Annotated in this window: 56 protein-coding genes and 1 other RNA gene (1 of these 57 running past the window's edge); 27 read left to right on the top strand and 30 right to left on the bottom strand. The window is 49.9% G+C overall.

The window, feature by feature from the left end:
* The 5 genes from HMPREF2606_RS05850 to gltX form a co-directional block, all read right to left on the bottom strand.
* On the bottom strand, positions 1 to 63 hold the 5' end (the start) of the coding sequence (locus HMPREF2606_RS05850; RefSeq protein ID WP_070712394.1) for an HvfX family Cu-binding RiPP maturation protein. 387 nt of this gene lie to the left of the window's left edge; the window shows 63 of its 450 coding nt (coding positions 1-63); its start codon is at positions 61 to 63; its stop codon lies beyond the left edge, outside the window.
* Between the two features lie 225 nt (positions 64 to 288).
* Entirely contained in the window at positions 289 to 2,598 is a 2,310-nt protein-coding gene (recQ, locus tag HMPREF2606_RS05845; protein WP_070712395.1) for a DNA helicase RecQ, read from the bottom strand.
* A 216-nt stretch (positions 2,599 to 2,814) separates the two neighbouring features.
* Positions 2,815 to 3,150 carry a zinc ribbon domain-containing protein YjdM gene (locus HMPREF2606_RS05840; RefSeq protein ID WP_049349236.1) on the bottom strand — a complete coding sequence of 112 codons (336 nt, stop codon included), beginning with the start codon at positions 3,148 to 3,150 and terminating at the stop codon, positions 2,815 to 2,817.
* 59 nt (positions 3,151 to 3,209) lie between these two features.
* Positions 3,210 to 3,548 carry a hypothetical protein gene (locus HMPREF2606_RS05835; RefSeq protein ID WP_070712396.1) on the bottom strand — a complete coding sequence of 113 codons (339 nt, stop codon included), beginning with the start codon at positions 3,546 to 3,548 and terminating at the stop codon, positions 3,210 to 3,212.
* 290 nt (positions 3,549 to 3,838) lie between these two features.
* Positions 3,839 to 5,233, bottom strand: coding sequence for a glutamate--tRNA ligase (gene gltX / locus HMPREF2606_RS05830; RefSeq protein WP_049349232.1), 1,395 nt, complete (start codon positions 5,231 to 5,233; stop codon positions 3,839 to 3,841).
* Positions 5,234 to 5,398: 165 nt separating this feature from the next.
* On the opposite strand from gltX, the gene HMPREF2606_RS05825 reads away from it, so the two are divergent.
* Entirely contained in the window at positions 5,399 to 6,493 is a 1,095-nt protein-coding gene (locus HMPREF2606_RS05825) for an ABC transporter substrate-binding protein (protein ID WP_049349231.1), read from the top strand.
* Between the two features lie 107 nt (positions 6,494 to 6,600).
* Complete coding sequence (locus tag HMPREF2606_RS05820) at positions 6,601 to 6,858, top strand: hypothetical protein (RefSeq protein WP_049349229.1); 258 nt, start codon at positions 6,601 to 6,603, stop codon at positions 6,856 to 6,858.
* A gap of 70 nt (positions 6,859 to 6,928) precedes the next feature.
* Here HMPREF2606_RS05820 and HMPREF2606_RS05815 read toward each other — a convergent pair whose 3' ends face one another.
* Positions 6,929 to 7,585, bottom strand: coding sequence for a YdcF family protein (locus HMPREF2606_RS05815; protein ID WP_049349227.1), 657 nt, complete (start codon positions 7,583 to 7,585; stop codon positions 6,929 to 6,931).
* Between the two features lie 25 nt (positions 7,586 to 7,610).
* The gene (arsC, locus tag HMPREF2606_RS05810) at positions 7,611 to 7,970 is read right to left on the bottom strand and encodes an arsenate reductase (glutaredoxin) (RefSeq protein ID WP_004519164.1); all 360 of its coding nucleotides are present in this window, start codon (positions 7,968 to 7,970) and stop codon (positions 7,611 to 7,613) included.
* A 169-nt stretch (positions 7,971 to 8,139) separates the two neighbouring features.
* Between arsC and HMPREF2606_RS05805 the strand changes: the two genes are divergently transcribed.
* The 6 genes from HMPREF2606_RS05805 (at position 8,140) to HMPREF2606_RS05780 (ending at position 14,287) form a co-directional block, all read left to right on the top strand.
* Positions 8,140 to 8,622, top strand: a complete 483-nt coding sequence (locus HMPREF2606_RS05805; protein ID WP_049349226.1) for a TlpA disulfide reductase family protein — start codon at positions 8,140 to 8,142, stop codon at positions 8,620 to 8,622.
* 248 nt (positions 8,623 to 8,870) lie between these two features.
* A complete protein-coding gene (gene ftsE, locus HMPREF2606_RS05800; RefSeq protein WP_003681151.1) occupies positions 8,871 to 9,521 on the top strand; it encodes a cell division ATP-binding protein FtsE in 651 nt (216 codons plus the stop codon).
* On the top strand, positions 9,518 to 10,435 hold the full coding sequence (ftsX, locus tag HMPREF2606_RS05795) for a permease-like cell division protein FtsX (RefSeq protein ID WP_049349224.1): 918 nt from the start codon (positions 9,518 to 9,520) through the stop codon (positions 10,433 to 10,435). The genes ftsE and ftsX overlap by 4 nt, the downstream gene beginning before the upstream one ends.
* A 195-nt stretch (positions 10,436 to 10,630) precedes the next feature.
* Positions 10,631 to 11,884 carry a UDP-N-acetylglucosamine 1-carboxyvinyltransferase gene (gene murA, locus HMPREF2606_RS05790; protein WP_070712397.1) on the top strand — a complete coding sequence of 418 codons (1,254 nt, stop codon included), beginning with the start codon at positions 10,631 to 10,633 and terminating at the stop codon, positions 11,882 to 11,884.
* 127 nt (positions 11,885 to 12,011) lie between these two features.
* Complete coding sequence (gene metG, locus HMPREF2606_RS05785) at positions 12,012 to 14,069, top strand: methionine--tRNA ligase (RefSeq protein WP_070843429.1); 2,058 nt, start codon at positions 12,012 to 12,014, stop codon at positions 14,067 to 14,069.
* A gap of 23 nt (positions 14,070 to 14,092) precedes the next feature.
* A complete protein-coding gene (locus HMPREF2606_RS05780) occupies positions 14,093 to 14,287 on the top strand; it encodes a hypothetical protein (protein WP_049349216.1) in 195 nt (64 codons plus the stop codon).
* Positions 14,288 to 14,396: 109 nt separating this feature from the next.
* On the opposite strand, the gene rsgA is transcribed toward HMPREF2606_RS05780, so the two are convergent.
* Entirely contained in the window at positions 14,397 to 15,263 is an 867-nt protein-coding gene (gene rsgA / locus HMPREF2606_RS05775) for a ribosome small subunit-dependent GTPase A (RefSeq protein ID WP_070712399.1), read from the bottom strand.
* Positions 15,264 to 15,413: 150 nt separating this feature from the next.
* Here rsgA and HMPREF2606_RS05770 point away from each other — a divergent pair, with 150 nt between their 5' ends.
* The 5 genes from HMPREF2606_RS05770 to HMPREF2606_RS05750 all read left to right on the top strand — a co-directional run bounded on the left by HMPREF2606_RS05770 (position 15,414) and on the right by HMPREF2606_RS05750 (position 20,259).
* Positions 15,414 to 16,031 (top strand): tellurite resistance TerB family protein, encoded by a 618-nt coding sequence (locus HMPREF2606_RS05770; protein ID WP_049349212.1) that lies wholly within the window; start codon positions 15,414 to 15,416, stop codon positions 16,029 to 16,031.
* Positions 16,032 to 16,130: 99 nt separating this feature from the next.
* Positions 16,131 to 17,051, top strand: coding sequence for a patatin-like phospholipase family protein (locus HMPREF2606_RS05765; protein WP_070712400.1), 921 nt, complete (start codon positions 16,131 to 16,133; stop codon positions 17,049 to 17,051).
* Between the two features lie 108 nt (positions 17,052 to 17,159).
* A complete protein-coding gene (locus HMPREF2606_RS05760) occupies positions 17,160 to 19,016 on the top strand; it encodes a ribonuclease catalytic domain-containing protein (RefSeq protein WP_070712401.1) in 1,857 nt (618 codons plus the stop codon).
* 135 nt (positions 19,017 to 19,151) lie between these two features.
* Positions 19,152 to 19,379, top strand: a complete 228-nt coding sequence (locus HMPREF2606_RS05755) for an exodeoxyribonuclease VII small subunit (protein ID WP_003681131.1) — start codon at positions 19,152 to 19,154, stop codon at positions 19,377 to 19,379.
* Entirely contained in the window at positions 19,363 to 20,259 is an 897-nt protein-coding gene (locus tag HMPREF2606_RS05750) for a polyprenyl synthetase family protein (RefSeq protein WP_070712402.1), read from the top strand. The genes HMPREF2606_RS05755 and HMPREF2606_RS05750 overlap by 17 nt, the downstream gene beginning before the upstream one ends.
* A gap of 158 nt (positions 20,260 to 20,417) precedes the next feature.
* On the opposite strand, the gene ftsY is transcribed toward HMPREF2606_RS05750, so the two are convergent.
* Complete coding sequence (ftsY, locus tag HMPREF2606_RS05745; protein WP_070712403.1) at positions 20,418 to 21,830, bottom strand: signal recognition particle-docking protein FtsY; 1,413 nt, start codon at positions 21,828 to 21,830, stop codon at positions 20,418 to 20,420.
* A 145-nt stretch (positions 21,831 to 21,975) separates the two neighbouring features.
* On the opposite strand from ftsY, the gene msrAB reads away from it, so the two are divergent.
* Positions 21,976 to 23,544, top strand: a complete 1,569-nt coding sequence (gene msrAB / locus HMPREF2606_RS05740; RefSeq protein WP_070712405.1) for a bifunctional peptide-methionine (S)-S-oxide reductase MsrA/peptide-methionine (R)-S-oxide reductase MsrB — start codon at positions 21,976 to 21,978, stop codon at positions 23,542 to 23,544.
* A 621-nt stretch (positions 23,545 to 24,165) separates the two neighbouring features.
* Here msrAB and purB read toward each other — a convergent pair.
* On the bottom strand, positions 24,166 to 25,536 hold the full coding sequence (gene purB / locus HMPREF2606_RS05730; RefSeq protein WP_070712409.1) for an adenylosuccinate lyase: 1,371 nt from the start codon (positions 25,534 to 25,536) through the stop codon (positions 24,166 to 24,168).
* Positions 25,537 to 25,746: 210 nt separating this feature from the next.
* On the opposite strand from purB, the gene HMPREF2606_RS05725 reads away from it, so the two are divergent.
* Positions 25,747 to 26,187, top strand: a complete 441-nt coding sequence (locus tag HMPREF2606_RS05725; protein WP_004519182.1) for a surface-adhesin E family protein — start codon at positions 25,747 to 25,749, stop codon at positions 26,185 to 26,187.
* A 385-nt stretch (positions 26,188 to 26,572) separates the two neighbouring features.
* Here HMPREF2606_RS05725 and HMPREF2606_RS05720 read toward each other — a convergent pair whose 3' ends face one another.
* Positions 26,573 to 27,142, bottom strand: coding sequence for an L-threonylcarbamoyladenylate synthase (locus HMPREF2606_RS05720; RefSeq protein WP_070712441.1), 570 nt, complete (start codon positions 27,140 to 27,142; stop codon positions 26,573 to 26,575).
* Between the two features lie 71 nt (positions 27,143 to 27,213).
* Positions 27,214 to 28,485 (bottom strand): phosphoribosylamine--glycine ligase, encoded by a 1,272-nt coding sequence (gene purD, locus HMPREF2606_RS05715; protein ID WP_070712412.1) that lies wholly within the window; start codon positions 28,483 to 28,485, stop codon positions 27,214 to 27,216.
* A gap of 140 nt (positions 28,486 to 28,625) precedes the next feature.
* Between purD and HMPREF2606_RS05710 the strand changes: the two genes are divergently transcribed.
* A complete protein-coding gene (locus tag HMPREF2606_RS05710) occupies positions 28,626 to 28,937 on the top strand; it encodes a DUF4298 domain-containing protein (RefSeq protein ID WP_070712414.1) in 312 nt (103 codons plus the stop codon).
* 54 nt (positions 28,938 to 28,991) lie between these two features.
* Here HMPREF2606_RS05710 and HMPREF2606_RS05705 read toward each other — a convergent pair whose 3' ends face one another.
* The 5 genes from HMPREF2606_RS05705 to HMPREF2606_RS05685 form a co-directional block, all read right to left on the bottom strand.
* Positions 28,992 to 29,603, bottom strand: a complete 612-nt coding sequence (locus HMPREF2606_RS05705; RefSeq protein WP_070712416.1) for an IMPACT family protein — start codon at positions 29,601 to 29,603, stop codon at positions 28,992 to 28,994.
* A 61-nt stretch (positions 29,604 to 29,664) separates the two neighbouring features.
* Complete coding sequence (locus HMPREF2606_RS05700; RefSeq protein ID WP_070712420.1) at positions 29,665 to 30,597, bottom strand: electron transfer flavoprotein subunit alpha/FixB family protein; 933 nt, start codon at positions 30,595 to 30,597, stop codon at positions 29,665 to 29,667.
* 10 nt (positions 30,598 to 30,607) lie between these two features.
* Positions 30,608 to 31,357: an electron transfer flavoprotein subunit beta/FixA family protein gene (locus HMPREF2606_RS05695; protein ID WP_070712422.1), complete on the bottom strand. Its 750-nt coding sequence runs from the start codon at positions 31,355 to 31,357 to the stop codon at positions 30,608 to 30,610.
* A 184-nt stretch (positions 31,358 to 31,541) separates the two neighbouring features.
* Complete coding sequence (gene waaC / locus HMPREF2606_RS05690; RefSeq protein ID WP_070712423.1) at positions 31,542 to 32,510, bottom strand: lipopolysaccharide heptosyltransferase I; 969 nt, start codon at positions 32,508 to 32,510, stop codon at positions 31,542 to 31,544.
* A 46-nt stretch (positions 32,511 to 32,556) separates the two neighbouring features.
* Positions 32,557 to 33,192: a nicotinamidase gene (locus HMPREF2606_RS05685; RefSeq protein ID WP_070712426.1), complete on the bottom strand. Its 636-nt coding sequence runs from the start codon at positions 33,190 to 33,192 to the stop codon at positions 32,557 to 32,559.
* A 170-nt stretch (positions 33,193 to 33,362) separates the two neighbouring features.
* On the opposite strand from HMPREF2606_RS05685, the gene tsaA reads away from it, so the two are divergent.
* Positions 33,363 to 34,037 carry a tRNA (N6-threonylcarbamoyladenosine(37)-N6)-methyltransferase TrmO gene (gene tsaA / locus HMPREF2606_RS05680; RefSeq protein ID WP_070843428.1) on the top strand — a complete coding sequence of 225 codons (675 nt, stop codon included), beginning with the start codon at positions 33,363 to 33,365 and terminating at the stop codon, positions 34,035 to 34,037.
* 95 nt (positions 34,038 to 34,132) lie between these two features.
* Here tsaA and gap read toward each other — a convergent pair whose 3' ends face one another.
* The gene (gene gap / locus HMPREF2606_RS05675; protein ID WP_070712429.1) at positions 34,133 to 35,137 is read right to left on the bottom strand and encodes a type I glyceraldehyde-3-phosphate dehydrogenase; all 1,005 of its coding nucleotides are present in this window, start codon (positions 35,135 to 35,137) and stop codon (positions 34,133 to 34,135) included.
* Positions 35,138 to 35,788: 651 nt separating this feature from the next.
* On the opposite strand from gap, the gene lpxC reads away from it, so the two are divergent.
* Positions 35,789 to 36,703 carry a UDP-3-O-acyl-N-acetylglucosamine deacetylase gene (lpxC, locus tag HMPREF2606_RS05670; RefSeq protein WP_070712431.1) on the top strand — a complete coding sequence of 305 codons (915 nt, stop codon included), beginning with the start codon at positions 35,789 to 35,791 and terminating at the stop codon, positions 36,701 to 36,703.
* A gap of 237 nt (positions 36,704 to 36,940) precedes the next feature.
* Here lpxC and ggt read toward each other — a convergent pair whose 3' ends face one another.
* Entirely contained in the window at positions 36,941 to 38,710 is a 1,770-nt protein-coding gene (ggt, locus tag HMPREF2606_RS05665; RefSeq protein ID WP_070843427.1) for a gamma-glutamyltransferase, read from the bottom strand.
* A gap of 482 nt (positions 38,711 to 39,192) precedes the next feature.
* On the opposite strand from ggt, the gene gnd reads away from it, so the two are divergent.
* A complete protein-coding gene (gene gnd, locus HMPREF2606_RS05660) occupies positions 39,193 to 40,641 on the top strand; it encodes a decarboxylating NADP(+)-dependent phosphogluconate dehydrogenase (protein WP_070712434.1) in 1,449 nt (482 codons plus the stop codon).
* A 195-nt stretch (positions 40,642 to 40,836) separates the two neighbouring features.
* Here the strand turns inward: gnd and HMPREF2606_RS05655 are convergent, their stop codons facing one another.
* Positions 40,837 to 41,787 carry a D-2-hydroxyacid dehydrogenase gene (locus HMPREF2606_RS05655; protein ID WP_070712444.1) on the bottom strand — a complete coding sequence of 317 codons (951 nt, stop codon included), beginning with the start codon at positions 41,785 to 41,787 and terminating at the stop codon, positions 40,837 to 40,839.
* 128 nt (positions 41,788 to 41,915) lie between these two features.
* Between HMPREF2606_RS05655 and HMPREF2606_RS05650 the strand changes: the two genes are divergently transcribed.
* The gene (locus tag HMPREF2606_RS05650) at positions 41,916 to 42,134 is read left to right on the top strand and encodes a DUF2061 domain-containing protein (protein ID WP_003686746.1); all 219 of its coding nucleotides are present in this window, start codon (positions 41,916 to 41,918) and stop codon (positions 42,132 to 42,134) included.
* A 164-nt stretch (positions 42,135 to 42,298) separates the two neighbouring features.
* Entirely contained in the window at positions 42,299 to 44,449 is a 2,151-nt protein-coding gene (gene dinG / locus HMPREF2606_RS05645) for an ATP-dependent DNA helicase DinG (RefSeq protein WP_070712446.1), read from the top strand.
* 68 nt (positions 44,450 to 44,517) lie between these two features.
* On the opposite strand, the gene HMPREF2606_RS05640 is transcribed toward dinG, so the two are convergent.
* Positions 44,518 to 44,973 (bottom strand): GNAT family N-acetyltransferase, encoded by a 456-nt coding sequence (locus tag HMPREF2606_RS05640; protein ID WP_070712449.1) that lies wholly within the window; start codon positions 44,971 to 44,973, stop codon positions 44,518 to 44,520.
* 167 nt (positions 44,974 to 45,140) lie between these two features.
* On the opposite strand from HMPREF2606_RS05640, the gene HMPREF2606_RS05635 reads away from it, so the two are divergent.
* Positions 45,141 to 45,407: a DUF3079 domain-containing protein gene (locus HMPREF2606_RS05635; RefSeq protein WP_003686685.1), complete on the top strand. Its 267-nt coding sequence runs from the start codon at positions 45,141 to 45,143 to the stop codon at positions 45,405 to 45,407.
* 81 nt (positions 45,408 to 45,488) lie between these two features.
* On the opposite strand, the gene HMPREF2606_RS05630 is transcribed toward HMPREF2606_RS05635, so the two are convergent.
* The gene (locus tag HMPREF2606_RS05630; RefSeq protein ID WP_070712450.1) at positions 45,489 to 45,971 is read right to left on the bottom strand and encodes a dihydrofolate reductase; all 483 of its coding nucleotides are present in this window, start codon (positions 45,969 to 45,971) and stop codon (positions 45,489 to 45,491) included.
* Positions 45,972 to 46,168: 197 nt separating this feature from the next.
* On the opposite strand from HMPREF2606_RS05630, the gene HMPREF2606_RS05625 reads away from it, so the two are divergent.
* Complete coding sequence (locus HMPREF2606_RS05625) at positions 46,169 to 46,966, top strand: factor H-binding protein (RefSeq protein WP_070712451.1); 798 nt, start codon at positions 46,169 to 46,171, stop codon at positions 46,964 to 46,966.
* An 89-nt stretch (positions 46,967 to 47,055) separates the two neighbouring features.
* Here HMPREF2606_RS05625 and asd read toward each other — a convergent pair whose 3' ends face one another.
* On the bottom strand, positions 47,056 to 48,171 hold the full coding sequence (gene asd / locus HMPREF2606_RS05620; RefSeq protein ID WP_004519204.1) for an aspartate-semialdehyde dehydrogenase: 1,116 nt from the start codon (positions 48,169 to 48,171) through the stop codon (positions 47,056 to 47,058).
* Between the two features lie 241 nt (positions 48,172 to 48,412).
* Between asd and HMPREF2606_RS05615 the strand changes: the two genes are divergently transcribed.
* Complete coding sequence (locus HMPREF2606_RS05615; protein ID WP_070712454.1) at positions 48,413 to 48,985, top strand: RDD family protein; 573 nt, start codon at positions 48,413 to 48,415, stop codon at positions 48,983 to 48,985.
* 89 nt (positions 48,986 to 49,074) lie between these two features.
* The gene (locus tag HMPREF2606_RS05610; RefSeq protein WP_004519206.1) at positions 49,075 to 50,397 is read left to right on the top strand and encodes a murein transglycosylase A; all 1,323 of its coding nucleotides are present in this window, start codon (positions 49,075 to 49,077) and stop codon (positions 50,395 to 50,397) included.
* Positions 50,398 to 50,503: 106 nt separating this feature from the next.
* Here the strand turns inward: HMPREF2606_RS05610 and rnpB are convergent.
* From rnpB to HMPREF2606_RS05575, 7 genes are all read right to left on the bottom strand, one after another.
* Positions 50,504 to 50,865: RNase P RNA component class A (gene rnpB / locus HMPREF2606_RS05605), an RNA gene on the bottom strand.
* A 53-nt stretch (positions 50,866 to 50,918) separates the two neighbouring features.
* On the bottom strand, positions 50,919 to 51,626 hold the full coding sequence (locus tag HMPREF2606_RS05600) for a hypothetical protein (RefSeq protein WP_070712456.1): 708 nt from the start codon (positions 51,624 to 51,626) through the stop codon (positions 50,919 to 50,921).
* A gap of 54 nt (positions 51,627 to 51,680) precedes the next feature.
* Positions 51,681 to 51,914, bottom strand: coding sequence for a methionine-binding protein (locus HMPREF2606_RS05595; RefSeq protein ID WP_070712458.1), 234 nt, complete (start codon positions 51,912 to 51,914; stop codon positions 51,681 to 51,683).
* 13 nt (positions 51,915 to 51,927) lie between these two features.
* Positions 51,928 to 52,512: a Holliday junction branch migration protein RuvA gene (gene ruvA / locus HMPREF2606_RS05590; RefSeq protein ID WP_070712463.1), complete on the bottom strand. Its 585-nt coding sequence runs from the start codon at positions 52,510 to 52,512 to the stop codon at positions 51,928 to 51,930.
* 98 nt (positions 52,513 to 52,610) lie between these two features.
* Positions 52,611 to 53,330 carry a septal ring lytic transglycosylase RlpA family protein gene (locus tag HMPREF2606_RS05585; protein ID WP_070712465.1) on the bottom strand — a complete coding sequence of 240 codons (720 nt, stop codon included), beginning with the start codon at positions 53,328 to 53,330 and terminating at the stop codon, positions 52,611 to 52,613.
* Positions 53,331 to 53,378: 48 nt separating this feature from the next.
* On the bottom strand, positions 53,379 to 53,843 hold the full coding sequence (trmL, locus tag HMPREF2606_RS05580; protein ID WP_070461542.1) for a tRNA (uridine(34)/cytosine(34)/5-carboxymethylaminomethyluridine(34)-2'-O)-methyltransferase TrmL: 465 nt from the start codon (positions 53,841 to 53,843) through the stop codon (positions 53,379 to 53,381).
* Positions 53,844 to 53,907: 64 nt separating this feature from the next.
* Positions 53,908 to 54,624, bottom strand: a complete 717-nt coding sequence (locus HMPREF2606_RS05575; protein WP_070712467.1) for a ComF family protein — start codon at positions 54,622 to 54,624, stop codon at positions 53,908 to 53,910.
* Here HMPREF2606_RS05575 and bioH point away from each other — a divergent pair.
* Complete coding sequence (gene bioH / locus HMPREF2606_RS05570; protein ID WP_070712472.1) at positions 54,623 to 55,369, top strand: pimeloyl-ACP methyl ester esterase BioH; 747 nt, start codon at positions 54,623 to 54,625, stop codon at positions 55,367 to 55,369. The two genes, HMPREF2606_RS05575 and bioH, sit on opposite strands and share 2 nt — an antisense overlap.
* Before the next feature lie 55 nt (positions 55,370 to 55,424).
* Positions 55,425 to 56,219 carry a class I SAM-dependent methyltransferase gene (locus HMPREF2606_RS05565; RefSeq protein WP_070843426.1) on the top strand — a complete coding sequence of 265 codons (795 nt, stop codon included), beginning with the start codon at positions 55,425 to 55,427 and terminating at the stop codon, positions 56,217 to 56,219.
* The last annotated feature ends 128 nt before the right edge of the window (positions 56,220 to 56,347 follow it).

Below are 56,347 nucleotides of genomic sequence, written 5' to 3'. Positions count from 1 at the left end.
AAAAAGCCTGAGCGTCAACAAACCGAAAGCGGCCTGCCAAGAGGGGTTGGATGAGGTGTTCATTTATTTTCCTAATCGATGTGTGTGTCGAATGGGATGGGACAAAAAATCCATCGGTACCATCCCATCTTTCATGCCTGTTTAGACGCGGCAGCTTTAAAAAACTGACAAAACAAATGAAGATATCTTCTTATTCATTGTTTTATAAAGATTAAAAATTCAAAAAGGCCGTCTGAAACACCACGCTTGATTGGGTTTCAGACGACCTTTGATGATAATCGCGGTCAATTAATCCGCTTGTTTACACAATTCGACAATTTCCGCGCCGTATTTGTCGGTTTTCTCCTCATTCATGCCGTGGATTTCCGCCAACTCCGCCAAATCTTGCGGCCGTCGGGCGGCAATCGCGCGCAGGGTAACTTTGCTGCATATCTGATAAGCTTCGAGGCCTTCATGGCGGGCAGTATCGATGTTCCACTGAAGCAGACGACGCATCAATCGGCGTTTGCGTTTGTCCTCTTCACTCAGGCCGTCTGAAAACGGGCGGCAGATGTTTAAAATGCCCTCGCCGTATTGTTCGATACGTTTTTCGCCGAGTTTATACACACCTAAAAGGTCGATGGGTTCGGCAGGCGTATTGGTCAGCAAATCGTCCATGCTCTCGTTGGAGAACACCGTACCCAGCGTTACTTGATCGGCACTTGCCTGCTGCTCGCGCCAAGTTTCCAAAGCCTGTTTTAAGGCCTGTTCGCGCTCGTCTAAGTTGTGGATAACTTGTGTACTGTCTGTGGAAACTGTACCGGCTTCAGCCGTTTCGCAAACGTCGAGTATCTCCAAACCGAATTTATTGATTTTTGCCTCACCCAAGCCGTAGATTTGATGTAAATCTTCCAAACTTCGGGGCATTTTTTCGACAATATCGCGCAGGGTTTTGTCGCCGCAAACCACATAGGCCGGCACTTCCTCTGCCCGGGCGCGTTGTTGCCGCCACTGGCGCAATGCCTGCCACAAACGCTCTTCGCGCTCGGTACGCAACCAATCGTCTTTCGGTTTTTGGGTGGCCGTTTTTTCTCGGCGCAGGGGGCGCAGCATGACTTCGGTTTCGCCCTTGAGGACTTTTTTTGCCGCTTCGGTCAGCTGCAGGGCTTGATGTTGCACGACATTGACGGTGAGATAGCCCAAGCTGATGCACTGGCGGATGACGCTGCGCCATTCCTTGTCGGTCTGTTCGCTGCCGATGCCGAATGTGGATAACTTGTCATGGCCGTTGCGCTGTATCCAATCGTCACTTTTGCCGCGTAAAAGGTTGGTGATGTAACCGGCGGCAAAACGTTGTCCGGCGCGGTACACGCAGCTGAGTAATTTTTGCACCAACACCGTGCCGTCAAACCGTACGGGCGGATGCAGGCAGTTGTCGCAATGGCCGCAGGGTTCGGATTCTTCGCCGAAATGTTTGAGCAGCAGTACGCGGCGGCAGGAGGCGGTTTCGCAGACGGAAAGCATGGCGTCGAGTTTTTGCATTTCGATTTGCTTTTGCACCTCGTCGCTGTTGCCTTCGGCAATCCGTTCACGCAGCAACACCCAATCGTTCAAGCCGTAACACAGCCAGCTCACGGCAGGTAGCCCGTCCCGGCCGGCGCGCCCCGATTCCTGATAGAAATGTTCGACACTCTGGGGCATATCGAGATGGGCGACAAAGCGCACGTCGGGTTTGTCTATGCCCATACCAAACGCCACGGTCGCCACCACAATAATATTGTCTTCATGCGTAAAGCGGCGTTGGTTTTCCTCGCGCACATCCATGATCAAACCGGCATGATACGGAATCGCCTCCAAGCCGTTTTCACACAAAAACTGAGCCACATCCTCGACTTTTTTGCGGCTTAGGCAATACACAATGCCGCTTTGCCCATGCATCTGCTTGCGGATGAAATCCAGCAATTGTTTTTTGCCATTATTTTTTTCGATAACCTGATAATAAATATTCGGGCGGTCAAAGCTGGAGATAAATTCGGGCGCATTGTCCAAGTGCAGATAATGCTTGATGTCGGCGCGCGTGGCCGCATCAGCGGTAGCGGTCAGGGCGATGCGCGGGATGTTCGGATAGCGTTCGGCAAGCATGCCGAGCTGTTGATATTCAGGGCGGAAATCGTGTCCCCATTGGCTGACGCAATGCGCCTCATCAATGGCAAACAGGCTGACAGTTTGTTGGTCGAGAAAACGCAGAAAGCGGTCGGTAACCAAGCGCTCCGGAGCGACATAAAGCAGTTTCAGACGGCCTTGGGCAAGCTTGTCGGCAATATCGCGCGCCTCATCTGCCGATGTGCTGCTGTTGACTGCCGCCGCTTCAATCCCGGCTACATGCAGGCTGGCCACTTGGTCGTTCATCAACGCAATCAGCGGCGATACGACAACCGCCACGCCTTCGCGCATCAGCGCCGGAATCTGGTAACACAAAGACTTGCCCCCGCCCGTCGGCATCAGCACCATCAAACTCTCGCCGCCGGCCAGAGCATTGACGATAGCCTCCTGCTTGCCACGAAATTCGGGATAACCGAATACTTCGTGCAAAATCTGTTTGGCGGTCGGCTGAGGCATAATGGTTCCGTAGAATAGGGGAAAGCGTTATTTTAACGTTTTTGCACCCGCGTATGTGCGGAACATTTTTCCGCCGCTTTTTCAGACGGCCTGAAATTCAACTCTATTGAATTTATTTAATTTTAAATAAAGATTTGTTTTATTTTGAATGAAATATATAAAGGCCGTCTGAAACCTGATATTAGGGTTTCAGACGGCCTTTCAAAAATAAAATCTTTAGGCTTTTTTGACGAACTCAGATTTCAAGTTCATCGCGCTGCCATCGATTTTACAACCGATATTGTGGTCGCCCTCTTGCAGGCGGATGCCTTTGACTTTGGTGCCTTGCTTGATGACCATAGAGCTGCCTTTGACTTTCAAATCTTTAATCAAGACAACCGTATCGCCATCTTGCAAGACTGCGCCGTTAGCATCTTTGACTTCCAAGGCATCATCGCCGGTAGCGGCAGCATCGGCCTCGTTCCACTCATGGGCGCACTCAGGGCAAACGTATTGAGCGCCGTCTTCGTAAGTGTATTCGGAGTGGCATTTCGGGCAGGGAGGTAGGGACATGAGGTTTCCTTATAAAGATGATAAAAGAAGCGTAAAACGCAAATAATACAATGTCTAAATTATTGCTTCGCCTTGCTGCCGCCTACGCCGTAAACGGCATTCCAAGCCGCGTCCAACATTTGGCCGGCTTGTTGCAGCTTGGCATTTTGCTGCTCTTTCTGAGCCAAAGCCGTCTGAATTTCGCCTTTCAAACGGTCAATATCGGATTGAGCCGCCTGCAAACGGCGCTGCGCGCTTTCCAAATCACTTTGCAGGGAAATGATTTTGCTGTCGTTGCTGTTTTGCTCATTCAAAGCGGCACGGTAAACCGATTGGACGGACAGCAAACGGTCTTCCGCCTCACTGGCATACGCGGCGGCGGCAGATAACATCATCAGGGCAAGTAAGGTTTTTTTCATGGGTTTTCCTTTAAAGTTGTTTGATTTGTAAAGTAAAGCGCAGAGCCGATTTTTCAGCCGCCAAGTTTACATAATATGCTTGTTGGTCTTTGTTCTTGATGGTTTATTTTATCCAATCCGGACATTCAGGCTGCCGATAAAAGTTAATTCAATCAACTGTTGTAACAGGCAGACGGCTATTATTTTCTCATATTCTCTGCCTTATTCCATTATTTTCTGGTTTTAGTTAGAAAAGGCCGTCTGAAAACTTGGCATCCCTAGTTTTCAGACGGCCTTTTATCATTCATGCCTTACGAACGGATCCGTTTCAACACTTCTTCTTTGCCGATTAATGCCAATACGGCATCAACGCTTGGGGTTTTTGCCGTACCGCAGACAGCGAGGCGCAGGGGCATACCGAGTTTGCCCATTTTAATGCCTTCTTCGTCGCAGAAAGGTTTGAAGAGATCGTGGATGGCTTCGGCGTTCCAGTCTTCCAGCCCTTCGAGGCGTTCGGCAAAGCGCAGCATACGGGCGGCGGCTTCGTCGTCCCAGTGTTTCTGCACGTCTGCTTCGGCAGGGGTTTGTTTGACGTAGAAGTAGAGGCACTCGTCGGCAAGTGTGTTCAGGTCTTGGGCGCGGTCTTTGACCAATGCCAACACGTCTTCCAAAGCAGGCTTGCTTGTTTCGTGGATATCGCGCAGGGCGAGGCGCGGTTTCACCATTTCGGCCAGTTTTTCGTTGGCGGTGATTTTGATGTGTTCGCCGTTAATCCAGTAGAGTTTCTTCAAGTCCATACGGCTTGGAGACGGGGAAACGTCTTTCAAATCAAACCATTCGATGAATTGTTCCATCGTGAAGAATTCATCGTCGCCGTGCGCCCAGCCTAAGCGTGCCAGATAGTTGAGCATGGCTTCGGGCAGGATACCCATCACGCCGAAATCGGTGATGGCGACGGTATCGCCGCTGCGTTTGGAGATTTTTTTGCCTTGTTCGTTGAGAATCATGGGCAGGTGGCCGTATTCGGGTAGGGTGGCACCAATGGCTTTTAAGATGTTGATTTGTTTCGGGGTGTTGTTCACATGGTCGTCGCCGCGGATAACGTGGGTAATGCCCATGTCGTAGTCGTCCACCACGACGCAGAAGTTGTAGGTCGGTGTGCCGTCGGCGCGGGCGATAATCAGGTCGTCGAGTGCTTCGTTGGGAATGGAGATTTCGCCTTTGACCAAGTCCGTCCATTTGGTCACGCCGTCCAGAGGCGTTTTGAAGCGGACGACGGGTTGCACGTCGGCAGGGATTTCGGGCAGGGTTTTGCCTGCTTCGGGACGCCAGCGGCGGTCGTAAGTTGCCGTGCCTTCTTTTTCGGCTTTCTCGCGCATGGCTTCCAGCTCTTCTTTGCTGCAATAGCAGTAGTAGGCGGCGCCTTTTTCCAAGAGTTCGGCGATGACTTCTTTATAGCGGTCGAAACGGCGGGTTTGGTACACGACGTTGTCGGCGTTGTCGTAATCGAGACCGACCCATTTCATGCCGTCGAGGATGATGTTGACGGATTCGGCAGTAGAGCGCGCCAAGTCGGTGTCTTCGATACGCAATAGGAACTCGCCTTTATGATGGCGGGCAAACGCCCATGAAAACAAGGCGGTGCGTACGCCGCCGATGTGCAGGTAGCCGGTGGGGCTGGGGGCGAAACGGGTTTTGACGGTCATGATGGCTCCAAAATCTTTGAAAACAGTTATTTTACTTTTTCGGCGTGGTTTAAACAATGTAAGGCTGTCTGAAAATAATGTCGGCGCAGAAGGACCGTCTGGGAACTTTTCTCCTGAAAACAAATCAAATATAATGATAATTATTTTTTTTTAAAGGATCCGCTCATGAACAAACGCGCTTTATTTGCCGCCCTCGCCCTCCTGCCCCTTTTTGCCCAAGCCGAAATCAAAACTATCAAAGACGTATTGGGACGCGAAGTCAAAGTCGATGTCCCTGTCAAACGCGCGGTTTTGGCGTTTTACTATCCCGACTATATCGCGGTAACGGGTGCGGACAAATTTAAAAACGTCATCGGTATTTCGCGTGAGTTTTGGGAGAAATTCAATCCCGGCAGCTGGGCGATGTTCAAACAGAAGCTGCCTACGCTGCAAAACATTGCGGACATCGGCAACATCAGCACCGGCACGTTTTCACTGGAGAAAACGCTCGCGCTCAAGCCGGACGTATTGATTCTGGCCGACTGGCAGTATAAGGCCATCGCCACCCATCTGCCGCGCATTAAAGCGGCAGGCATACCCGTCGTCGTGGTCGATTTCAACGCCGAAACCGTCGCGCGGCACACGCGCAGTGCGGAAATTTTCGGCGAACTCAACGGTACGCAGGCGCGCGCCCAAAAAATTGCCGCCGAATACGCCCGAGGCATTGCCGACATCCAAAAACGCGTCGCGCGCGCCAAGCAGTCCAAACCGAAAATCTATATCGAGTTCGGCGACAAAGGCCCGTCCGAATACAGCTACACCTTCGGCAAAGATATGTGGGGCGCGATTGCCGACACAGCAGGCGGCAACAATATCGCCGCGCCTTACGTTAAAAACTGGGGACCGATAAACCCTGAAAAATTCCTGACGGCCAAACCCGACGTCATCGTCATTTCGGGGACGGAAAACGGCCATAAAGACAAGCCTGGCATTATGGCGATGGGCATAGGCATCAGCCAGGCCGATGCGCAACGCCGCCTGGCCGGATTTGTCAAACGCAAAGGCTGGGCAGACATTCCTGCCGTCAAAAACAAACGCGTTTACGGCATCTACCACACCGCCTCCCGCTCGCTCACCGATTTGGCCAGCGCGCAATTTATCGCCAAAACCCTGTACCCACAGCAGTTTGCCGACATAGACCCAAACAAGACCTATCTGGACTTCTACCGCAAATACCTGCCCGTCGTGCCGGACGGTACGTTTTACATCCGATTGAAATAGCGGCTGCAAAAATCATAGGCTCAGGCCGTCTGAATATGTATGCTATACTAATAAGGCTTTATTATGTATAATTATTATTCTTTTTATTTAATATAATTGGACAAGATATGATTGAACAAAACCAAATCGGCCATCAGCAGGCTCCGATTGTAAGCATCAAAGAATGGTTGATAACAAACTTGATTATGATGATTCCGCTGGTCAATATAGTTATGATGCTTGTATGGGCATTCGGCTCAAACACCAATCCAAATAAAGCCAATTATTTCAAGGCTACCTTGATTCTGTTTGCCATCGTAATGGTAATTTATCTGGTACTGGCTGTAGTCTTTTTTGGCAGTGTAGCTGCAAATCAATATCAATAAGTAAGAATACATTTAGGCCGTCTGAAACCTAAAAGGCTTCAGACGGCCTTTTGTATGGCTTGCCCAAGGCTCAACTGCTTATCCAATTCCAAACCGCATCGCTCCATTTGCCGATACGGTAGAGAAACAAAGAATAGCTCTCCTGCATCAGGAACTTGGCTTTCTTGCTGCGCTCATCAAAGCGCGTGGTCGGTGTGGCAGAGAACTGCGCGTCTGACAAGCCCAAATCGGCGGCCATTTCTTCGGCGCGAGCCAAATGATACGGGTCGCTGACAACGATAATGCTGCCGACTCCGTTGGCGTGCATGATGGGGACGACATTGCGCAGGTTTTCGTAAGTGTTGCGCGACGTGTTTTCAAACAGGATATTGTGCGCCGGTATGCCCTGCTTGAGCGCGTATCGGCGCCCCACTTCGGCTTCGGTCATAAATCCTTTTTTGGGCGTACCGCCGGTGAAAATGATTTTGCCGACCCGATGGCTTTGGTAGAGCGTGATGGCATGGTTGATGCGCTCACGGAATACCGGCGACGGGCGTTTGTCCCACGCCGCCGCACCCAACACCACCGCCGCATCGGCATGAGCGTCCTTCGGCAAGGTTTGCAAACCTGTCCGGTAAATCTGCCATGTGCCACTCAAAAAAATACCGCACACCAACAAAACGCTCAAAGCAAGGCCGCGAAATAGGTAGTATCGCAAGCCATTGCGGCTTTTAAGCAGGGAAATCATCTTCAGACGGCCTTATCCAACCCCGTCAGCCGAGTAGGGCGGCAATGTTTTCCAACGGACGGCCGATGGCTGCGCGCGTAGGCGTTACCAAAACGGGACGCTCAAGCAGGGCAGGGTGTTCGGCGATTGCCTGAAGCAGGGCGGCATTGTCCAAATCGGGATTGTCCAAACCCAATTCTTTGTACAAATCGTCTTTCGTTCGCATCATGCCGCGCACCGATTCGATGCCGAGTTTGGCAAACATATCCTGCAAAGTCGCCAAATCGGGCGCGGTATCCAGATATTTGACCACGTCGGCGGCAACGCCTTTTTCTTCGAGCAAAGCCAGCGCGGCACGCGATTTGCTGCAACGCGGGTTGTGATAAAGTGTGAATTCAGACGGCATGAAAGTCTCCGTATTATTGCAAAATCATTCAATGATGGCAGTTATTATCGTCTGCAACTGATTTTTACTCAAACTTTTTACCTGATATCTTGATACGAATCGGTAGGCATACCCACCAAACCGTTTTACAATAAACACAATTTCGATTGGCAACCTCAAGGATACAACCATGAAAGCCTTAACCGCCCTTCTCTTATCCGCCACCGTTTTTACAGCTGCGCCGGCCTTTGCCGCCGACGAAACGGCAGGTTGGCAGGACAACAAACCGCAAAGCCTGGAATCGCTCAAAGCCCCCGTGCGCGTGGTCAACCTTTGGGCAACCTGGTGCGGCCCCTGCCGTAAAGAAATGCCCGCCATGTCCGCATGGTACAAAGCGCAGAAAAAAGGCAGCGTCGATATGGTCGGCATCGCGCTGGATACGACCGACAACATCGGCAAGTTCCTGAAACAAACGCCGGTTAGCTACCCGATTTGGCGTTACACCGGCGCCAACAGCCGCAACTTCATGAAAGCCCACGGCAACAACGTCGGCGTATTGCCCTTCACTGTCGTCGAAGCGCCGAAATGCGGCTACAAACAAACCATCACCGGCGAAGTCAACGAAAAAAGCCTGACTGCTGCTGTAAATTTGGCTAAAACCAAATGTAAATAAAACAGCGGATAGGGTGCTTAACCTACGCTGATACCGAGGCCGTCTGAAACCAAACCGTTCAGACGGCCTTTATTTCAAACCATATTGCTTTGTGTTGCAAACCGGCAGTGTATCCACAGGCTGAACCGGGGTTTCACTATCAAAAAGCAGCCGAAATATTTATAATCTGTGAATAACCCCATTTTTTCAGACGGCATGTTACCTATCGATGACGCCGGCCGTCTGAATCCCTATTTTCAGGAAAACCCATGATCCGTTTCGAACAAGTTTCCAAAACCTATCCCGGCGGTTTCGAAGCCCTGAAAAATGTCAGTTTCCAGATTAACAAAGGTGAGATGATTTTTATCGCCGGCCATTCGGGTTCGGGCAAATCCACCATTTTGAAGCTGATTTCAGGCATTACCAAGCCTACCAAAGGCAAGGTTTGGTTCAACAATCAAGACCTCGGCACCTTGAGCGACAATCAGATCGGCTTTATGCGCCAACACATCGGCATTGTCTTCCAAGACCACAAAATCCTCTACGACCGCAATGTCTTGCAAAACGTTATCCTGCCTTTGCGGATTAGCGGCTACCAGCCGCGCAAAGCGGAAGAGCGCGCGCGTATTGCGATTGAGAAAGTCGGCTTGAAAGGCCGCGAAAACGATATGCCCATCACTTTGTCCGGCGGCGAACAACAACGTTTGTGCATCGCGCGCGCAGTAGTTCACCAACCCAGCCTGCTGATTGCCGATGAGCCGTCCGCCAGCCTCGACCGCGCCTATGCACTGGATATTATGGAATTGTTCAAAACCTTCCATGAGGCAGGCACGACCGTGATTGTTGCGGCGCACGATGAAACGCTGATGGCGGATTACGGCCACCGCGTCTTGCGCCTGCAGAAAGGACGCCTCGCATGAGCATGATTCATTACGTCTCGTTACACGTCGAATCGGCGCGCGCCGCGCTCAAAGAGCTTCTGCGTCAACCCATCGGCACGCTGCTGACCCTGCTCATGCTTGCCGTTGCTATGACCTTGCCGCTGTTTATGTATTTGGGCATCCAAAGCGGACAAAGCGTGTTGGGCAAACTCAACGAGTCGCCGCAGATTACGGTTTATATGGACACCGATGCGGCAAGTTCTGATGCCGATACGGTGAAAAACCTGCTCCAACGCGACAGCCGTATCGATAAAGTCCGCTTTATCAGCAAGCAGGAAGGTTTGGAAGAATTGCAGACCAATCTCGACCAAAACCTCGTTTCCATGCTCGATGGCAACCCGTTGCCCGACGTCTTTATCGTTACGCCCGACCCTGCCACTTCTCCGGATCAGATGCAGGCCATCTATAAAGACATTACCAAATTGCCGCGCGTCGAATCGGCAACCATGGATACCGAATGGGTACAGACCCTTTATCGTATTAACGAATTTATCCGCAAGATTTTGTGGTTCCTCTCGCTGACTTTGGGTATGGCCTTTGTCTTGGTGGCACACAACACCATCCGCCTGCAAATCCTCAGCCGTAAGGAAGAGTTGGAAATCACCAAGCTGTTGGGTGCACCCGCTTCCTTCATCCGCCGTCCTTTCCTTTATCAGGCAATGTGGCAGAGTATTTTCTCCGCCGCCGTCAGCTTGGGCTTGTCGGCCTGGCTGCTGGCCGAAGTACGGCCGCTGGTGGACGCGATTTTCAAACCCTACGGCCTGAACATCGGCTGGCGTTTCTTCACATTTAGCGAAGTGTCGCTGGTATTCGGCTTCGTCATCGCGCTGGGCGTATTCGGCGCATGGTTGGCCACTACGCAACACCTTTTGGGCTTCAAAGCCAAAAAATAAGCCTTGGCAAACAGGCCGTCTGAACCATTCAGACGGCCTGAAATCTTATCCTTTCGCAACTTAAACAAACCTTGTGAAAATTTAATACTGCCAAATCTAACAGCAAGGTCATAATCCCTTATAATTGATGGTTTATTATCATCTCATTTCATTTGTGCGGCATAAACCGTGCAGACAAATAACGAAAGACATCCTGTGGACAAACTCAAAATCTCTGCCAACGGCCCCCTCAACGGCGAAATCATCGTATCCGGCGCAAAAAATGCTGCCCTGCCGCTGATGTGTGCCGGTCTGCTGACTTCCGGCACTTTACGCTTGAAAAACGTACCCATGCTCGCCGACGTCAAAACCACCCAAAAACTGCTGCAAGGCATGGGCGCACGCGTTTTGACCGACAACATCTCCGAATTTGAAATCAACGGCGGCACCGTCAACAACACCTGCGCACCTTATGAGCTGGTAAAAACCATGCGCGCATCCATCTTGGTTTTAGGCCCGACCCTCGCCCGCTTCGGCGAAGCCCAAGTCAGCCTGCCCGGCGGTTGCGCCATCGGTTCGCGCCCCGTTGACCAGCACCTCAAAGGCCTCGAAACCATGGGTGCGGAAATCACCATCGAACACGGTTACGTCAAAGCCAAAGGCCGTCTGAAAGGCACGCGCGTTACCATGGATGTCGTAACCGTAGGCGGCACTGAAAACCTGCTGATGGCAGCCACGCTTGCCGAAGGCACCACCATCCTCGAAAACTGCGCCATCGAACCCGAAGTCGTCGATTTGGCCGAATGCCTCGTTAAAATGGGCGCAAAAATCAGCGGCATCGGTACAGCAACCATGACCATCGAAGGCGTAAAAGAGCTGCACGGCTGCGAACACAGCGTCGTTCCCGACCGTATCGAAGCCGGTACCTTCCTCTGCGCCGTCGCCATGACCGGCGGCAAAGTCGTCCTGCGCAATGCCGCACCGAAAACCATGAAAGTCGTATTGGACAAACTGAGCGAAGCCGGAGCCATCATCGAAGCAGGCGACAACTGGATTTCCATCGACATGCAACAACGCCCAAAAGCCGTGGACATCCGCACCGTCGTCCACCCAGGCTTCCCAACCGACATGCAGGCGCAGTTTATGGCCATGAACGCCATTGCCGAAGGCAGCAGCCGCGTGGTGGAAACCATTTTTGAAAACCGCTTCATGCACGTTCCCGAACTCAACCGCATGGGCGCAGACATCACCACCGAAGGCAACACCGCCTACATCAAAGGCGTGGAAAAACTCTCCGGCGCCGTCGTGATGGCAACCGACCTGCGCGCCTCCGCCAGCCTCGTCATGGCCGGTTTGGTCGCAGATGGCGAAACCATCGTCGAACGCATCTACCACCTAGACCGCGGCTATGAATACATCGAGAAAAAACTCGGCGGCGTAGGCGCAAAAATCGAACGCGTACGCGGTTAATCCCATACGCAGCCGATAAATAAAAGGCCGTCTGAAACACCGGCAATCGGGTTTCAGACGGCCTTTACGTATTGTTTTGCGGTATAATTCCCGACATCTTTATCCATTGTTTTTAAAAGCACAAACCATGACACGCAAAATCCTTGTCACTTCCGCGCTGCCGTATGCCAACGGCAGCATCCACCTCGGCCATATGGTCGAACACATCCAAACCGACGTTTGGGTACGCTTCCAAAAACTGCGCGGCCACGAATGCTACTACTGCTGCGCCGACGACACCCACGGCACGCCCGTGATGCTTGCCGCGCAAAAACAAGGCATTGCGCCTGAAGACATGATTGCCAAAGTCCGCGAAGAGCACCTCGCCGACTTTACCGGTTTCAACATCGGCTACGACAATTATTACAGCACCCATTCCCCTGAAAACAAACAGTTTTCCCAAGACATTTACCGCGCGCTGAAAGCCAACGGCAAGATTGAGAGCCGCGTCATCGAGCAGCTTTTCGACCCTGAAAAACAAATGTTCCTGCCCGACCGCTTCGTCAAAGGCGAATGCCCGAAATGCCACGCCCACGACCAATACGGCGACAACTGCGAAGTCTGCGGCACGACCTATTCCCCGACCGAACTGATCAACCCGTATTCCGCCGTTTCCGGTGCCAAACCCGAATTGCGCGAATCCGAACACTTCTTCTTCAAACTGGGCGAATGCGCCGACTTCCTCAAAGCATGGACTTCCGGCAACAATCCGCACGACGGCAAGCCCCATCTGCAAGCCGAAGCCCTCAACAAAATGAAAGAATGGCTGGGCGAAGGCGAAGAAACCACCCTGTCTGACTGGGACATTTCCCGCGACGCGCCGTATTTCGGTTTTGAAATCCCCGACGCGCCGGGCAAATACTTCTACGTCTGGCTGGACGCGCCCGTCGGCTACATGGCTTCGTTTAAAAACCTGTGCGACCGCATCGGTGTCGATTTCGACGAATATTTCAAAGCCGACAGCCAAACCGAGATGTACCACTTCATCGGCAAAGACATCCTCTATTTCCACGCCCTGTTCTGGCCTGCCATGCTGCACTTCTCCGGCCACCGCGCCCCGACCGGAGTGTACGCACACGGCTTTTTGACCGTCGACGGACAAAAAATGTCCAAATCGCGCGGCACCTTCATCACCGCCAAATCCTATCTGGAACAAGGCCTGAACCCCGAGTGGATGCGCTACTACATCGCCGCCAAACTCAACAGCAAAATCGAAGACATCGATTTGAACCTGCAAGACTTTATCAGCCGCGTAAACAGCGACCTTGTCGGCAAATACGTCAACATCGCCGCCCGCGCCTCAGGTTTCATCGCCAAACGCTTTGAAGGCCGTCTGAAAGACGTTGCCGACAGCGAATTGCTGGCAAAACTGACTGCGCAAAGCGAAGCCATTGCCGAATGCTACGAAAGCCGCGAATACGCCAAAGCCCTGCGCGACATCATGGCATTGGCAGACATTGTTAACGAATACGTTGATGCCAACAAACCTTGGGAACTGGCGAAACAAGAAGGCCAAGACGCACGCCTGCACGAAGTATGCAGCGAACTCATCAACGCCTTTACCATGTTGACCGCCTACCTCGCCCCCGTCTTGCCGAAAGTGGCCGAAAACGCCGCCAAATTCCTGAATTTGGAAGCCATCACTTGGGCAAATACACGCGAAACCTTGGGCGAACACGCCATCAACAAATACGAACATTTAATGCAACGAGTGGAGCAAAAACAAGTGGACGATTTAATCGAAGCCAACAAACAAAGCATCGCCGCAGCAGCCGCGCCTGCCGCCGAAGAGGGCAAATACGAAAAAGTCGCCGAACAGGCCAGCTTCGACGACTTTATGAAAATCGATATGCGTGTCGCCAAAGTATTGAACTGCGAAGCCGTCGAAGGCAGCACCAAACTCCTGAAATTCGACCTCGATTTCGGTTTTGAAAAACGCATCATTTTCTCCGGCATCGCCGCGTCTTACCCAAATCCTGTCGAATTGAACGGCCGCATGGTCATCGCCGTCGCCAACTTCGCCCCGCGCAAAATGGCAAAATTCGGCGTATCCGAAGGCATGATCCTCTCCGCCGCCACGGCAGAGGGCAAACTGAAGCTCCTCGACGTTGACGCAGGCGCACAGCCCGGGGATAAAGTGGGCTAAGTATCAAATCTTAAGGAGAAACCATGTTAAACCTTTCCGCACCGGTACTTAAAGAAATTGAGTTGCTTCATGATGCAGGCTTATCGGTTGGCGCTATTGTTACAGTGTTGCGTCTGAAGTTTCCGGTAGAACTCCATGATCGGGAGGACAAACAAATTGAAGAAGCCGTGCTTCTCATGATCAATCCGCCGCGAAAAGCACCGTCTCTTTCCCGCTAAGGTAGCGATACCGGTTGAAAGGTAAATTTGGTTATGCTTCAAAAAAAGGCCGTCTGAAAGTTTCAGACGGCCTTTTTATTTATCCAAACGCTTAGTTTCCGTTCAATCTTTATCTTAACAATTCATCGGTAACGCGTTGCAGAAATTCGATGCGCTCGGGTTTGGCTTCGCCTGATTCGGCAGCGGCTTTGACGGCGCAGCCGGGTTCGGCGCGGTGGGTGCAGTTATGGAAACGGCACTGGCCGATGAGGTGGCGCAGGTCGGGGAAGTATTGCAGTAAATCGGCGGCTTGGAGATGGTGCAGGCCGAATTCTTGCAGGCCGGGGGAATCGATGAGTCGGGTTTCTGCGTTTAAATCGTATAGTTGGGCGTGGGTGGTGGTGTGTTTGCCGGAGTCGAGTGCGGTGGAAATGTCGCCGGTTCGGGCGGCTTGGTTGCCGAGTAGGGCGTTGGTCAGGGTGGACTTGCCCATGCCGCTTTGTCCGAGCAGGATGTTGGTTTGCCCTTCTAAAATGGGACGCAGGATGTCGGCGTTTTCCAATGCATTGGTTTCGACCACAGAGTAGCCGAGGGTTTCGTAGAATTTGAGTTTCTCGCGCCATTGGGCGGTTTCGGGGAGGTCGGCTTTGTTGAGGACGATAACGGCGTTGATGCCGGCCGCTTCGGCTGCGAGGAGGGCGCGTTGCAACAGGGCTTCGCTGGGTGAGGGGCTGGCGGCGGTTACGATGAGCAGTTGGGTAACGTTGGCGGCAATCAGTTTGGTTTTCCATGCGTCTTGGCGGTAGAGCAGGCTTTCGCGCGGGAGGTAGTCTTCAATCACGACTTGTTCGCCGTTGATGGGGCTGATGCGGACTTGGTCGCCGCAGGCGAAATCGACGCGTTTTTTGCGGGTGGTGGCGTCATATATTTGACCGTCGGGAGTGCGGACAATATAGCGGCGGCCATAGCTGGTAATGATTTGGGCGGTATCGGTCATGATGGGGTTTATTGTTTGGAATGGTGTGATTGTACCGAAAGTCGGCTATGGCCGTCTGAAAACTTGTTTGCACCTTTTAACTTTCTTTGGCTTGGTTTTTTGGTGTTTCTGCCCTATATTTGCAATGTATTTGTTTTCAGGAGATTTTTTATGGATTTCAGTCAGTTGCTCAATCAGGTTTTGGGTGCGGCTCAAAAAGGCGGCAAAGCGGTGGCGGACAGCCCGCTCAATTCTTTCGGCGGCGGTGCGCTGACGGGTGCTTTGGCATCGATGCTGTTGAAAAAGAAAAATACGAAAAAGCTGGTCAAGGCCGGCTCGGTCGCTGCTTTGGGTTTCCTGGCTTATAAAGGCTATCAAAACTGGAAACAAAACCGCCAGCAGGACGAATTGCCGCAAAGTGCGTTCCAACCTGCCGGTCTGATTGGTGAAAACCACAGCCGTGTGATTTTGCAAACGATGATTGCGGCGGCGGCTTCAGACGGCCTGATTGACGATGCAGAACGCGCGGCGATTGAGCGTGAAAGCGGCAGCGATGCGGAAACGGCGGCATGGCTGCAGGCGGAATATGCGCAACCGGCCTCTATCGAGCAAATTGCCGCTTCGGTCGGCAGCGACGAGGCTTTGGCAGCCGAAACTTATCTAGCGGCCCGATTGGTCTGCGCGGACTTGTCGCGCAAGGAAATTGTGTTCCTGAGCCGTTTGTCCCAAGCTTTGAATTTGGACGACCAACTGGTCGAAAGCTTGGAAAAACAGCTCGAATTGGCTTAAGCTTGATTTAAAAGGCCGTCTGAAACTTGATTTCAGACGGCCTTTCGACTTAATTTCAGAGTAAAATAACCCTTTCGACATATTAAAGGCTGTCTGAACATGAATAAACTTTTTTCCACATTCAAAACGTTTTTAGCCGCTTCGTCCGTCTTGGTATTGGCTGCCTGTCCGAGCGGCAACGCACCGCAATCCAAACCTTCTACGCAGGGTCAAAATACGGTTTCGCATCCTGCACCCAAACCGAAAGCCACAGTTGCGCTGGCTTTGGGCGGCGGCGCGTCCAAAGGCTTTGCCCATATTGGGATTATTAAGGTTTTGAAAGAAAACAATATTCCGGTCAAAATTGTTACCGGCACATCCGCAGGCTCGATTGTCGGCAGTATGTACGCTTCGGGAATGTCGCCCGACCGCCTCGAATTGGAAGCGGAAATTTTGGGTAAAACCGATTTGGTGGATTTGACCTTGTCCACCAGCGGCTTCATCAAAGGCGAAAAACTGCAAAACTACATCAACCGCAAAGTCGGCAACCGCCCGATGCAGCAGTTCCCCATCAAGTTTGCCGCCGTTGCGACTGATTTTGAAAGCGGCAAACCGGTGGTGTTCAACGTAGGCAATGCCGGACAGGCCGTCCGCGCTTCTGCGTCGATTCCAAACGTATTCCAGCCTGTCGTCATCGGCAACCGCAAATATGTAGACGGCGGCCTGTCGCAACCCGTACCGGTCAGCGCGGCGAAAAAAATGGGCGCAAACTTCATCATTGCCGTCGATATTTCCGCCCGTCCGGCCAAAAATGTCAGCCAAGGCATGTTCTCCTATCTTGACCAAACCTTCAACGTGATGAGTCAAACTGCGTTGCATCAAGAATTGGGACAAGCCAATGTGGTCATCAAACCGCAGGTTTTGGAGCTGGGTTCGGTTGGCGGCTTCGACCAAAAACAACGCGCCATCCAACTGGGTGAACAGGCCGCACGCGCAGCCCTGCCTGAAATCAAACGCAAACTGGCGGCATATCAGTATTAATCATCCGCCGTTTGAACAGGCCGTCTGAAAGTATGTTTTTCAGACGGCCTTTCTTGTGCAAATCTGCTAAAATCACGCGTTTCCTACAAATCATAAAATCCGAAAAAAATGAATATCTTTTACGAAGAGTCCGGCCAATTCAAAGTTGCCTCCATCGTCCAAAAAAACGACGCCACCTACCAAGTCGATACCCAACACGGCAAACGCACCAAAGTGAAGGCAAACAATGTCTTTGCCGAGTTTGACGGCGATATGGCGGCATTTTTGGAAAACGCGCAGGCACAGGCGGCGGATATCGACACCGATTTATTGTGGGAAGTATGCGGCGAAGAGGAATTTACCGCCGAAGCCATCGCCGAAGAATATTACGGCCATGCGCCGACCAAAACCGAGCTGGCGGCGACTTTGATTGCGCTTTACGCCGCGCCGATGTATTTCTACAAAAAAGCCAAAGGCGTGTTCAAAGCCGCGCCCGAAGAAACCTTAAAACAAGCGCTTGCCGCCATCGAACGCAAAAAACAACAAGACGCGCAAATCGACGCTTGGGCGGAAGCCTTGAAACGCGGCGAGATGCCGTCTGAAATCGCAGCGGATCTGAAAACCATCCTGCACGCGCCCGACAAGCAGTCGCTGACCTACAAAGCCTTTACCAAAGCCGCCGATGCGCTGAAAACCTCCGCCTACGAACTGGCGAAAAAAACAGGCGGCATTACGTCCATTCCCCAATACCTGCAAGACGGGTTTGAAATCAAATATTTCCCCAAAGGAACAGGCTTCCCCGACCTTCCGCTTCCTGAAATGCCCAACTTGCCCAAAGCCGACGTTACCGCCTTTTCCATTGACGACGAATCGACCACCGAAGTCGATGATGCCTTGAGCCTGACTGACTTGGGCAATGGCATGAAACGCGTTGGCATCCACATCGCCGCGCCGTCGCTTGCCATTAAACAAGGCGACAAAATGGAAAAAAACATCATGGAACGCTTGAGCACGGTTTATTTCCCCGGCGGCAAAATCACCATGCTGCCCGAAAACTGGATTGCCGCGTTCAGCCTTGATGCGGGCGCGTACCAACCTGCCGTCAGCATTTATTTTGATGTGGACAGCGAGTTCAACGTCGGCGCGCCAACCTGCAAAATCGAAGCGGTCAACATCGCCGAAAACCTGCGCATTCAAGCCATCGAGCCGCATTTCAACGCCGAAACCGGCTTGGACGAAGCCGGCGAAATGATGTTTGCCCACCATCAAGACCTGATTTGGTTCTATCAATTCGCCATCGCCCTGCAAAAAGCACGCGGCAAATATGAACCCGACCGTGCGCCGCAATACGATTACAGCATCGAATTGGATGAGGAAGGCAACGTATCCGTCGTCCGCCGCGAACGCGGTTCGCCCATCGATACGCTGGTCAGCGAGATGATGATTCTTGCCAACAGCACTTGGGCGCAAATGCTGGACGAAAACGAGCTGCCCGGCCTTTTCCGCGTCCAACCGGCAGGCAAAGTGCGCATGAGCACCAAATCCGAGCCGCACATCGGCATGGGTGTGCAGCATTACGGCTGGTTTACCTCGCCTCTGCGCCGCGCCGCTGACTACATCAACCAAAAGCAGCTGATCAGCCTGATCGACGACACGGCCGAGCCGCTGTATCAAAACAGCGATGCCGAGCTTTTCGCCGCGCTGCGCGACTTTGATGCCGCCTATACAGCCTACGCCGACTTCCAACGCCAAATGGAAGCCTACTGGAGCCTCGTCTATCTGCAACAGCAAGGCACGAGCGAGCTGACGGCCACCATCCTCAAAGAAGACCTCGTCCGCATTGAAGGCCTGCCGCTGGTAACGCGCGCGACCGGTATTCCGTTTGACGCGCTGCCCAAATCGCAGGCATTGTTCAAAATCACCGAATTGGATGCCGAGAAGCAGTTTATCGCGCTCAACTATCAAAAAGCCGTTTTACCGGGCTGATAACATTATTCCGTTTAAAAAAAGGCCGTCTGAACGCAGAAACAGAAATCTTTGATTTCGTTTTCACCCCTGTTCAGACGGCCTTCATCATCTAAAAATGCTACAATTCCCCTTTTCTGCCCATCATTTCAAACCATGAAAAAAAACGCCCCCCAATCCTTTGAAGAAGCCTTATCCCGCCTCGAAACCCTGACCCAGGCCATGCAAAGCAGCGAAATGCCGCTGGAAGACGCCCTGGCCGCCTATCAGGAAGGCAACGAATTGGTTAGATACTGCCAAACCAAATTAGCGGAAGTCGAGCAGAAACTGCAAGTCTTGGATGCCGGCGAACTGAAGGAGTTGAACCTTGAACCCGGCGAATGAACTCAAAACATGGCAGCAAAAAGCCCAAGCGCAAACCGAATTGCTGCTGGCGCATTTCTTACCGTCTGAAAGCCAAGTGCCGCACACGCTGCACGAAGCCATGCGTTACGTTACCCTCGGCGGCGGCAAACGGCTGCGTCCGCTCTTGGTGCTTGCCGCGTCCGAATTGGGCGAAGCAAACCAAAATGCCGTCGAGCAGGCGATGGCGGCCATCGAAATGGTACACGTCTATTCGTTGGTTCACGACGATATGCCGGCAATGGACAACGACAGCCTGCGTCGCGGCAAACCGACCTGCCATGTGCAATACGATGAAGCAACAGCCCTTTTGGTCGGCGATGCGCTGCAAACCCAAGCCTTTGATGTACTGAGCCGTCCGACAGGCCTGTCTGCCGAGCGCCAGCTTGCCATGTTGTCCACGCTGGCTCAGGCATCGGGCAGCCTCGGCATGGCGGGCGGACAAGCCATCGACCTTGCCAATGTCGGCAAAGCCATGAATCAGGCCGAATTGGAACAGATGCACAGCCTCAAAACCGGCGCACTCATCCGCGCGGCCGTGGCCTTAGGCGCACTTTCCTGCCCAGACTTAACACCGGCGCAAATCCAAACCTTAGACCACTACGCCGCCAAATTGGGCCTGGCTTTCCAAGTGATCGACGATGTATTGGACTGCGAAGCCGATACTGCCACTTTGGGCAAAACCGCCGGCAAAGACTCGGACAACGACAAACCGACCTACGTCAAACTGATGGGCCTGCACGCCGCGCGCACTTACGCAGAAACGCTGATTGCAGAAGCCGTTGCCCTGATCGAGCCATTCGGCGACAAAGCCCTGCGCCTACACCAACTGGCAGAGTTTGTTACCGCAAGGAAAAACTAAACCTGCAAATAAAATAAAGGCCGTCTGAAACCTGATTTTAGGTTTCAGACGGCCTTTTTAACAGCTTGTTTGGCTTAGGTATCCCATACCGAATACAGAGCCTTCAAAGTGCATGAAACACCCTGCAAACAGCGTTCACAAATCCTTAGCCTGCCTTGTTAATCCAATAGGGCATCTACGAACGCTTTGGCATTAAACGGACGCAAATCATCGATACCTTCGCCTACGCCGATGTAGCGGACAGGAACAGGGCGGTCGGAGGCAAGGGCAGCAAGGATGCCGCCTTTGGCCGTACCGTCTAGCTTGGTGACGATAAGGCCGGTCAGACCCAGCGCTTCGTCAAAGGCTTTTACTTGGTTGACGGCGTTTTGACCGATGTTGGCATCAAGCACGACGATGATTTCATGTGGCGCATCAGGCATGGCTTTTTGCAACACGCGCTTCACTTTTTTGATTTCTTCCATCAAATGAAGCTGCGTCGGCAGACGGCCGGCAGTATCAGCCAGCACGATATCGATCCCGCGCGCTTTCGCGGCTTGGACGGCATCGAAGCAAACGGCTGCGGAATCGCCTGTGGTTTGCGAAATCACGGTTACATTGTTGCGTTCGCCCCAAGCTTGAAGCTGCTCACGCGCAGCGGCACGGAAAGTATCGCCTGCCGCCAGCAACACAGATTTACCCTGCGCTTGGAAGTATTTGGCCAATTTGCCGATAGATGTGGTTTTGCCTGCGCCGTTGATACCGGCAAGCATAATCACGAAAGGCTCCTTGGTTTCCGGCAAGACCAAAGGCTTCTCCAGAGGCTTAATCAAATCGTACAGCGCATCTTTCAGCGCGCCGCGCAATTCGTTGCCGTCTTTGAGGCCTTTAAGGCTGACACGGTCGCGCACGTCTTTCATCAAGTATTCGGTAGCTTCCATGCCCATATCGCTGGTAATCAGCACGGTTTCCAGCTCTTCGTACAAATCCTCGTCGATTTGTCCGCCGCCGAACACACCGGCCAACGATTTTGCCATTTTGTCGCGTGATTTGGTCAAGCCTTGTTTCAAACGCGCAGCCCAACTGAGCTTATGTTCTTCTGCCGGAGCAGGGGCTTCAGCCGGTGTTTCCGCAACGGCTTCTTGAACTTGCTCGACAGCTTCGCTAACTGCCTCAACAGCTTCTTCTTTGACTGCTTCGGCCTGTTCTGCTACTTCCTCAGCAGCCTCGGCCACTTCAGACGGCATCTCGGCAACGGTTTCCTTTACCTGATCAACAGCCTCACTGACGGTTTCAACAGCCGCTTCTTTTGCCACTTCAACGTGTTCTTCTACTTTTTCGACTGTTTCAGACGGCGTTTCGGTCAAAGCTTCTCGAACCTGCTCGACGGTTTCGCTGACAGTTTCAACAGCCGATTCGACAACTGATTCAACATGCCCTTTGACGTTTTCTGCTAAAGATTCGGCATCTTCTTTAATATTTTCAACTACTTGAGCAACTTCAGATTCTACTTTTGCTGCGGTTTCCTGAGCTTGGGCCTCCTCAGGAGCCGGAGTTTCCTGTTTTTTCTTGCGACGGAAGAAGCTGAACATTAAATTTTCCTTTTAATTTTAGAAACTTGAAATAGGGAGTATTGTAGCGTATTTTACGTGGCAAGGTCGTCTGAAAATCAAGGTTGTAAGGTTTTGGCATTTCCAGCGTCTAACAAAACAAACCATCCATAAAGGAAACATAGAGATGAATCCCCGCACATTATTTTCACTTTGCACCAAGTTCGGCTGCCTGCTTGCGCTTGGCGCCTGCTCATCCAAAATGATGGATACCGAAGCCGCAACCGTACCGCAGGCATTGTCCTCATTAAAAACCCCTGAAAACCGCCCTGCCAGTGTTTTCCTGAAAAAAGACAAACCTACCCTGATTAAATTTTGGGCAAGTTGGTGTCCTTTGTGTTTGTCCGAACTGGGGCAGACCGAAAAATGGGCGCAAGATGCAAAATTCGGTTCTGCCAACCTGATTACCATTGCCTCGCCCGGTTTTCTACACGAGAAAAAAGACGGCGACTTTCAAAAATGGTATGCCGGTTTGAATTATCCTAAGCTGCCCGTCGTTACCGACAACGGCGGCACCATCGCCCAAAGCCTGAATATCAGTGTTTACCCTTCGTGGGCATTAATCGGCAAAGACGGCGACGTGCAGCGCATCGTCAAAGGCAGCATCAACGAAGCGCAGGCATTGGCGTTAATCCGCGATCCCGATGCCGATTTAGGCCGTCTGAAAAACACATTTTACAAACCCGACACACAGAAAAAGGATTCAGCAATCATGAATACGCGCACCATCTACCTCGCCGGTGGCTGCTTTTGGGGCTTGGAAGCCTATTTCCAACGCATAGACGGCGTGCTTGATGCCGTATCCGGCTACGCCAACGGCAAAACGGAAAACCCAAGCTACGAAGACGTGTCCTACCGCGATACGGGCCATGCCGAGACCGTCAAAGTCACCTACGATGCCGACAAACTCAGCCTAGACGACATCCTGCAATACTATTTCCGCGTCGTTGACCCGACCAGCCTCAACAAACAAGGCAACGACACCGGCACGCAATACCGCAGTGGCGTGTACTACACCGACCCCGCCGAAAAAGCCGTCATCGCCGCCGCACTCAAACGCGAGCAGCAAAAATACAAACTTCCCCTCGTCGTCGAAAACGAGCCGCTGAAAAACTTCTACGACGCCGAGGAATACCATCAGGACTACCTGATTAAAAACCCCAACGGCTACTGCCACATCGACATCCGCAAAGCCGACGAACCGCTGCCGGGCAAAACCAAAGCCGCCCCGCAAGGCAAAGGCTTTGACGCGGCAACGTATAAAAAGCCCAGCGATGCCGAACTCAAACGCCTCCTGACCGAAGAGCAATACCAAGTTACCCAAAACAGCGCGACCGAATACGCCTTCAGCCACGAATACGACCACTTGTTCAAACCTGGCATTTATGTGGACATCGTCAGCGGCGAACCCCTGTTCAGCTCTGTCGACAAATTCGATTCTGGCTGCGGCTGGCCGAGCTTTACCCATCCAATTAATGCCTCCGCCGTTACCGAACACGACGATTTCAGCTACAACATGCGCCGCACCGAAGTGCGCAGCCATGCCGCCGATTCACACTTGGGACACGTTTTCCCCGACGGGCCGAAAGACAAAGGCGGACTGCGCTATTGCATCAACGGCGCAAGTTTGAAATTCATTCCTTTGGAAGAAATGGACGCTGCCGGCTACGGCGCATTGAAAGACAAAGTAAAATAACGGTTTGAATCGAAAAAGGCCGTCTGAAAAGATTTCAGACGGCCTTAAATTTATAATTTATTTAGTCATGTCATAAAATGATGCAATAGAAAGTATTAAATACATTACTGATATCAAAATATATTTAATTTTTTTATCTCTAATTTCTTCCCACAAATTCAAGCATATAGGAAGCATCGTAAACACTAGAACCGCAATATCAAAAAAGAAAAGAAAGAGATATCCTTCAGAACTTTCTTTCCAAAAGGGTATAAAAAAACTTGTACATATCGAGAATCCAATTAGAAAAGAGACAATACTATTTAAAACATCAATAATTCTTGCCTCTATTTGAATAGAAACAAGATACGGAAAATTACATAATTGTAGAAACCTAAGAAAATGAAGATATGCCAATAATACATATATTAGAGTCAAACCCATGAAAGTATCAAATATCTCTTTAAAAGGAATTTTTCCATGAAAATGTAATATACTGACTAACAAGCCGATTGGTAACCATACAATCAAATTTTCCTTACTTAGAAAATATTTAGACATTTAAAACTTTCTTCATTATTTTTATACTATATATTTAATTCAAAAAAAGCCATTTGAATCTTCAAATGGCTTTTTTATAAATCAAATTCGTTTTGCCAACTCTTCGGCCTTACCCACATACAACGCAGGGGTCAGCTCAAGCAATTTGGCTTTGGCTTCTGCCGGAATTTCCAACGATTCGATAAAGAGTTTCAACACTTCAGGCGTAATGCCGTCTTTACCGCGCGTCAGGTCTTTCAGCTTCTCGTAAGGATTGGCCACGCCGTAACGACGCATTACGGTTTGGATCGGCTCGGCCAGCAGCTCCCAAGTAGCGTCCAAATCGGCAGCAAGGGCGGCAGGATTCGGCTCAAGCTTGTTCAGACCGCGCAGATGGGCGGCAAAGCCCAATACGGTATAGCCCACGCCTACGCCCATGTTGCGCAATACGGTGCTGTCGGTCAGGTCGCGCTGCCAACGGGAAATCGGCAGTTTTTCAGACAAAAAGCCCAATACGGCATTAGCCATACCAAGGTTGCCTTCGGAGTTTTCAAAGTCGATCGGATTGACTTTGTGCGGCATGGTGGAAGAACCGACTTCGCCTGCTTTGACTTTTTGTTTGAAGTAACCCAAAGAAATGTAGCCCCAAACATCGCGGTTGAAGTCGACCAGAATCGTATTGACACGGCTGATGGCTTGGAAGAATTCCGCCATATAGTCGTGCGGCTCGATTTGAATGGTGTAGGGGTTGAAGGTCAGGCCGAGGCTGATTTCAACGAAGTTGCGGCAATGGGTTTCCCAATCTACATCGGGATAAGCGACCATATGGGCATTGTAGTTGCCGACTGCGCCATTGATTTTGCCGAGGAACTCTTGCGCTTGCAGGTTTTTAAACTGACGTTGCAGGCGGTACACAACATTGGCGATTTCTTTACCCAGTGTGCTTGGTGTAGCAGGCTGGCCATGCGTGCGGCTCATCATAGGGACGGCAGCCAACTCATGCGCCATGCCGGTCAGTTTTTCGATGATTTCGGCTAGTTTCGGCAGCAAAACAGTCTCACGCGCTTCTTGCAGCATTAAAGCGTGGGACAGGTTGTTGATGTCTTCGCTGGTGCAGGCAAAGTGGATGAACTCGCTGGCAGCAGCCACTTCAGGCACGCCGGAGAAGCGTTCTTTAAGCCAATACTCGATGGCTTTGACGTCGTGATTGGTGGTCGCCTCAATGGCTTTGACGGCGGCGGCATCTTCAAGCGAGAAGGTTTCGATCACTTTGTCGATTTCGGCAAGCGTAAAATCGCTGAAAGCAGGAACTTCTACAATCTTAGGCTCGGCAGCAAGGGCTTTGAGCCAGTTTAATTCAACTTTGACACGCGCACGCATCAGGCCGTATTCGGAGAAAATCGGACGCAATGCTTCAACGGATTTGGCGTAGCGGCCATCTAATGGGGAAAGTGCAGCGATAGGGTTAATCATGTCGGATCTTCCTATGGGATGAAAACCAAATTGTTTGCAATTATACATGATTTTACACTCCAAGGCCGTCTGAAAGACAGGTTTCAGACGGCCTTTTCAGCGTATTTTTCATAAATTTCTTTTCAGAGGTTCAACTTTGCAAAATCGATTTACGATATATGCCATCTTCACGGATAATATCGGCTGACTTTCTGTAAATAATGAGGTTTTATGAATATCAAACGTTTTTCCCTAGCTGCAACCGTATTTGCGGCTTTGATGTTGAGTGCCTGTGAAACAACCACCACATCGAGCGGTGGCGGCAGCTGGACCAATATCGGCACCATCTCTGAAGGCAATATCAAAGTGGCCATTGATAGAAGCAGCATTAAAAGAAATGGCGCACTGGTTACTTTCCGCGATAAAAAAACCGTTTCCAAACTGAAAGAGGAACGTTTCGTTAACACCCCGGCCTATAAAACGGCCATCGGCAGCTGGGAAATTCATTGCTCAAACAAAACCTATCGCCTGGCAGCGCTGCAACTGATGGACGAACACGGCCGGGTAATTTCCAACCAAAGCTATACGCCGACCAGCATCCGCCCAATGAGCGTCATGAGCGGCACGATTACTGAAAAACAATACGAAACCGTGTGCGGACATAAGCTTTAATCCACACTTATTCACAAAGTTATCCACAGTTTAAATATTTAAAAGGCCGTCTGAATGCTTTGAATATCAAGTTTCAGACGGCCTTTTTATGTTTTGATGGAAATTTATCTTCAAATTTATCCACAAAATTTGTTTATTCAAAAATAATTTATTACAGCGATTCATTCACGCTCAAAATTTGCTTCACTCTTTGCCAGAGCATTTCACAAAATACTGCTTTCTACTCTATTTACTGACTTACCATCTGCTTAATCGATCTGTATTTACAGACTGCTATGTATCAAACTGGATCTGCACTAAATGCTTTTCACACAGGTATTCCAATCTTTTGGAAAAAATTTGCTTCTTCAAATAAATACCTTTCCTTTGATGATACAACCCTTCTTTAACGTAGCCTTGCCCCTGTTTCTCCGTCAATAATCTGGCTAGGCGTTTTCTGCTTACCTATCAATCCGCCTACAACCCATACTTTCCTGCCAAACTGTCTTCTGACTTCCCTTTCCGTTTTGCATGCCCGTTTGCCTGCACGATTGCATGAAGTAGAGACTAAAGACATTTCCAAAACCTGACACAAGCGCCTTGCACCTGCATGCGCAGGAACCCTGACAGCCAATTTACTGCGTCCTTTCCCACGCAATGAGGGCAATACTTTTTTTCCAACCGGCAATAAAAAAGTTTTCGGAGCAGGCCATGCTTCATGCAGCATGGTTTGGATATTTTCAGACGGCCTTTGCAGCAAAGGTTGCAACTGTTCCAAGCTATGGCCTATAACAATCATGCCTTTGTGTTGCGGTCGTTTTTTCAGATGAATCAGTTGATTGAGCGCTTTGGGCAAAGTAGGGATACAGCCCAAGCCATAGCAAGACTCGGTAGGATAGGCGACCAAACCGCCTTTTTTAAGATGCGCCTGCAGCTTGTGTTGGGCTGCAGCCGATAAAATTCTGGGGAACATCATCATATACCAAGGCCGTCTGAAACTGCGATTGTCGGACAATCTGTGTTCAGACGGCCTATTTCTATTCATTATTAACGGTTGATGGCTTTATCGGCAATGTCTTTACGGTATTGCATACCGTAAAAACGGATGGTTTCCAATGCCTCATAAGCCTTGCTTTTAGCTTGTGCAACATCATCGCCCAAACCGACTACACACAACACACGGCCGCCGTTGGTTACCACTTCACCTTTTTCATTCGTTGCAGTACCGGCATGGAAAACTTTACCGATTTGATTGGCCTTATCCAAGCCGGAAATCACATCGCCTTTTTTCGGAGAGTCAGGATAATTTTGTGCAGCCAACACCACGCCTACTGCAGTCTGCGGATTCCATTCGGCAGTGACACTATCCAGTTTGCCATCGATTGCCGCTTCAACCAAGTCCACCAAATCACTATCCAAACGGCTCATAATCGGCTGGGTTTCAGGATCGCCGAAACGGCAGTTGAATTCGATGGTATAAGGCGCACCGGTTTTATCAATCATCAAGCCCGCATATAAAAAGCCGGTAAATTCATAACCTTCTACTTTCATACCGGCCACAGTCGGCAAAATAATTTCATTCATCGCGCGCTCGTACACATCAGGCGTTACCACCGGAGCAGGGCTGTATGCGCCCATACCGCCGGTATTAGGGCCTTTGTCGTCATCCAGCAGGCGTTTATGGTCTTGGCTGGTTGCCATCGGTAAAACATGATTGCCGTCCACCATAACGATAAAGCTCGCTTCCTCGCCTTGCAGGAAATCTTCAATCACGACGCGCGCGCCTGCATTGCCCATTTTATTGCCCAACAACATATCGTCGATAGCGGCATGGGCTTCATCCAAAGTCATAGCGACAATCACGCCTTTACCGGCAGCCAAACCATCCGCCTTAATAACAATCGGCGCACCTTTTTGGTTGCAGTAATCATGTGCCGCATCGGCATTTTCAAAAGTTTGGTATTGCGCGGTTGGAATCTTATATTTTGCCATAAATGCTTTAGCAAAATCCTTTGAGCTCTCCAGCTGGGCCGCGTATTGAGTCGGGCCAAAAATCTTCAATCCGGCAGCACGGAAGTCATTCACCACACCCGCAGCCAAAGGCGCTTCAGGGCCGACTACTGTAAAAGCAATATTTTCATTCCGGCAAAAATCAATCAAATCTTGATGCGCCGTTAATGCGATATTCTGCAGTTTAGGCTCAATTGCCGTTCCGGCATTACCAGGTGCAACAAAGACAGTTTCTACTTTAGACGACTGCGCCAATTTCCAAGCCAGTGCGTGTTCACGCCCACCATTACCAATAACGAGCAATTTCATACCATCTCCTTGAAGAATAGATGTTGTAAATAAAATTCAATCGATGGAATTATTGTTCCATCTTGTATAGCTGTTTCAAATTAAGAATAATATTGCACCAAGACAACCATACTCTAATTTCAAACAACGAAAGGAAAATCATGCAAAAACGTATTGACGAAATTCAAAGCAAATACCGCGAATGGTGCGAATTACTGCCGCAACTGGAAGCAGATATTGCCCGCTGGAAACATGCTGCAAGCCTTATGCAGGACATGGATGAATTCTATACCAACGAATACCAAGCATGCCATCAAGCCATTGAAGAAGGGGCAGATGTTGATTTGCATACACAGGGCGAATACAGCATTATGAGCGAAGATGCCCTATGGAACGCACTGGGGGAATTTCATCAACTGGCTTGGGAACACCTGCGCTCAAGCGTAAATGCTTTAGACAAATACCAAGTCTAAAACATCAAAGGCCGTCTGAAACTTTTGATTTCTCAAATATGTTCAGACGACCTTTTATTCAAACGGCTTCTCAGTATTTACTTCAATTTGGCGCGTATTTTTCCAGGTGGCAATACAGGCTTCATAATCTGCCAGCGCTATTTTTACTGTCAACTTACAATCCAGCTGCAAATCCTGTTCCACAATATCGGCCTGATATTGTTTGGCAATCCGTATCACCTCATTCAAAACTGGATATTCACATTTCAACCAAACCGTTTTTTCAACATTCTTTTCAACAACTTCAGCTATCGCCAGTGCCTGAGCCGTTGATTCCTTATAGGCATGAATCAAACCGGGAACACCCAATAGCGTACCGCCAAAATAACGCACAACCACAACCAATACATCCGTTACGCCGACAGAATCAATCTGCCCTAAAATAGGGCGGCCAGCGCTTCCAGACGGTTCTCCATCATCATTTGCGCGAAACTGCATTCCATCCACACCCAATCGGTAGGCGTAACACCAATGTCGTGCTTTGTGGTGCTCTTCCTTTAATGGGTCGAGATATTTCTTCACATCAGCTAACGTGCGGATCGGATAGGCATATGCGATGAAGCGGCTGCCTTTATCTTTAAATTCAGCCTGTGTCGGTGTGGTAATGGTTTTATAGGTCGTAATCATGCCAAAATATTTTCAGACGGCCTTTGTTATAAAAGGCCGTCTGAACGTTTCACGTGAAACATTAGTTTTTCAGTGCTTCAGTCAGTTGAGGCACAACTTCAAACAAATCACCAACCAAGCCGTAGTCTGCTACATTGAAAATAGGCGCATCAGCATCTTTGTTGATGGCAACAATTACTTTACTGTCTTGCATACCGGCAACGTGTTGGATAGCACCGGAAATACCGATAGCGAAGTACAGTTGCGGCGCAACCACTTTACCGGTTTGACCCACTTGGGCATCGTTTGGCGCATACCCAGCATCCACTGCCGCACGGGACGCACCAATCGCCGCACCCAAAACATCTGCCAAAGGAGTCAATACTTCATTGAATTTTTCAGCACTACCCAATGCACGGCCACCGGAAACAATCACTTTCGCCTGAGTCAATTCAGGACGGTCAGATTGGGAAAGTTGACGGTTTACGAAACGGCTCAGGTTTTGAGCAGGCGTTGCTTCAACATTGACCACTTCTGCATTACCGCCTTGTCCGGCAGCATCAAATGCTGTCGCACGGAAAGTCAGCACCAGTTTTTCAGAATCGGATTGAACAGTTTCAAACGCATTACCGGCATAAATCGGACGGACAAATGTCGAGTTATCCACAACTTCGGTTAAATCCGAAACTTGTGGTACATCCAACAAGGCAGCGACCCGGGGCAGAAGATTTTTACCAAACGCAGTTGCAGTCGCAGCCACATAGCGGTAATCCGCAGCCAGTTTAACAACCAAAGGCGCCAATTCTTCTGCCAAACCTTCAGCGTAATAGGGCGCATCGGCTACCAAAACTTTCGCCACGCCTGCTACCTGTTTTGCCTCTTCAACCACCGCAGCAGCATTACTGCCGGCGACCAATAAATCTACATTCCCTAATTTGGCGGCAGCCGTTACCGCATGCAAAGTGGCAGGATTCAAATGTTGGTTATTATGTTCCGCAATAATCAATACGCTCATTTCATACTCCTTAGATCACTTTGGCTTCGTTTTTCAGCTTTTCAACCAACTCGGCAACATCAGCCACTTTCACACCGGCTTGACGTGCTTTAGGTTCAGCAAATTTCACGGTATTTAAACGCAGAGAAATATCCACAGCCAAATCGGCAGGACTTAATTTTTCCAAAGGCTTTTTCTTTGCCGCCATGATATTAGGAAGTTTGACAAAGCGTGGTTCGTTCAAACGCAAATCCGCACTGATCACCGCAGGCAACTTCAACGCAACAGTTTCTTCGCCGCCGTCAATTTCACGGGTTACCAATGCTTCTTCGCCTTCAATTTGCACTTTTGATGCAAAAGTACCTTGAGCCGCATTCAACAACGCAGCCAGCATTTGGGCAACTTGGTTGGCGTCATCGTCAATTGCCTGTTTGCCCAGCAGTAAAATTTGCGGATTTTCTTTATCCGCAACAGCTTTCAGTAATTTTGCGACAGCCAAAGGCTCCAACTTCGCATCAGTCTCAACATGAACCGCACGGTCGGCACCCATCGCCAAAGCAGTACGCAACGTCTCTTCGCATTTTTTCTCGCCAAGAGAAACAGCAACAATCTCGCTTACTTTTCCGGCTTCTTTCAAACGGACAGCTTCTTCTACCGCGATTTCATCAAACGGGTTCATCGACATTTTGACATTACCGATATCCACATCGGAACCATCGGCTTTCACACGAACTTTGACGTTGTAGTCCACTACGCGCTTTACTGCGACCAGTGCTTTCATTCAATTCTCCTAAAAAGAATGTCCATCAAATCAAACATGCTGATTTTGATACATTCTTTATATAAAATCCAATTCGGTTTTCACCAACATGACAAAACCAAATTTGTATAAATCTTGGCAAATAGAGCGGAATTATATCATTTCTAAAGCATTTACTCAGAAAATAAATCTAACTCTCCAGCAATTATTTACCGTATGCTGCAACACAATCCATTAAGGTTTGGTAAACCTCGTCAACATTGGGAATTTGAGCAATACCGCCTAAATTCTTTGCATAAGCCGAAACTTGAACGCCGGTCTTGGCCGGATCTGTATCTGTATAAATTCCTATAACAGGCTTTTCCAACGCATTGGCAAGATGCAGCAACCCGGTATCTACGCCAACAATACCCTCTGCGTTTTTTAATAAAAATGCGGCCTGTAATAAATTCATCTTGTCGCAGACGAAAGCAAACGGTAAACCGCTTGCAATCTGTTCGGCTCGCATTTTTTCGGTTTTATTTCCCCACGGCAGATATACATTGCATTGTTGCTCTTCATTCAACTTTTTCAATAATGCACGCCAGTTTTCTACCGGCCATAATTTACTGTCGCGACTGGTTGCATGCAAAGCAACATAATAAGGGGATTGCACATTTTTCAGACGGCCTGATTCAGGAACCGACAAACCAAATACCTGCGTTTCAGGCATTGTATAACCAAATACTTGGGCGAATAATTCACGGTTTCGCCAAACCGCATTTTTACCTTTCGGTACGGCAAACGTTTTACTGTACGCAAGGGCAGCCAAACTTTCACGCGCGCTGTGTTTATCCAAACCGTAAATAGGGGATTTCGCCATTTTGGCAAAGCATGCGCTTTTAATCAGTCCTTGACTATCTAAAACAAAATCAAAAGATTCAGCCTGTAAATCCGTTTTCAGACGGCCTATTTCACGCCATGTTTCAGCCTGAAAAAGGTGTTTGCGCCACTGCCGCCATTTCATTACATGAACCTTTTTGACAAAAGGATGCAAGCGCGCAATATCTGCAAACCCTGACTCACACAGCCAATGGAGCTCTACCTCAGGACATTGTCGCGCCAAATCTTCAACTGCGGGCAACGTATGAATTAAATCGCCCATACTGGACAAGCGGACAAGTAAAATCTTCATATTTTGGAAAATGTTTCACGTGAAACAACAGAATTTCAAATATAATTTATTGATTATTAATGTATTCTTTTATTTTTTCAGCGTTTTCTAAAATAACTGCCCCGGCAGAATGCATTTCACACCATGCAGATTCAACCGTTTCTGGAGCAATGCCGCGACAAGCCGCCTGATTGACGATGACTTTCCAAGCCCCGCCTTTAAGCAATTGTAAAACCGTTGTCTTCACACAATAATCCGTTGCCAAACCGCCGACAATAACTGTATCTGCATTTTGACAGCGCAACCATTCGATCAAACCTGTACTGAGCTTTTCCTCAATATCGTGAAAACATGCGCCGTAAGGATGCAACTCAGGATCAACGCCTTTCCAAACGCAATAATCGTATTCTTTGGCTGAAGGCAGGCCATCCAACAATTCATAGCCATATGTTCCAACCATCGCATGCGACACCCAAGTCAAATCCGCATCGGGTAAACCCGTCGGTTTCAACATATCAATAGGATTATCCACAAGCCATTTTGCCGCGGTATGATGCGCATCTTTCGTCATAACACGTAAATCCGCCAATGCAGCTTGGGCATTGAGTTCATCCGCAATCAGATGACCTTCGGCAACAGGCAATTCTTTCGGACACAAAGGCGTAAACGTTTTTTGTGCATCTACATCGATGGAAATAATCATGTATTAATATAACCTATTGATTTTATTTTAAATAATTTAAATCATTCATTTATTGCCAATGTACGGACATTTGGAATAAATGCTTTGTATTATAACAAATTACTACCGCAAAATGTGGGAAAACATCTGTGATATGATGACAGTTTGCACAGAATATTTATCCACAAATTATGTCCTATTCGATTACGCCTATTGCAACCGTTCATTCCCCCTACAAACAAAAATTCGGCATTGCCCGCCAACCCGGTTTGGTTCCTGCGGCAGAAATTTGCATTGAACTCACTCCTGAATTTGCCGCAGACAGCGTTCGGGGCTTGGAAGATTTCGACTATGTGTGGATAAGTTTTATTTTCCACGGCGTATTGGATGAAGGTTGGGCGCAAATGGTGCGTCCGCCACGGCTTGGAGGCAAACAAAAAATGGGCGTATTTGCCACGCGCAGCCCGCACCGCCCTAATCATCTCGGTTTATCCCTGCTGAAACTCGAACGTATCGAAACAGGCAAACCTATCCGCATCTATTGCAGTGGTGCAGACCTATTGGACGGTACCCCGGTAGTGGATATCAAACCCTACATCCCGTTTGTCGAATCCAAACCTGACGCATCATCAGGCTTTGTCAGCGGCAAACCTGAAGAATTGAACGTTGTTTGGGCAGAAAGTACGCTTGCGGAACATTTATCCACAGAAGAAAAACATCTCATTGAACAAAGCATCGCCCAAGATCCTCGCCCTGCCTATCAAGATATTCCCGAACGTATTTATGTGATGAATATTGCGGATTATGAAGTACAGTTTAGGATAGAAAACAAATGTGCCACAGTGATTAAACTATCCACAATCTGATTGCAAATTGAATTTATCTACAAACAAAAGGCCGTCTGAAATGTTCAGACGACCTTTTAATTATCCACAGACTGATTGATTTAGCCTGTTATCCTTTAGATTTTACCAGCAAAGAATTCCAAGGTACGAACCAATTGGCAAGTGTAAGACATTTCATTGTCGTACCAAGCAACGGTTTTTACCAATTGTTTGTCGCCAACTGTCATCACGCGGGTTTGAGTCGCATCGAAGAGTGAGCCGTATTCAATACCGATAACGTCGGAAGAAACGATTTGATCTTCAGTGTAGCCATAAGACTCGCTAGCGGCGGCTTTCATGGCTGCATTGATTTCTTCTTTGGTAACAGGGCGTTCGAGAATAGAAACCAGTTCGGTCAAAGAGCCGGTAGCAACAGGAACGCGTTGGGCAGAACCATCAAGCTTGCCGTTCAATTCAGGGATAACCAAGCCGATGGCTTTAGCGGCACCGGTGCTGTTCGGTACGATATTCAAGGCAGCGGCACGGGCGCGGCGGAAGTCGCCTTTACGGTGAGGTGCATCAAGAGTGTTTTGGTCACCGGTATAGGCGTGGATGGTGGTCATCAAGCCTTCGACGATACCGAATTCTTTTTGCAATACCGCAGCCATAGGAGCCAGACAGTTAGTCGTACAAGAAGCGGCAGAGATGACAGTTTCGCTACCATCCAAAATATCTTGGTTTACGCCGTATACAACGGTTTTCACATCATTGCCGCCAGGAGCCGAAATTACAACTTTGCGCGCACCGGCACGGATATGGGCTTCTGCTTTGGTTTTGCTGGTAAAGAAACCGGTACATTCGAGGACGACGTCCACACCCAGCTCACCCCAAGGCAATTCTTCAGGATTAGGATTGGCAAATACTTTGATTTCTTTGTCGTTCACAACAATCGCATCATCTTTCAATTCGGCAGAGCCTTCAAAGCGGCCTTGAGTACTGTCGTATTTAAAGAGGTGCAGCAGCATATCGGCAGGAGTCAAGTCGTTAACAGCAACGACTTCGATACCTTGGGCTTTTTCAATTTGACGCAATGCCAGACGACCGATGCGGCCAAAACCATTAATCGCTACTTTAATACTCATTTTGCTACTCCTATTAGATGGAATGGGAAAAATTTTTCAGTAAGACCATTGTATCCTGAAATAAAATTACTTTCTAGGATTACAGATGATTACTTTTAAGTTGTTTGATTTAAATAAAGAAAACATGAAATTCTTGTTTGTAGAAAAATATCAGGAAAATCGAATCAGACTTAGCTTTTGATATTTTATTTCATAAAAACTATTTTCCAATCTTAAAAGTTTCATAAGTTTATGGAAATCATAAACTTAGTTCTATTTCTTCCGTATTTTGCCATTTTTGTGTTGATAATTCAGTGTTTTCTTCAAATCATAATATTTTAATTTTTAAAATGATGAGTTTGATGAAGAACCAAACTATCTGTGGATAACGGAATAACTTTCTTTAAAACCAATTTGATAATTCCTTTTTATCTTTGAGGCCAACCTCAACTGAATGCCGGAATAAAAAAGGATAGAATCTTAGTTTCCCTATTTATCTATGGATAAAACCCAAATTACCCACTTCAATTTCACATATTTTTGTGGATAATTTAAACATTGAATTTCACCCCCACAAAACATCTATATTGGCAAATACTATTAAAAATGATGGCTTGTTTTTTCCTTTTTAACGTATCATTTGCCCATCAGACTTTTTAAAAGGAAGCAATTATGCTGCAACGGACTTTAGCCAAATCAGTAAGCGTTACCGGCGTTGGCCTGCATTCGGGCGAAAGGGTCGCTCTGACTTTGCATCCTGCTGAAGAAAACAGCGGTATTTCGTTCCGCCGTACTGATTTAAGTGGAGAAATGGGCGAAGTAATCAAATTGAATCCTTATTTGATCAATGATACCCGCCTCTCTTCAACCATCGTTACCGATAAAGGCGTGCGCATCGGCACGATTGAACACATTATGTCGGCTCTGTCTGCCTACGGCATCGACAATGCCTTGATTGAATTGAACGCGCCTGAAATTCCGATTATGGACGGCTCCAGCCTGCCGTTTATTTACCTTTTACAAGATGCAGGCGTGGTGGATCAAAAAGCCCAAAAACGTTTTTTGAGAATCCTCAAACCCATTGAAATCAAAGAAACCGGAAAATGGGTACGCTTTACGCCTTATGACGGCTTTAAAGTTACTTTAACCATCGAATTTGACCATCCCGTATTCAACCGCAGTGCACCTACTTTCGAGATTGATTTTGCAGGAAAATCCTATATCGATGAGATTGCCCGCGCCCGTACCTTCGGCTTTATGCACGAAGTGGAAATGATGCGTGCCCATAATCTCGGACTGGGCGGCAATTTGAACAACGCCATCGTGATTGACGACATGGATGTTTTGAATCCGGAAGGTTTGCGCTATCCCGATGAATTTGTCCGCCACAAAATCCTGGATGCGATTGGTGATTTGTACATTGTCGGCCATCCGATTATCGGCGCATTTGAAGGTTACAAATCAGGCCATGCCATCAATAATGCACTGTTACGTGCCGTTTTGGCAGATGAAAGCGCTTACGAATGGGTTGAGTTTGCCGATGACGAAGACTTGCCCAGCGCTTTTCACGAGTTGCCGGCAGCCTGATAGAAAATAGATAAAACAGTCCAATGAAAAGGCCGTCTGAACCTTTCAGACGGCCTCAATCATGTCCTTTTCCACAAGTAATTATCCACATATTCATTCCTTTTATCTTATTGAAAAATAAAAATATTAAAATTTAACGTTATTCTTATACACATCTTATCCATATATTTTCCCAAACTAAAAGGCCGTCTGAAACGAAACTGTTCAGACGGCCTTTTTCATGTCAAACCGACAATATCAATCGCCCATGACCTTGCCTTCACGGCGCGGGTCGGCACCACCGAGCAAACCGTCTTTGCCGATCACAATGCCTTGTACGCCGGAATTCAAATCGCGGATTTGGACTTTGTAGCCCAGTTTTTCCAATGCTGGCGCTTTATCCGCAGCTGTAGTTTTATCCTCGATTTCATACTGGCTGCCGCGGTTGAGCATATTTGGCAGAGAGATTGCCGCCTGAATGTCCATGCCCCAATCGATATGCGCCACCAGCGTTTTGGCGACGAAACCGATGATGCGACTGCCGCCGGGCGAACCGACCGCCAAATAAGGTTTGCCGTCTTTCATTACAATGGTTGGCGCCATTGAAGAACGCGGCCGCTTGCCGCCAGCCACGCTGTTGGCCACCGTTTTACCGTCCGCGCCGACAGGATTGAAAGCGAAATCGGTCAATTCATTGTTAAGCAGATAGCCGTTTGCCATCAGCCCCGATCCAAACGCGTTTTCAATCGAAGTTGTCATCGACACGACGTTGCCGTCTTTATCCACAACCACCAAATGACTGGTGGACGGCAGCTCTACCGCCATACCCTGTGCGTATGCCTTGCCGAACTGGCCTGCCTGAATATTTTCCAATGCCTTTTCAGCTTTGCGGATTTCTTCGGCGCGCGGTTTCAAATAAGCCTGAGAAATCAGGGCGCGGGTTGGGACGTTCACGAACTTGGGATCGCCGACGTAATAATCGCGGTCGGCAAACGCAATCCGCGACGCATCGCCTATCCAGCGCCAACTGTGGATATTTTCCGCACCCAACGTCTTCATATCTTGATTTTGCAGGACGCCCAAAATCTCGCCCAAAGCAATCGCGCCTGAACTTGGCGCGCCCATGCCGCAGACTTCGTATTCACGATACGGCGCGCAAACCGGTTCGCGCTCGATAACGCGGTAGTTTTTCAAATCCGCCATGCTGATTTTGCCGGGGTTATCCACAGCGCCGGTAACGGCACGGACAATATTCTGCGCCTGCATTCCCTGATAAAACGGCGCGCTGCCTTTTTCCGCCAACAGGCGCACGGAGCGGGCAAATTCAGGGTTTTTCAACACCGTTCCCGCTGTCAAAGGCTTGCCGTCGGGCAGGAAATACGCGGCGGTTTGCGGATAACGTTTCAAAGGCTCCAGATTTTGCTCGATGGATTTCGCCATGCGCGGTGAAACGGTAAAGCCTTGTTCTGCCAAAGCAATCGGTTTGTCAAACAGGCTTGCCCACGGCAATTTGCCGTAACGCTTGTGGACATCTTCCAGCAGCTTCGGAATCCCCGGCACGCCGACCGAACGGCCACCGACCACCGCATTCATAAAGCCCATCGGTTTGCCGTTTTCATCCAAGAAAAGCGCCGGCGTTGCCGCTTTCGGCGCCGTTTCGCGGGCATCAAACGTCGTCAGCTTTTTCGCCTTATTGTCCCAATACACCAGAAACGCGCCACCGCCCAAACCGGAAGACTGCGGTTCGGTCAGACCTAAGGTCGTTTGCATGGCAATCATCGCATCTATCGCGCTGCCGCCGCGTTTCAAAACCTCATATCCCGCCTCGGTTGCCAACGGATTGGCAGACGCCGCCATATAATGCTTGGCACGGATCAATTTCTGTTCGGTCAGCCCCGTCCCTTGTTCCGGCGCATGGTTGTCCACAGATACAGAGGACAGGGCAACTTGAGGCTTTTGAACCGGCTGTTGCGCACAAGCGGCCAAAATCAAAACGGATAACAAATTAATACTAAAGGAAAACTTCATATGCACACCCTTATTGAAATATTTTCAGACGGCCTTTTCCCAGCTTAAATAAAAGGAAATATGAAAATAGCTTGAAATAAAAAACCATTTGACTATTTCTCTAGTCAATCAGTTCCGATTAGAGAAGTATAAAACAAGCTAAGATTGTGCACAGGCAAAAAGTTACCCACAGAATGAAGCAGCAGGAAATTTTTATCCACATCTGCAAACAAGGTCGACCATACTTTATCCTCATCAAAAAATATCAGCTAAGTATTTGAAAAAATTTTGTAATCAAAGTTATCAACAAGCTGTGGCAGCACTCAATATCATCTTCTATTTATTATTTAAAATCTAATTTATAGTTTGTTTTCCCAAAGGCAAAGGCCGTCTGAAACGTAAAGGTATCTTTTCAAAAAATTAAAAAGTTAAGGATTGTTAAAAAGTTGTAAATCAGCTAGAGTTACGCTTGATAAATTTAATCAATAATGGAGTTTCACCAAATGAAAGGCGACATTGGCGTTATCGGCCTTGCCGTGATGGGGCAAAACCTGATTCTCAACATGAACGACAATGGTTTTAAAGTTGTTGCATTCAACCGTACGACCAGCAAAGTAGATGATTTTTTAAACGGCGCAGCCAAAAATACCAATATTATCGGCGCATATTCACTGCAAGATCTGGTTGATAAATTAGAAAAACCACGAAAAATCATGATGATGGTTCGCGCTGGTTCTGTTGTTGACGATTTTATCGAGCAACTCGTTCCGCTTTTGGACGAAGGAGACATCATTATTGACGGCGGCAATGCCAACTATCCTGATTCTACCCGCCGTACACATGAGCTGGCCGCAAAAGGCATCCGCTTTATCGGTGCGGGCGTTTCCGGTGGCGAAGAAGGCGCGCGTCACGGCCCATCTATCATGCCTGGCGGCGACGAAGCCGCATGGCCTGCCGTTAAGCCGATTTTCCAAGCCATCTCCGCCAAAACGCCTCAAGGCGAGCCTTGCTGCGACTGGGTCGGTCGTGACGGCGCGGGCCACTTCGTCAAAATGGTGCACAACGGCATCGAATACGGCGACATGCAGTTGATTTGCGAAGCGTACCAATTCATGAAAGACGGTTTGGGTATGTCTTATGACGAAATGCACCAAATCTTCAACGAGTGGAACAAAACCGAACTGGATTCTTATCTGGTTGAAATTACCGCCGCGATTTTGGGTTACAGAGATGAAAACGGCGAACCTTTGGTCGAAAAAATCCTCGATACCGCAGGTCAAAAAGGTACAGGCAAGTGGACCGGCATCAATGCCCTCGATTTGGGTATCCCGTTGACCCTGATCTCCGAAGCCGTGTTTGCACGTTGCGTTTCTGCGTTCAAAGACCAACGCGTCCAAGCAAACAGCCTGTTTGGCAAAACCATTACCCCGATTGAAGGCGATAAAGCCGCATGGGTGGATGCGTTGCGCCAAGCCCTGTTGGCATCCAAAATTATTTCTTATGCACAAGGCTTTATGCTGATCCGTGAAGCCAGCGAAAACAACGATTGGGCATTGAATTACGGCAATACTGCCCTCTTGTGGCGCGAAGGCTGCATCATCCGCAGCGCGTTCTTGGGCAACATCCGCGACGCATACGAAGCCAATCCTGATTTGGTCTTCTTGGGTTCCGATCCTTATTTCAAAGGCGTATTGGAAACCTGTCTGCCGGCATGGCGTAAAGTGGTGGCCAAAGCGATTGAGTGCGGTATTCCGATGCCTTGCATGGCTTCTGCCATTACCTTCCTTGACGGCTACACTTCCGAGCGTCTGCCAGCCAACCTGCTGCAAGCGCAACGCGACTACTTCGGCGCGCACACTTACGAGCGTACCGACAAACCGCGCGGCGAGTTCTTCCATACCAACTGGACAGGCAAGGGCGGCGATACCGCTTCAACCACATACGATATTTAATTTGCCTGAGCAAACACAAGGCCGTCTGAGTATTTCAGACGGCCTTTTTATAGGGTTATCCACAATAAAGAATGAAACGATTTAACCTATTTGATAGATAACTTTATGAAATAAATAAAGATTAATAAAGGCCGTCTGAATATTTCAGACGGCCTTTAAAATTGTTCACAACCTTATCAACAGGTTTTCCATAGATTAAACCAGATTTTGCGGATTACCGGCCACAAAGCGGTTGATGTTGTCCAAAAGGATGTCAAACAGGCGGTTGGCGGCCTCTTGGCTTGCCCATGCAATGTGTGGCGTGACGATAAGGTTGGGCAGTCGGGCTTTCAGCAGAGGATTGCCGTCGCGCGGTGGCTCTTGTGTCAACACGTCAAAACCTGCACCGCCGATTTGGCCGTATTTCAAGGCTGCAACCAAAGCGGCTTCATCAACCAAGCCGCCGCGTCCGCAGTTGATGAGAATGGCGCCGGGTTTCATTTGCTGCAATTCGGCTTCGCCTATCATGTTGGCCGTTTGCGGCGTGAGTGGGCAATTAAGCGATACGACATCGGCAGAACGGATGGCTTCATCAAAGGAAACATAGCCGTCGCGGACGCTTTGGGCATTTTTATGTTCGGCGAACACGACATTCATTTTGAAAGCCTGAGCATAAGTTGCCAGTGTTTTACCGATATTGCCGCGACCGAAAATAGCCAGCGTTTTACCGTTCAAATCGCGCATCGGTGCGCCGAGGTGGCAGAAAAACGGCGAGTTTTCCCATAAGCCTGCCGCAACATCGCGCTGATAGGCAGGCAGGTTGCGCATCAGGGTAATCATCATCATAAACGCGTGTTCCGCCACGGATTCATTGCCGTAAGCGCGGATATTGCACACTGCCGTGCCGTTTTGTTTGGCAGCCTCAACGTCCACATTATTGACGCCTGTTGCGGTAACGGCAACCAGCTTGAGTTGTGGATTTTCGGCAAATGCTTGGGCGGAAATCACGACTTTGTTGGTAATCACAATGTCCGCACCACGGATGCGCTCCAGCGTTTCGTGCGCTTCGGTTGTGCCGTAGCTGCTCAATGTATGTGGAAAATCAAAATCAAACGGGCGGTTGACGAGGGTATCGCGGTCGAGGACGACAATATGGAGCTGGTTCATAAAATTCCTATCAAAAATAAAATATCGATTTATAAAATCTAAATCAGGATAAGGGATTTAAAATATACGCGTTAGTTGATAATAATTATTATGTAGTGATTAAAACATCAATGTATCAGGAAAACAGCATGATTAAAACCATTACATTTGCTATTTTGCATTTCAGCGTCGCATTTAGTGTCGCCTATATTTTGACCGGCAGTATCGGCGTTTCCAGCGCGGTGGCTTTGGTCGAACCCATCGTTAATACCGTCGTCTTTTATTTTCACGAAAAAGCGTGGAACCGCTACGAGAAAAACAAATCCGACAAGCAAAAATTGTGGGTGCCTCTGCATCAGTGCGGCTAAAGTTTCAGACGGCCTTTTGCTTGATTAAAACTGATTATGCCTTTGCGGTTCGTCCATCGCCATCAAAATGCCAAACCCTAAAATAGAGTAAGACTTTACGAAGGCTTCATGAAGGTAAAAATGCTAAAATACGCTATTCTTGCAAACCCATTCAGACGGCCTCAATGCTCACCGATTTAGAAAAAAACGCCATCCGCGACCATTACCAAAACATCGGCAAAAACCTGCCCGGTTTCCGTCCGCGCGCTTCGCAGCGGGAAATGATTGCGGCAATTGCCAACGCTTTTTCGCGGACGTTGACGCGTGAAGAAGGCGAAGAAGCGCCCAAACGCGAGGGCGAGAGCATTGCCGTGATCGAAGGGCCGACCGGTGTGGGTAAATCGTTGGCCTACCTTTTGGCCGGCGGCATCATGGCGCAAACGCGCGGCAAACGGCTGATTGTCAGCAGTGCGACGGTGGCCTTGCAGGAGCAGTTGGTTGACCGAGATTTGCCGTTTCTGGTCGAAAAAAGCGGTTTGGAGCTGACCTTTGCGCTTGCCAAAGGACGCGGCCGTTATCTTTGCCCCTACAAACTCTATCAACTGACGCAAAACAACGCTCAGCAAAACCTGCTTGGTTTTGAAGCACCGGAAGTGTTGTGGGACAGTAAACCCAAGCCGGAAGAATTAAATCTGCTGCGTGATATTGCCGATGAATTTTCCGCCCGCCGCTTTAATGGCGACCGCGACACTTGGCCGGAAAAAATCGATGACGCGATTTGGCTCAAAGTCACCAACGACCGCCACGGCTGCCTGAAATCCGCCTGTCCTAATCGTCCGGAATGCCCGTTTTATCTGGCGCGCGATGTTTTGGAAACCGTCGATGTCGTCGTTGCCAACCACGATCTTCTGCTTGCCGACATCAGTATGGGCGGCGGCGTGATTCTGCCTGCGCCCGAAAACAGTTTCTATTGCATAGACGAAGCGCACCACCTGCCCAAAAAAGCCCTCAGCCGTTTTGCCGCCGAACATTCATGGAATATTGCCGTTTGGACGCTGGAAAAACTGCCGCAGCTTACCGGCAAAATTGCCGCACTGACCGATAAAGCCGAACTTGCCAACCTCGCCGACGAAGCTGCCACATCCTTGCTCGACAGCCTGCATGAATGGCAGTTTCACTTGGCGGAAGAGCCGTCTTTAAGACTGGGGTCGTCTGAAAACGACAGGCGGAAACACAACGAACCGACTTGGCTGTGGGAAGACGGCAAAATCCCCGAAGGCTTGGAAACCACAGTTTCCAATACGGCCATTGCTGCACGCAGCCTGCTCAAACACGTTGTCGGCCTGAACGATGCGCTTTCCGCCGCACGCCGCGAAAAAGAGCAGGACGGCGCGCTCATCGACCGCCTGACCAGCGAGTTCGGCCTTTTTATCGCCCGTATCGAACAAATCAGCGCGGTTTGGGATTTGCTTTCCACCGTTCCCATTGAAGGCGAAGAGCCGTTGGCGAAATGGATAACCCGCCGTGCCGACGACAAAAACGACTACATTTTCAACGCCAGCCCCATCAGCAGCGCATCCCACCTTGCCAACAGCCTGTGGCGGCGCGCGGCAGGTGCGGTGTTGACTTCGGCCACCCTGCAATCGCTCGGCAGCTTCAACCTGATTTTGCGCCAAACTGGTCTGCTGTGGCTGCCCGAAACCACCACGCTTGCTTTGGAAAGCCCGTTTAATTTCGATACGCAAGGCGAGCTGTATATTCCGCCGGTTCAAGCCAGCCCCAAAGACCCTGATGCGCACACGGCTGCCATTGTCGAGTGGTTGCCGAAGCTGGTTTCGCCGGTTGAAGCCATCGGTACGCTGGTGTTGTTTTCCTCGCGCAAGCAAATGCAGGATGTCGCCTTACGACTGCCTGACGAATACTTACCGCTTCTGCTTGTGCAGGGCGAGTTGCCCAAGGCTGTTCTTTTACAAAGGCACCATCAAGCTATTGCCGAAGGTAAAGCCAGCATTATTTTCGGCCTCGACAGTTTTGCCGAAGGCCTCGACCTGCCCGGTACGGCCTGCGTGCAAGTCATCATTGCCAAGCTGCCGTTTGCGATGCCGGACAACCCCATCGAGAAAACCCAAAACCGCTGGATTGAACAACGCGGCGGCAATCCCTTTATCGAAATCACGGTGCCTGAAGCCAGCATCAAATTGATCCAGGCTGTCGGCCGCCTTATCCGTACCGAACAGGATTACGGCCGCGTGACCATCCTCGACAACCGCGTCAAAACGCAACGCTACGGCCAGCAATTATTGGCCTGTCTGCCGCCGTTTAAGCGGATAGGGTAGTTGTGGATAATTCAAAGGCAAAGGCCGTCTGAAACCAAATGTTCAGACGGCCCTTTATTCTTTTCAAGCTATAAATCCAATTTCATGACGGATACGGTTTCCCCGTTGTGCCAAGTCTGGGTGATTTCTTTCCAGCCGAACTTTTCATACACGGCCTGCACATCCGGCGTATAGAGAAACAGATGCGGCAAACCCAGTTCGCGTGCTTTATCCAGGCAAAACGAAACCAGCTGCCTGCCCACGCCCAAACCGCGAAACTGCGGCAAAACGAACACATCGCCCAGCCAATATTCGTGTTCGGGAAAACACGCCATATCAAACCGCTTCAATGCCGCCGAACCTATCAGCTGCCCTTCGTTATCCACAGCCGCAAACGCCAGCGGCAAGTTATCCCCATTGATGCACTGCGCGTAATACGCACGGATTTTGTCCAGAGACGACCACGGCGCAAAATCGTGCCATTCCTCAAACAGCGCGAGGGCTAAAGGCTCGACAAACTCAGGCTTCAGACGGCATATGTTCATATTTGGTCCTCTTGTTGTACGGCATAGGGATTATTTTTACAGTATAGGCCGTCTGAAAGGTTAACACATCTTAAAAAATCAGCGTAAAACACGATAAACCCGCCGCCAGCCCCATTCAAATCACTTATAATTCTGCCCGTACCGCACACAAACAAAAGAAGAACATCATGGCCAAGAAATTTCCCATTTTCCCGAAAAATCCCGAGCGTATCTGCTGGGGTTGCGACAAATACTGCAAAGAAGACGATTTGCAATGCGGCAACGGTTGCGAACGAATCCAACACCCCATCGAGTTGGACGGCCGCGACTGGTATAAAAAAGGCGACTGGAGCAATTTGTTGAGCGAAGAGCAGCAAATCGAACTTGGACTGAAAGAAGCGCCCAAACCGGCCAAACCGCATATCAAGCTGCCTTTGAAAAACAAAACGGCTTAAACGGAATGCCGTAAACAAACGAAATAAAAGGCCGTCTGAAACCTGAAAAACAGGGTTTCAGACGGCCTTTGCATTGTCGGATTATGCCTTCACATAATGCACAAACGCGTATTCGATGCCTTTGGCGGAAACATGGTTTTCCCGAGAGACTTCTTGCCATGTTTCTGTGGAAAACTCAGGAAAAAACGCATCGCCGTCCACATCCAAACCGACTTCGGTCAAACGCAAATCCGTGGCAATCGGCAGGACTTGTGCATAAATTTGCGCGCCGCCCATGATGATGACTTCTTCAACCCCCTGACACAAAGCCAGCGCATCTTCCAAAGAAGCCGCCGTTTGCGCGCCCTCAGCCTGATAATCTTGGCGGGAGATGACGATATTTTGACGGCCGGGAAGTGGCTTGCGTGGCAGCGATTCCCATGTTTTGCGGCCCATAATGACGGGTTTGCCGGTGGTGTAGGATTTGAAAAAGGCAAAATCCTCGGGCAAATGCCAAGGCATGGTGTTGTTGATGCCGATACAGCGGCGGGCGGCGTAGGCGGCGATAAGGGTGATTTTCGGCATGATGAAATCCGTTTGCAAAATAAAATGATTATAGCGGAAGGGAGGAGGGAAGGACTGAATGCCCGATATTCTAAAAATGTTTCAATATTTATAAAATCAATATTCAAAATACTTAATTTTGACAAAAATCATTTATTGTTCATTTTTTTAGGTATATGATAAATATCATATCAAATAAAAAAGGAAAGGAAAAAATGATGAGAACCCTCCGCATTTCTGCTTTGACTGCTTCCCTGTCTTTGATGTTGGCTGCCTGCGGCGGCGCAACAAGTGGCTTGTCGAATGCCGTTACCGAGCCGCTCAATCCGCATCCGAAAGGCGTGTTGTCCGTTGAATTGAACGAATCCGTCCCTGAAAACGGTACGTTGGAGCTGACGGCCAACGGTAAACCGCAAACCCTGCAAAAAGGCGACAAACTCGATACCGGCTTTTTGAAAACCGATAAAGTATCCTCTTACGACTACGCCCAAAAAATCAAGGTAAACGGCCAAGTCATCACTTTGGAAACCGGCGACTTCCAAGTGTATAAACAAAATTATTCCACTGTTGCCGCGCGTTACGCCAAACAAAAAGCCGATGACGCAGGCAAGCTGCAAAACCTCGATATATACACATTCACCGTCGGCGAAGTCCAAGGCGATGAAACCGCTTACCGCAATTTGCCCAAACAAGGCAGCTATCAGTATTCGGGCATTGCGTTTAACGGCGATGACCGCAGCGGCCGTCTGAAATACACCGTTGATTTCGATAAAAAACAAGGTTACGGCAAAATCAGCAGCATGGCTTCCCACAATAATGTCGATCTGCTTGCCGCAGGTATTGCCAATAACAATGGCAAAGCCGCCATCAGCGGTAAAACCAGTTTGAGTGGTGTCGAAAACGGCCGTTATGATTTGAAACTCTTCGGCCCGCAGGCTGAAGAAATTGCCGGTAAGGCGCAAATCAAAGTTGGCGACTCTACCAAAGAAATCGGTTTGGCCGGTAAGAAAGAATAGGAAATAAGGCCGTCTGAACATTTCAGACGGCCTTATTGTGACAAAAAAAGCAACGGCTCAAACCGTTGCTTTTTTCATGCCAACCTAAATTACAGGCTGCCCAAGATAATGCGCAATACGCGGCGCAACGGTTCGGCAGCGCCCCACAAGAGTTGGTCGCCGACAGTGAACGCGCTGATGTATTCGCCGCCCATCTCCAGTTTGCGGATACGGCCGACAGGAACAGACAGCGTGCCGGTAACTTTGGCAGGAGTCAGCTCGTGAATGCTGGCTTCTTTTTCGTTGGGGATAACTTTCACCCAGTCGTTTGCGCCTGCCAAAATGGCTTCGATTTCAGAAACAGGCAGGTCTTTTTTCAGCTTCAGGGTGAGGGCTTGGCTGTGGCAGCGCATAGAGCCGATGCGTACGCACAAGCCGTCGATTACGGTCGGATTGTCGCTGCGGCCGAGGATTTTGTTGGTTTCTACGCCGCCCTTCCATTCTTCTTTGGACTGGCCGTTGCCCAAGTCCACGTCAATCCACGGAATCAGGCTGCCGGCGAGCGGTACGCCGAAGTTGGCTTTCGGATAGTCTTCGCTGCGCAGGAAATCGGACACTTTGCGGTCGATGTCGAGAATCGCGCTGGAAGGATCGGCAAGCTCGTCTGCCACTTTGGCGTGAATCGCGCCCATGCCGTTGATGAGTTCGCGCATGTTTTTCGCACCCGCGCCGGAAGCGGCTTGATAGGTCATGCTGGTTGCCCATTCGACCAAATCGTTTTGGAACAAACCGCCCAAAGCCATCAACATCAGGGAAACGGTACAGTTGCCGCCGATGTAGTTTTTCACGCCGTTTTTGAGGCCGTTGTCGATGACGTTGCGGTTGACAGGGTCGAGGACGATAATCGCGTCGTCTTTCATGCGCAGGGAAGAAGCCGCGTCAACCCAGTAGCCGTTCCAGCCGCTGTCGCGCAGGGGTTGGAAGACGGATTTGGTGTAATCGCCACCCTGACAAGTAACGATGATGTCCATTTTTGCCAATTCGGCAACATCGTTGGCATCCAACAATGTTTTGGCTGCCTGACCGAAATCAGGGGCATCGCCGCCGACGTTGGAAGTGGTAAAGAAAAATGCTTCGGGAATGTGGGCGAAGTCGTTTTCTTCTTTCATACGCTGCATCAAAACAGAGCCGACCATACCGCGCCAGCCGACAAAACCTACTTTCATGTGTTACTCCTTACAAAGAAAATCCGGATAAGTTTATAGTGCATTAACAAAAATCGGAACGGCATCGCCTGCCGTTTTGTTCAGACTTTTGTTAACCCACTATAAAAAAGGGGAAAACAAACGTTTTAACGCCGTCTGCGGAAAATGTAAAGGTTTTTATCGAAATTTTTTAGAATGATGGAAAAATAGGTTAAGATGGCAATGAAATTGCATCTCATTAAATAGCACAGAGGAAGATTAAATGAGCGAAATCAATTTGTCGGATTTGCCTAAAACAGAAATAGTAGATGTCCATATTGCTTCGCCGGGGGCGAGGGTTGCGGCATATTTGTTGAATAATCTGTTTACTTTTTTGATATGGGTACCATTCATTGTGATGGTAGTTTTCACTTTAGATGAAAGCAAAAAATTAGTTTCGGAATCTTCTCTTTTTAATACCCCTGAATATTTTGCCATAACATTTTTTATTTCTTTGGCTGTTTATTTGGTTTTTGGTATTGTCCAACTGTATTACATGAGCCGGGACGGTCAGTCTTTAGGTAAAAAAATTATGGGCATCCGGGTGTTAAAAAATGACGGAAGCAATCCGGGCTTTGAAGGAACGGTTTTAATCCGCGAAGTTGTCTGGGCGCTTGCTGTTGGTGTTGTGGTAACTATTGTATCGTTGGCAATAAGTGACACGGGTGGAAACCTGATTTCTCTGCTTATAGCCTTCATTAACTTCATCATGCTCTTCTCCGTCAAACGCGACCGCCGCACGCTCTACGATATGCTGGCCGATACGGTTGTCGTCAAATTGCCGCCGCGCCGATAAATGGCTTTTTTGTGTTAAAATCAGCACTTTCCAATATAGGCCGTCTGAAAAATAGCTTTCAGACGGCCTTTCGACACGCTATTGATTCCATGAAAAAACATCTGTACCGCATCACGCTCGTCAGTATTGCCGCAGCCATTCTTGCCGCCTGTCCGAGCAAAAGCATTAAAAACCTCCCCGAAACCGACACCAGCGTTATCAAAGGCCCTGACCGCCCCACCGGTACGCCCGATCCCATCGGTACGACAGTGAGTGGGGGAGGAGCAAACTATACCGTAGTTTCCTACAACGAATTGCCGCACTGGGATCTCCAACACTTTACCAAAAGCCTGCAGTCTTTCCGTTTAGGCTGTGAAAAACTTAAAAACCGCCAAGGCTGGCAGGACGTTTGTATCCAAGCCATGCAAACACCGGTGCACCATTTCCAAGCCAAACACTTCTTTGAACGCTATTTCACCGCATGGCGCGTCGATAACGGCGGCAATCCTGCCGGCACCATTACCGGCTATTACGAACCGGTCCTGCACGGCGACGACAAAGCCACAAGCCAATCCCGTTTCCCGATTTACGGCATTCCGAACGATTTTGTTTCCGTTCCGCTGGCTGCAAACTTGAGGGGCAGCAAAGCCACCGTCCGCATCCGCCAAACCGGCCCAAACAGCGGCGTCATCGACAACAGCGGCACATACACGGCCGACTTGTCCAGATTCCCGATTACAGCACGCAGCACTGCGCTGAAAGGCCGTTTTGAAGGCAGCCGTTTTGTTCCTTACCACACCCGCAGCCAAATCAACGGCGGCGCGCTTAACGGCAAAGCGCCGATTTTGGGTTATGCAGATGATCCGGTCGAACTTTTCTTTATGCACATTCAAGGTTCAGGCCGTCTGAAAACACCGTCCGGCAAATACATCCGCGTCGGATTTGCCGATAAAAACGAACATCCGTATGTTTCCATCGGCCGCTATATGGCGGACAAAGGCTATCTGCCGCTGGGTCAGACCAGCATGCAGGGCATCAAGGCCTATATGAAGCAAAACCCCGGCCGTCTTGCCGAAGTTTTGGGACAAAACCCAAGCTACGTCTTCTTCCGCGAGCTGACCGGCAGCAGTGATTCAGGCCCGGTGGGCGCATTGGGTACGCCGTTGATGGGCGAATACGCCGGTGCCATCGACCGTCACTACATCACGCTTGGCGCACCATTATTTGTCGCCACTGCCCATCCGATCACCAAAAAAGCCCTCAACCGCTTAATTATGGCGCAAGATACCGGCAGCGCGATTAAAGGCGCAGTCCGTGTGGATTATTTCTGGGGCTATGGCGACGAAGCAGGCGAAGTGGCCGGTAAAATGAAAACCACCGGCTATGTATGGCAGCTCCTGCCCAACGGCATGAAACCGGAATACCGTCCATAAACAGCGGTTTAAAAAAGGCCGTCTGAAACCAAGATTCAGGTTTCAGACGGCCTTTTTATTTCTATAAAAATGCGGCAGGTTTTAAAAACCTGCCGCGGTATGGGGACATACAGCTCGGACGGTAAGCCGGGTTCTGTCGCGGACAGTCATTCCTCTAGGCACATCATTGCTGGTGTGCTCAAGCAACCTACCCGAGCGCTCGGCGAGCAGCGTCATCGCGTTCTGTTTGGTCTTGCTCCGAATGGGGTTTAGCCTGCTGCGCTTTGTTACCAAATGCACGGTGCGCTCTTACCGCACCTTTTCACCCTTACCTGTTTTGCCCGAAGGCAATCATCGGCGGTATTGCTTTCTGTTCCACTTTCCGTCGCGTTGCCGCGCCCGGCCGTTAGCCGGCATTCTGCTCTGTGGAGCCCGGACTTTCCTCCCCGTATGCCTTACGCGATACGCGGCGACTGTCTGTCCGACCTGTATGAGGTGCGGATTATAACACAGCCGCCATAGGGTTCAGACGGCCTAAATATTTATTTTTTCTTTTTAAATGCTATTTCGGTCAAACCCAATTCCTGTGCTTTTTTGCGGACTGCGGATTCGGGCATTTCGCGTGCCAGGCGGCTGGTGCAGTATTCAGTCATGGTGGTGGCGCAGGCTTTGAAGTTGCCGGTAAAGTCGCTGGCGGCACTCAAAAACGGGATGAGGCGGCCGGCCATGATTTCTTCGGCCGGTGCGTCTGTTTGGGCGGATACGCGTCCGGACTCGACCGCCGAGAAGATTTGTTCGGTAAAGCGTCGGGCGAAGTTTGCTTCTGTTTGGCAGTCTTGGAATGCAGTGTTTTCATGTTGGCAGACAAGGGTAACTTCGCCTTGAGCTTCTTGCAGCGGTTCGGCCAAATCGAGTTTGAGGGTTTGCTTGTCGGTTTGCAGCCAGGCGGTGCGGCCTTGGGTTTTGATGATTTTGCCGTAAACGCCGATGGCATCGTTTTTAGGGATGTTTTTCTGTTCGGCAAGTTGCTGGGCTGAGAATAAGGGGGCTTGTTCGGCAAATGCGCCGCCGGTTTCGTGTTTGAAGTAGGCGGCGAGGTCTTGTTTGATGAGGGCTTGGGTCAGTAGTTTTTCGCCTTCGGTCAGGCGGTGTGCGAAGCCGTGTGTTTTGGGGGCGGATGCGGCATCCGTGGTCTTGGTGTCCGGCGTGCAGGCGCTCAGGAGTAAAAGCAGGGGAAGGATGTATTTCATGGTTGGTCTCTCAACAGGCCGTCTGAACCTATGGTTTCAAACGGTCAGCATTGTTTATCGATAACGATAAACCCGGCGGGGATAAACGGGATAGGCCGGGTAATTGCGGACGGGTTCGCTGTCTTGATAGATGACGGTCGTCCCGGGCGGGGCGTTGATGGTCACGGTTTTGTTGACGGTGGTTTGCGAGTGGACGGGCAGGTCTAAGACGGCGGTGCGCCCGTACGGAGTCTCGGTATAGACGCATGCGCTTAGAAGCAAGGCGGCACTCAGGACGGCGGTTTTCATGTTTCAGACGGCCTTATTTGAGCAGGTTTTTTAAGGCCAGGCGCACGCCTTCGCCGACTTCCGTGCCCTTGGGAATGCCTTTGGTGGCAGCTTTGGCTTCGCGTTCGTTGTAGCCGAGGGCAAGCAGGGTGTTGATGATGTCTTGGCTTTCGTCGGCAACGGTATCAGGGGCAAACAGGCCGTCTGAAACGGTATGGGATACGAGTTTGCCGCGCAGTTCCAACACCATGCGTTCGGCGGTTTTTTTGCCGATGCCGGGGGCGGAAGAGAGACGTTTGACGTCTTCTTCGGCGACGGCTTGCGCCAGCTCGTCGGCATTCATGGCCGACAAAATGCCCAATGCGGTTTTGGCACCAATGCCGCTGACTTTGACCAGTTGGCGGAAGGTGGCGCGTTCCTCGGTTGAGGCGAATCCAAACAGCAAATGTGCGTCTTCGCGGACAACAAGCTGGGTGTAAAGATGGACGGTTTCGCCAACGGGGGGCAGGTTGTAGAAAGTCTGCATGGAAACGTCGGCTTCATAACCCACGCCGTTGACGTCGATAACGACCTGCGGCGGATTTTTCTCAATCAATTTGCCTGTGAGCCTGCTGATCATGGTATTCCCCTGTGATTAAAAAAGGCCGTCTGAAACCTTGCAATCGGGTTTCAGACGGCCTTGTATTGTATCAAACTTCAGCGGTAACGCGGACGAAATCAGATGGCGGATGCTAGGTTCAGATGACGGGCGCGTTCGCCTGCTTCGGCGGCACGTTCTTGGCTGCTGAACGGACCCATTTTGACAACGTATTCGTAGTTGCGTTTTTCCAGCATGACTTTGCTGTCTGACGGCAGGCTTTGTGCGGCTTGGTTCAGATAAGCCTGTGCTTCGCGTTGGGTACCGAAGGATTTCAAATCAACAAAAAATTCTTTGTTGTTTGGGGAAACAATGGTTTGAGCGGCGGTTTGGCCGGGGATGATTTGTTCAACTTTGACGTTGGCTGTGCCTTGGTTGATGAAACCCAATTGTTGGGCGGCGGCTTTGGAAACATCGATGACGCGGTTGCCGTGGAAAGGGCCGCGGTCGTTGACACGGACGATGACACTTTTGCCGGTTTGCATATTGGTCACACGTGCGTAGCTGGGAATAGGGAGGGTTTTGTGGGCGGCGGAGAGGGCGTTCATATTGTAACGCTCGCCGCTGGAAGTTTTACGGCCGTGGAATTGGCTACCGTACCATGAGGCTTTGCCGGTTTGGCTGAAAGAGGAAACTTTGGTCAGCGGCGTGTAGCGTTTGCCGGCAACTTTGTAACTGCGGTTGGCAGAAGGATGCAGTTTTTCGACTCGGACCACGCTGTCGGCGACGGCGGCATTGATGGAAAGGACGCCGATGGTGGCGGCGGCTAAGGAAAGGAGGGTTTTTTTGGTAAAAGTCAAAACGGGTTCCGTTCTTGAGTTGATAACGCAGCGGTTTCAGACGGCCTGTTATACGCCGCCTGCGAAACCGTTTTGTCGCCATGCTTCAAACAGAATAACGGCGACGGTATTGGAAAGATTCATGCTCCTGCTGTCGGGCATCATCGGCAGGCGGATTTTTTGTCCGGCAGGCAGGCTGTCGAGAACTTCGGCAGGCAGGCCGCGCGTTTCGGGACCAAACAGCAACACGTCGCCTTCGCGGAAGGAAACTTCGTCGGGTCGGGTAGAACCTTTGGTGGTCAGCGCGAAAATGCGACGGCCTTCAAGGGCCTTGAGGCAATCATCGAAATTTTCATGTACCGTCAGTTTGGCAAACTCGTGATAATCCAAGCCCGCGCGTTTCATTTTGGACGAATCCAGCGGAAACCCAAGCGGCTTGACCAAGTGCAAATCGGCACCGGTATTGGCGCACAGGCGGATGATATTGCCCGTATTGGGCGGGATTTCGGGTTGGTACAAAACTATGGTAAACATATAAATCAATCACTTATAGAGTGGCATAATGCCGAAATGTTCCATGGGTGTCAAAAACTTTAAGCTATTTTTTCATTGGCGGACGCGCCAAACTCCAGCAAAAAATCTTACCTGCGCCTGATTTTTTCAGCGTTTTCGCCAATTCGTTTAAAGTCGAACCGGTGGTAAAGACATCATCAATTAACAGAATATTACACGCCTTCGGCAATTCAGTTTTGATTTTAAATGCATTCTTGATATTTCGCCGACGTTCGTCGCTTTTCAGCGTACTTTGCGGCTCGCCGTGCCGTCTGAAAACCGCGTGGCGCGGCAGCAGCGTCCAGCCGTAGCGTTTTGCCAAAATATCCGTCAACACCTCGCTTTGGTTGAATCCGCGCTTGAGCCGCCGCTCTTTGCTCAAAGGCATGGGCAGGACGAAATCGAAGTGTTCCGTCGTTAGCCAGTCCGGTGCGTTTTGGCCCATCAAATCCGCCAACGGCCGGCTCATGCCCAAATCGGCCAAGTGTTTCAGCTCGCGTATCATGCTGCTGACGGGTGGTTCGTAATACAGCGAGGCCCACATTCTATCAAATGCGGGCGGCTTTTTCTGACAACTGCCGCACACTGCCCCGCCTGCGACATGGCGGAAACACAAAGGGCAGCTTTGTGCCGCGTCGATAAAATATTCCGTCAAATCGTTTGCGCAGCCTCGGCAAAGGCCGTCTGAAACGGAATCGTGGCATAATACGCAACGTCGCGCATTGAGCTGTTTCAAACTGCGCCACCAAGAAAGAACATTCATGCCACACTCCGCCAAAAAAGTTTATCTGATACACGGTTGGGCGGCGAACCGCCATGTATTCGACGATTTGATACCGCGCCTGCCTGCCGGTTGGGACGTCCGCGCGCTTGATTTGCCCGGACACGGCGATGCGCCTTTTACCGAACCGTTTGATATTGCCGCCGTTGCCGAAACCTTTGCCGGACAAATCGACACGCCGGCACACATTCTTGGCTGGTCGCTGGGTGGATTGGTTGCCCTGTATTTGACCGCGCTTTATCCCGACAAAATCCAATCGCTATGCCTGACGGCAAGTTTTGCCCGATTGACTGCCGACACGGATTATCCAGAAGGCTTGGCACAACCTGCCTTGGGCAAGATGGTCGGCGCATTTCAGCTGGATTATGCCAAACATATTAAACAGTTTCTACAACTGCAACTGCTGCACACGCCGCATTCGGGCGAAATCTTAAACCGGGTGTTACCTGATTTGGCGCGCTGCGGCACGCCTTCCGCCTTACAGGCCGCGCTTGAAGCGGTCAACCATGCCGACGCGCGTCCGCTGTTGCCGCTTATTCAAACGCCGTCACTGCTGGTGTTTGGACAGAAAGATGCCATCACGCCGCCGCGCATGGGCGAATATTTACACCGCCATTTGAGCGACAGCGAGCTGGTCCTTATCGACAAAGCCGCACACGCGCCCTTTTTAAGCCATGCCGACGAATTTGCCGAAATTTACCGCAATTTTGTCGAAAAGGCCGTCTGAAACAGACTTAAACCATAAAAACATTGCCGGGCAAAGCCCGCTGACACGACCCACCATGACCGAACAAGACAAACGCTGGCAGATTCACCGCCATCTCGCCCAAGACACCGACGAGCGCCTGCAGCTGGTCCGCAATGCACCCAAACGCATCATGCTGATTGGTGCCGATGCCGACATCAGCCGCAGCCTGCTGGCCGCGCGTTATCCCGACGCTGTGTTTGAAGAATACGATCCGAATGCCGATTTTTTGAAAACCGCCGCCGCCGCGCGCAAAGGCGGTTTCTGGCAGAAGCTGACCGGCAAAACCATTCCGCAGCATTGCCAAGCCCTGACTGTGCCGCTGCCCGAAGCATCCGCCGATATGTTGTGGGCCAACCTCAGCCTCAGCCGCGCCGACGATATTTTGCCGGTATTGAAAAACTGGGCCGCTGCCTTGAAAACCGACGGATTATTGTTTTTTACCCACTTTGGCCGCGACAGCCTGAGCGAGCTGACAGGCCGTCTGAACCATGAAGGCATCGAATGCGAAGCGCCCACGCTGATTGATATGCACGACTTGGGCGATATGCTCGCCGACAACGGCTTTTACGATCCGGTGACCGACACGGCTAAGCTTGAGTTGAGCTATAAAAAAGCCGGGACGTTTTGGCAGGACATGGAAACCTTGGGATTGTGGAATGCGTTGAAGTTCAGCAATCCGCAAGCGGCAAAGGAATGTGTGGATAAGATTTTTGCCAACGAAGGCCGTCTGAACATCACGCTTGAAACCGTGTACGGCCATGCCGTGAAGAAATTGGTGTTGCCGCAAGGGGAGAATGTGGTGCAGTTTTTCCCGAAACGGCAGGGCTAGTTTGGTTGCCGTTTCCGGTAGGGTTTACATTGCGATTGTGTGTTGTCGAATGCGGTTTGGCGTTTGTATCGATTGCCTACGCTGTTTAATATGTATGAAAAAGGCCGTCTGAAAAGTTTTCAGACGGC

Origin of the sequence: Neisseria sp. HMSC070H10 (genome assembly GCF_001837635.1) — a bacterium.
Classification (GTDB): domain Bacteria; phylum Pseudomonadota; class Gammaproteobacteria; order Burkholderiales; family Neisseriaceae; genus Neisseria; species Neisseria subflava_A.
Note: the sequence above shows the minus strand (reverse complement) of the source record. Positions and strands in the feature narration are given on the sequence as shown.

Coding starts and splice junctions, on each gene's coding strand:
- HMPREF2606_RS05575 (WP_070712467.1), bottom strand. CDS start 54,624: ATGAATGTTCTTTCTTGGTGGCGCAGTTTGAAACAGCTCAATGCGCGA.
- HMPREF2606_RS05820 (WP_049349229.1), top strand. CDS start 6,601: ATGATTGAACAAAACCAAATCGGCCATCAGCAGGCTCCGATTGTAAGC.
- ftsE (WP_003681151.1), top strand. CDS start 8,871: ATGATCCGTTTCGAACAAGTTTCCAAAACCTATCCCGGCGGTTTCGAA.
- HMPREF2606_RS05625 (WP_070712451.1), top strand. CDS start 46,169: ATGAGAACCCTCCGCATTTCTGCTTTGACTGCTTCCCTGTCTTTGATG.
- HMPREF2606_RS05780 (WP_049349216.1), top strand. CDS start 14,093: ATGTTAAACCTTTCCGCACCGGTACTTAAAGAAATTGAGTTGCTTCAT.
- HMPREF2606_RS05710 (WP_070712414.1), top strand. CDS start 28,626: ATGCAAAAACGTATTGACGAAATTCAAAGCAAATACCGCGAATGGTGC.
- HMPREF2606_RS05720 (WP_070712441.1), bottom strand. CDS start 27,142: ATGATGTTCCCCAGAATTTTATCGGCTGCAGCCCAACACAAGCTGCAG.
- tsaA (WP_070843428.1), top strand. CDS start 33,363: ATGTCCTATTCGATTACGCCTATTGCAACCGTTCATTCCCCCTACAAA.
- HMPREF2606_RS05685 (WP_070712426.1), bottom strand. CDS start 33,192: ATGATTATTTCCATCGATGTAGATGCACAAAAAACGTTTACGCCTTTG.
- HMPREF2606_RS05695 (WP_070712422.1), bottom strand. CDS start 31,357: ATGAAAGCACTGGTCGCAGTAAAGCGCGTAGTGGACTACAACGTCAAA.
- purD (WP_070712412.1), bottom strand. CDS start 28,485: ATGAAATTGCTCGTTATTGGTAATGGTGGGCGTGAACACGCACTGGCT.
- HMPREF2606_RS05630 (WP_070712450.1), bottom strand. CDS start 45,971: ATGCCGAAAATCACCCTTATCGCCGCCTACGCCGCCCGCCGCTGTATC.
- HMPREF2606_RS05755 (WP_003681131.1), top strand. CDS start 19,152: ATGAAAAAAAACGCCCCCCAATCCTTTGAAGAAGCCTTATCCCGCCTC.
- asd (WP_004519204.1), bottom strand. CDS start 48,171: ATGAAAGTAGGTTTTGTCGGCTGGCGCGGTATGGTCGGCTCTGTTTTG.
- rsgA (WP_070712399.1), bottom strand. CDS start 15,263: ATGACCGATACCGCCCAAATCATTACCAGCTATGGCCGCCGCTATATT.
- bioH (WP_070712472.1), top strand. CDS start 54,623: ATGCCACACTCCGCCAAAAAAGTTTATCTGATACACGGTTGGGCGGCG.
- HMPREF2606_RS05635 (WP_003686685.1), top strand. CDS start 45,141: ATGGCCAAGAAATTTCCCATTTTCCCGAAAAATCCCGAGCGTATCTGC.
- HMPREF2606_RS05595 (WP_070712458.1), bottom strand. CDS start 51,914: ATGAAAACCGCCGTCCTGAGTGCCGCCTTGCTTCTAAGCGCATGCGTC.
- HMPREF2606_RS05650 (WP_003686746.1), top strand. CDS start 41,916: ATGATTAAAACCATTACATTTGCTATTTTGCATTTCAGCGTCGCATTT.
- recQ (WP_070712395.1), bottom strand. CDS start 2,598: ATGCCTCAGCCGACCGCCAAACAGATTTTGCACGAAGTATTCGGTTAT.
- purB (WP_070712409.1), bottom strand. CDS start 25,536: ATGATTAACCCTATCGCTGCACTTTCCCCATTAGATGGCCGCTACGCC.
- HMPREF2606_RS05565 (WP_070843426.1), top strand. CDS start 55,425: ATGACCGAACAAGACAAACGCTGGCAGATTCACCGCCATCTCGCCCAA.
- dinG (WP_070712446.1), top strand. CDS start 42,299: ATGCTCACCGATTTAGAAAAAAACGCCATCCGCGACCATTACCAAAAC.
- HMPREF2606_RS05725 (WP_004519182.1), top strand. CDS start 25,747: ATGAATATCAAACGTTTTTCCCTAGCTGCAACCGTATTTGCGGCTTTG.
- ruvA (WP_070712463.1), bottom strand. CDS start 52,512: ATGATCAGCAGGCTCACAGGCAAATTGATTGAGAAAAATCCGCCGCAG.
- lpxC (WP_070712431.1), top strand. CDS start 35,789: ATGCTGCAACGGACTTTAGCCAAATCAGTAAGCGTTACCGGCGTTGGC.
- HMPREF2606_RS05640 (WP_070712449.1), bottom strand. CDS start 44,973: ATGAACATATGCCGTCTGAAGCCTGAGTTTGTCGAGCCTTTAGCCCTC.
- HMPREF2606_RS05655 (WP_070712444.1), bottom strand. CDS start 41,787: ATGAACCAGCTCCATATTGTCGTCCTCGACCGCGATACCCTCGTCAAC.
- HMPREF2606_RS05760 (WP_070712401.1), top strand. CDS start 17,160: ATGAATATCTTTTACGAAGAGTCCGGCCAATTCAAAGTTGCCTCCATC.
- waaC (WP_070712423.1), bottom strand. CDS start 32,510: ATGAAGATTTTACTTGTCCGCTTGTCCAGTATGGGCGATTTAATTCAT.
- msrAB (WP_070712405.1), top strand. CDS start 21,976: ATGAATCCCCGCACATTATTTTCACTTTGCACCAAGTTCGGCTGCCTG.
- HMPREF2606_RS05610 (WP_004519206.1), top strand. CDS start 49,075: ATGAAAAAACATCTGTACCGCATCACGCTCGTCAGTATTGCCGCAGCC.
- ftsX (WP_049349224.1), top strand. CDS start 9,518: ATGAGCATGATTCATTACGTCTCGTTACACGTCGAATCGGCGCGCGCC.
- gap (WP_070712429.1), bottom strand. CDS start 35,137: ATGAGTATTAAAGTAGCGATTAATGGTTTTGGCCGCATCGGTCGTCTG.
- HMPREF2606_RS05825 (WP_049349231.1), top strand. CDS start 5,399: ATGAACAAACGCGCTTTATTTGCCGCCCTCGCCCTCCTGCCCCTTTTT.
- arsC (WP_004519164.1), bottom strand. CDS start 7,970: ATGCCGTCTGAATTCACACTTTATCACAACCCGCGTTGCAGCAAATCG.
- metG (WP_070843429.1), top strand. CDS start 12,012: ATGACACGCAAAATCCTTGTCACTTCCGCGCTGCCGTATGCCAACGGC.
- HMPREF2606_RS05815 (WP_049349227.1), bottom strand. CDS start 7,585: ATGATTTCCCTGCTTAAAAGCCGCAATGGCTTGCGATACTACCTATTT.
- HMPREF2606_RS05805 (WP_049349226.1), top strand. CDS start 8,140: ATGAAAGCCTTAACCGCCCTTCTCTTATCCGCCACCGTTTTTACAGCT.
- HMPREF2606_RS05770 (WP_049349212.1), top strand. CDS start 15,414: ATGGATTTCAGTCAGTTGCTCAATCAGGTTTTGGGTGCGGCTCAAAAA.
- HMPREF2606_RS05600 (WP_070712456.1), bottom strand. CDS start 51,626: ATGAAATACATCCTTCCCCTGCTTTTACTCCTGAGCGCCTGCACGCCG.
- trmL (WP_070461542.1), bottom strand. CDS start 53,843: ATGTTTACCATAGTTTTGTACCAACCCGAAATCCCGCCCAATACGGGC.
- ftsY (WP_070712403.1), bottom strand. CDS start 21,830: ATGTTCAGCTTCTTCCGTCGCAAGAAAAAACAGGAAACTCCGGCTCCT.
- gnd (WP_070712434.1), top strand. CDS start 39,193: ATGAAAGGCGACATTGGCGTTATCGGCCTTGCCGTGATGGGGCAAAAC.
- HMPREF2606_RS05700 (WP_070712420.1), bottom strand. CDS start 30,597: ATGAGCGTATTGATTATTGCGGAACATAATAACCAACATTTGAATCCT.
- HMPREF2606_RS05835 (WP_070712396.1), bottom strand. CDS start 3,548: ATGAAAAAAACCTTACTTGCCCTGATGATGTTATCTGCCGCCGCCGCG.
- HMPREF2606_RS05840 (WP_049349236.1), bottom strand. CDS start 3,150: ATGTCCCTACCTCCCTGCCCGAAATGCCACTCCGAATACACTTACGAA.
- HMPREF2606_RS05705 (WP_070712416.1), bottom strand. CDS start 29,603: ATGATTACGACCTATAAAACCATTACCACACCGACACAGGCTGAATTT.
- HMPREF2606_RS05615 (WP_070712454.1), top strand. CDS start 48,413: ATGAGCGAAATCAATTTGTCGGATTTGCCTAAAACAGAAATAGTAGAT.
- gltX (WP_049349232.1), bottom strand. CDS start 5,233: ATGACCGTCAAAACCCGTTTCGCCCCCAGCCCCACCGGCTACCTGCAC.
- HMPREF2606_RS05765 (WP_070712400.1), top strand. CDS start 16,131: ATGAATAAACTTTTTTCCACATTCAAAACGTTTTTAGCCGCTTCGTCC.
- ggt (WP_070843427.1), bottom strand. CDS start 38,710: ATGAAGTTTTCCTTTAGTATTAATTTGTTATCCGTTTTGATTTTGGCC.